Here is a 42878-nt window from a genome sequence, read left to right on the forward strand (position 1 = left end):
GATCAACCTGCAGCAGGTCGGGCTGCTGGGCACCTCGGTCAGCAATGCCGGCTTCATCACCGGGCTGTACGTCGTGCTGGTGCCGGTGCTGATGCGCCTGGGCGGCGCGAGCGTGTCGGCGCAGGTCTGGGGAGCGGTGGCCCTGTCGGCCGCCGGCCTGTATTTCCTCAGCGTCAAGCCCGACGCCTCGATCGCTGCCGGCGACTGGCTGCAGCTCGGCGGCGCGATGCTGTGGGCGGTGCATGTGCTGCTGGTCGGACACCTGGCGCGCCGGCATGATCCGCTGCGGCTGTCGGTGCTGCAGTACCTGGTGGCGGGCGCGCTGTCGTGGGTGGCGGCGCTGGTGCGCGAGCCGGTCAGCCTCGACGGCATCCTGCAGGCCGGCGGCGCCATCGCCTGGGGCGGCATCCTGTCGATCGGCGTGGCCTACACGCTGCAGGTGATCGCGCAGCGCGACGCCAAGGCCTCGCACGCCGCCATCATCTACAGCAGCGAGGGCGTGTTCTCGGCGATCGGCGGCTGGCTGGTGCTGGGCGAGAGCATCGGGCTGCGCGGCTGGAGCGGCGCCGGCCTGCTGCTGGCGGCGATGCTGCTGGCGCAGTGGCAGCACGAGCCGCAGGCACAGGACAAGCCTGTCGCGGCTTCCCCCTGAGCTTCACCCGGATCAAGGACGCCTCGGGGCGACACGGCACAATCGCCCCCCATCATGTCCGCCACCTTTCCCCACCCTGACGCGCTGCAGCGCGCCGACAGCCCCCTGGCCGCCTCCCGCCTGCGCGAGCAGGGCTTCGTGCGGCTGTCGGCCGCCGCGCTGGCCGAGATCGCCGGCACCCCTCCCGAGGCGCTGCACGCGCTCGACGCCTGCTGGCGCGACCTGCCCCCCGACGAGCACCTGAAGGACGGCGGCCGCTACCGCCGCCGTCGCCACGGCAGCCTGGTGCAGGACACCCGCGCCGGCCGGCTCGAGACGGTGCCACACCGCCCGCACTGGCAGCCGACCACCTACAACGCGCTGCACGGCGGCATGCTGCGCGACTTCGCGCCGCTGGACGACGCGATGGCCGCCTCGCCCGCCTTCCTGGCGCTGGTGGCGCGGCTCGGCGAGGTCTTCGCCGCTGCCGCGCACGACACGTCCACCGAGCCGGCCTTCGACGGCCGCTGGTTCATCGAGGCCCATCCCTTCCGCATCGACACCACCGGCGGCGTCGGCCGGCCGACGCCGGAGGGCGCGCACCGCGACGGCGTCAACTTCGTCGCCGTGCTGCTGGTCGACCGCCACGGCGTGCGCGGCGGCGAGACCCGCGTCTTCGAGGCCGAGGGGCCGCACGGCGTGCGCTTCACGCTCGACGAGCCCTGGAGCGCGCTGCTGCTCGACGATCCGCGGGTCGTTCACGAGAGCACGCCGATCCAGCCTGACGGCGATCGCGGCTGGCGCGACACGCTGGTGCTGACCTACCGCGCCGGCGGCTTCCAGGACCCGCCCTCGGCCTGAGGGCCGGCGTCGGCGCTCCCGGCGTCGGCATCGAGCACGCGCAGCAGCGCGATCTTGTCGTGCACGCCGAGCTTGCGGTAGACCTGCTGCAGCTGGCTGCGCACCGTGTCGGGCGCCACGCCCATCGCCCGGGCGATGACCTTGTAGGACTCGCCCGCGGCATAGCGGCGCGCCACCTCGGCCTCGCGCGCGCCGAGCCGCGCCAGGCAGGATGATGGCGCCGGCCGGCCGGCGGTCCCGGCCTGCGCCAGCCGTGTCGCCAGCCGGTGCGCCTGGCGCCAGAAGGGCAGCGCCTGCGCCAGCGCGAGCTGCTCGCGCATGCCCAGCGGCCGGCCCGCCTCGGCGCGGTAGAGCGTCAGCCAGACCAGATCGTCGCCGTCGCCCTCCTCCAGGCCGCCGAGCATCAGCTGGGCGATGTCGTACTGCGCCAGATAGTCGCGCAGGTCGGCATGGCCGGCGGACCGGTACAGGCCGAGCGGCCCGCCGACCGCGCCGCCGCGCACCGGCCGCGGCGCGGCGACGAAGGCCGCCGTCAGCGGATCGGCCGCCGCCACCGCCGCATAGTCGCTCAGCAGCCCGTCCGGACGCTGGTGCACCACCGCATGCCGGATCCGCATCGCGCCGCCCTCGCGCCGGCCCCAGCCCCAGACCGCGCCGTCGCAGTCCAGCGCCTCGGCCAGCAGGCGCAGCGCCTGGCGCTCGAAGCGCGGCAGCGGCTCGTCGCCGGCGCAGTCGAACAGCGCCAGCAGCGGCAGCTCCGACCGGTCGGCTCGAGCCGCCAGCGCGGGAGCTAGCACGGGAGCGAGCCCGGACGGGCCCGTGGGGAGCGATGAATGATGCATCTGCGTGATGGATCGACGGATCGCGACGCCCGATCATCGCCGACACCCGAGGAGGAGACACCCGATGCGAACCCGAACCCCGATCGCGCTGGCGGCCGCCACCGCGCTGGCCGCGCTGGGCACCAGCGGCTGTGGCAGCCTGTCCGACGAGGACGAGATCAACACCCGCCCGAGCTGGCTGGGCAGCGTCAGCGCCGCCTCCTACGACGGCAGCAGCGACGACCTGCTGACCGCCGGCCTGGGCAGGACCGGCCTGGGCTCGGCCACCGCGCCGACCTTCGCGACGCCGACCGCCCCGACCGCGGCCGAACTGCGCCGCCTGGCCATCCACACCAACTACCGCGCGCTGGCCGACATGACGGCCAACGGCGGCTACGGCCGGCTCTACGGCCCCAACATCGACCTGGCCGGCAACGACACGCTCGGCGAGGGCCGGATCGCCGGCATCGAGTACCGCGCGCTGATGGACGACGGCTCCGGGCGCGACAACGTCGGCGTGATGGTGCAGGTGCCGGCGAGCTTCAATCCGGACGCGCCGTGCATCGTCGCGGCGCCCTCGAGCGGCTCGCGCGGCATCTACGGCGCGATCGGCACCACCGGCGAATGGGGCCTGAAGCGCGGCTGCGCGGTCGCCTACACCGACAAGGGCACCGGCAGCGGCGCGCACGAGCTCTCCACCGACACCGTCACGAAGCTCGACGGCACGACTGCCGCCGCCTCGGCCGCCGGCAGTGCCGCGCATTTCAATGCCGGACTGAGCGCCGCGGAGCGCGCGGCCATCAACACCCTCCGGCCGAACCGCTACGCCTTCAAGCACGCGCACTCGCAGCGCAACCCGGAGAAGGACTGGGGCCTGTGGACGCTGCGCTCGATCCAGACCGCCTTCTGGCTGCTCAACGAGACCTACGCCGGACTCGACGCCAAGGATCGGCGCAAGGTGCGGCTGCGCCCGGACAACACGCTGGTGATCGCCGCCAGCGTCTCCAACGGCGGCGGCGCGGTGCTGGCCGCGGCCGAGCAGGACAGCGGCGGCCTGATCGACGGCATCGTCGCCACCGAGCCGCAGGTCAGCCTGCCGGCCCATGCCGGCATCGCGGTGCGCCGCGGCGGCATGGCGGTCAGCGCTTCCGGCCGGCCGCTCTACGACTACTTCACCACCGCCAACCTCTACCAGCCCTGCGCCGCGATCGCCGCGTCCAACGCCGCCAGCCCGTTCAACACCATCAACGCCACCCGTGCGGCCAACCGCTGCGCCAGCCTGAAAAGTGCCGGCCTGCTGAGCGCCGCCACCACCGCCGAGCAGGCCGAGGAGGCCCGGCAGAAGCTGCGCGACGCCGGCTGGGAGGCCGACAGCGACCTGCTGCACGCCTCGCACTGGGCGACCAACGCCACCGCCGGCGTCGCGGCGACCTATGCGCAGGCCTACAGCCGCGCGCGGGTCGACTCGGCGATCTGCAACTACTCCTTCGCGACGGTGGCCACCACCGGCATGCCGGCTGCGGCCACCACCAGCCCGATGACGAACATCTTCAGCATCGGCAACGGCGTGCCGCCGACCAGCTCGATCGCGCTGATCGCCGACAGCGCGCCCGGCGGCGCGATCAACTACCTGCTGGCCCGGTCCGCCTCGAGCAACACCGAGGATCTGGACTTCGACGGCGCCAGGTGCCTGCGCGACAAGCTGAGCGACGCCACGCTGGCCGCCGGCATCGACGAGGTGCGCCGCAGCGGCCGGCTTCAGGGCAAGCCGACGCTGATCGTGCACGGCCGCGCCGACACGCTGGTGCCGGTCAACCACAGCTCGCGGCCCTACTTCGGCCTGAGCCGCCAGGTCGACGGCAGCGCCAGCCGGCTGAGCTACATCGAGGTGACCCACGCGCAGCACTTCGACGCCTTCATCGGCCTGCTGGCCGGCTACGACACCCGCTTCGTGCCGCTGCATGTCTACAACCTGCAGGCGCTGAACTGGATGTGGGACCACCTGCGCTCGGGCAAGGCGCTGCCGCCCTCGCAGGTGGTGCGCACCACGCCGCGCGGCGGCGCCGCAGGCAGCGCGCCGGCGATCACCGCGGCCAATCTGCCCGCCATCAGCGCCAGCCCGGCCAGCGCCGACCAGATCGACTTCGCCGCCGGCACGGTCAGCGTGCCGGACTGATCAGGCGGCTCGCGGCGAGCGTCACCGGCCGGACACCCGGCCGGGGCGGCCAGCCCCTACAGTGGCGCGGATGCACACCTCCACCGCCACCGCACCCGCCCTGCCCTACGTCCCGCGCCGGCGCGCGCGTTCGCTGTTCGTGCCGCTGCGCGGGCTGCGCTGCCATGTGATGACCTGGGGCGAGCCCGCGCTGGCCACGCCCGAGCGGCCAACGCTGGTGCTGGTGCACGGCTGGATGGATGTCGGCGCCTCCTTCCAGTTCCTGGTCGATGCGCTCGAGGCCCGGGACGGCGCCGGCGCGGCGCGCTTCATCATCGCGCCCGACTGGCGCGGCTTCGGCCGCAGCGACAGCGCGCCCGGCGGCCAGCGCACCGACACCTTCTGGTTCCCGGACTACCTGGCCGACCTCGACGCGCTGCTGCGCGCGCCCGGCCTGGGGCTGGCGCACGAGCCGGTGGTCGATCTGGTCGGCCACAGCATGGGCGGCAACGTGGCGATGATGTATGCCGGCATCCGGCCCGGGCGCATCCGCCGCCTCGTCAACCTCGAGGGCTTCGGCCTGCCGCAGAGCCACCCGGCGCAGGCGCCGGGCCGCTACGCCCAGTGGCTCGACCAGCTGCGCGAACCCGCCACGCTGCGCGACTACGACAGCCTGGACGCGGTGGCCGCGCGGCTGAGGAAGAACAACCCGCGCCTGCGCGCCGACTTCGCCGACTGGCTGGCGCCGCACTGGTCGCGGCGCAACGAGGCCGGCCGCTTCGAGATCCTGGGCGACCCGGCGCACAAGCAGCTCAACCCGGTGCTCTACCGCAAGGAGGAGGCCGTGGCCTGCTGGTCCCGGATCACCGCGCCGGTGCTGTGGGTCGAGGGCCGCCAGACCGACGTGAGCAAGTGGTGGGGCGACCGCTACCCGCGCGAGGACTTCGAGGCGCGCCTGGCCGTCGTGCCGCAGCTCGCGCGCGCCACGCTCGACGACTGCGGCCACATGCTGCACCACGACCAGCCCGAGGCGCTGGCGGGGTGGATGGCGGGGCATCTGGGGGCGGCGGGCGCAGCCGCAGGGCCTGCGGTGGCCTGACGAGTGCATTTTCCATTTCTCGTCCGGATCGGGAGCGGACAGAGCGCGCGTGTTCTTCGCATGTGCCCGGGCCAAGGCCCCCGCCATGCCAAAATCGCCCTCTGTCACTGGACGAGAAGATCATGGACATCGAACAAATCAACGCCATCGGCGCCACCCTGGCCGACCTCAGCGAGCGCACCACCGCGCTAAGGGGGTATCTTTGACTACGACCAGAAAGCCCTGAAGCTGGCCGAGGTCAACGCCGCGCTGGAGAACCCCGAGGTCTGGAACGACCCGAAGCGCGCGCAGGAACTCGGCAAGGAAAAGCGCTCGCTGGAGACCGTCGTCGAGACCATCGACCACCTGACGACCCAGCTGGCCGACAACACCGAGCTCTACGAGATGACGAAGGAGGAGAACGACATCGACTCCCTCGCCACCATCGAGGCCGAGACCGCCACGCTGCGCGAGACCATCGAGAAGCTCGAGTTCCGCCGCATGTTCTCGAACCCGGCCGACCCGATGAACTGCTTCGTCGACATCCAGGCCGGCGCCGGCGGCACCGAGGCCTGCGACTGGGCGTCGATGCTGCTGCGCCAGTACCTGAAGTACTGCGAACGCAAGGGCTTCACCGCCACGGTCGAGGACGTGACCGAGGGCGACACCGCCGGCATCAAGAGCGCGACCATCAAGGTCGAGGGCGACTACGCCTTCGGCCACCTGCGCACCGAGACCGGCGTGCACCGTCTGGTGCGCAAGTCGCCGTTCGACTCCTCGGGCGGGCGCCACACCTCGTTCGCGTCGCTGTTCGTCTATCCCGAGATCGACGACTCGATCGAGATCGAGATCAATCCGTCCGACGTGCGCACCGACACCTTCCGCGCCTCCGGCGCGGGCGGCCAGCACATCAACAAGACCGACTCGGCGGTGCGCCTGACGCACATCCCGACCGGCATCGTCGTGCAGTGCCAGGACGGCCGCAGCCAGCACAGCAACCGGGACGTGGCGTGGAAGCGCCTGCGCTCGCGCCTGTACGACTTCGAGATGAAGAAGCGCCTGGCCGAGCAGCAGAAGCTGGAGGACACCAAGACCGACGTCGGCTGGGGCCACCAGATCCGCTCCTACGTGCTGGACAACAGCCGCATCAAGGACCTGCGCACCAACGTGGAAATCTCCGCGACGCAGAAGGTCCTCGACGGCGATCTCGACGCCTTCATCGAGGCGAGCCTGAAGCAGGGTCTCTGACCCCGCCGCCGGCCGTCGACCGCGCAGCAGTTCGCGCGCGCCCTCACCTCGCTCACCGGACTTGACCCGATGACCCCTGACGTGACCCCCGCCGCACTGCTGTTCGACATGGACGGCACCCTGATCGACAGCATGCCGCTGCACGACCGCTCCTGGGCGGTCTGGCATGCCGAGCTCGGCCTGCCCTTCGACGACGCCGGCTTCTTCGCCGCCACCGCCGGGCGCACCAACCTCGAGATCCTGCGCGACCTGTTCCCGACGCGCGAGACCGAGGAGCTGGAGCGCCTGGCCGAGCGCAAGGAGGCGATCTACCGCGAGATCGCGGTGCGCGAGCTCGAGCTGATCGCCGGCACCCGCGCGGTGCTGGCGCAGGCGCGCGAGCGCGGCCTGAAGCTGGCGATCTGCACCGCCGCGCCGCCGGCCAACATCGCGCTGGCCTGCGAGCGCTTCGGCCTGGGCGAGCTGGTCGACACCGTCACCAGCCCGGCCGACGGCCTGCGCGGCAAGCCGCACCCCGACATCTTCCTGGAGGCCGCCCGCCGCCTGGGCGTCGAGCCCGCGCGCTGCCTGGTCTTCGAGGACGCGCCGCTCGGCATCGAGGCGGCGCGGCGCGGCGGCATGGCCGCGGTCGCGCTGACGACCACGCTGCCGGCCGACGCCTTCGCCGGATTCCCGAACGTCGTCGCGACGATCGCGGACTTCACCGACTATTCCCTGCCCCACAGCCTGCCCAACAGCCTGGACCCCGAGACAAGCCATGCGTGAAGGTACTGACACCCTGACCCGGCGCGAGGACTACGTCGCGCCGAGCCACTGGATCCGCACGGTCGACCTGAGCTTCGACCTGGAGCCGGCCAAGACCCTGGTCATCAGCCGCATGCAGGTCGAGCCCAACGCCGACCGCCCCGGCCAGCCGCTGCGCCTGGACGGCGAGGACATCACGCTCACCCGCGTGCTCATCAACGGCGAGAGCGTGTCCTTCCACTTCGAGGACGGCCAGCTGGTGCTCGACAAGCTGCCGGCCGAGCCCTTCCAGCTCGAGATCCGCAACACCTGCGCGCCGGAGAAGAACACCCAGCTCAGCGGCCTCTACACCTCGGGCGGCGGCTTCTTCACCCAGTGCGAGGCCCAGGGCTTCCGCCGCATCACCTACTTCCCCGACCGTCCGGACGTGATGGCGGTGTTCCGCGTCACGCTCAAGGCCGACGCGAAGCGCTTCCCGATGCTGCTGTCCAACGGCAATCTCGTGGAGTCGGGCACGCTCGACAAGGGCCGCCACTTCGCGGTCTGGCACGACCCGCACCCCAAGCCCAGCTACCTGTTCGCGCTGGTGGCGGCCGATCTGGTCTGCCGCGAGCAGAAGATCCGCACCCGCTCCGGCCAGGACCACACGCTGCAGGTCTATGTGCGCGCCGGCGACCTGGACAAGACCGAGCACGCGATGAACTCGCTGATCGCGTCGATCGCCTGGGACGAGGCGCGCTTCGGCCTGAAGCTCGATCTCGAGCGCTTCATGATCGTCGCGGTGAGCGACTTCAACATGGGCGCGATGGAGAACAAGGGCCTGAACATCTTCAACACGAAGTTCGTGCTGGCCAGCCCCGCCACCGCCACCGACGTCGACTTCGGCAACGTCGAGAGCGTGGTCGGCCACGAGTACTTCCACAACTGGACCGGCAACCGCATCACCTGCCGCGACTGGTTCCAGCTCAGCCTGAAGGAAGGCCTGACCGTCTACCGCGACCAGGAGTTCAGCCAGGACATGGCCGGCAGCCTGTCGGCGCGCGCGGTCAAGCGCATCGAGGACGTGCGCGGCCTGCGCCAGACGCAGTTCCCCGAGGACGCCGGCCCGATGGCCCATCCGGTGCGCCCGGACAGCTACCAGGCGATCGACAACTTCTACACCGCCACCGTCTACGACAAGGGCGCCGAGGTGGTGCGCATGATGGCCACGCTGGTCGGCCGCGAGGGCTTCCGCCGCGGCATGGACCTGTACTTCGCGCGCCATGACGGCCAGGCCGTGACCTGCGACGACTTCGCGCAGGCCATCGCCGACGCCAACCCGGACAGCGCGCTGGCGACCCGTCTCGAGGCCTTCAAGCGCTGGTACGCGCAGGCCGGCACGCCGCGCCTGAAGGCCGCCGGCCGCTTCGACGCCGAGACGCGCAGCTGGACGCTGACGCTGTCGCAGCACACGCCCGCCACGCCGGGCCAGACCGACAAGTGGCCCTTCGTGATCCCGGTGGCGATGGGCCTGCTGCAGGCCGACGGCACGCCGGTGGCCGGCTCGGAGCGGGTGCTGGTGCTGGACTCGGCGCAGCAGTCCTGGACCTTCGACGCGCTGGACGCCGCGCCGGTGGCCTCGCTGCTGCGCGGCTTCTCGGCGCCGGTCATCCTGGACTGGGAGGCCAGCGAGGCCGAGCTGTTCACGCTGCTCGGCCATGACGCCGACGCCTTCAACCGCTGGGAGGCCGGCCAGCGCCTGGCGGTGACGCGCCTGCTCGGCGCGGTGCGCGCCGGCGCGCCGCTGGTGCTCGACGCCGCCTACCTCGACGCGATGCGCGCGGTGCTGCGCGACGAGACGCTCGACTGCGCCTTCAAGGAGCTGGTGCTGACGCTGCCCAGCGAGGGCTATCTGGCCGAGCGCCTGGCCGAGGCCGGCGAGCCGGTCGATCCGCAGGCGATCCATGCCGCGCGCGAGGCGATGCGCGCGCAGCTGGCCCGCGACCTGCACGAGGACTGGGCCGCCCTCTGGGACGCCCACTCGAACACCGGCGGCTACCGGCCCGACCCGGTGTCATGCGGCCGACGCGCGCTGGCCAACCTGGCGCTGGCCAACCTGGTGCTCGACGCGGTCGCCCGCGAGGACGCGGTCTGGCAGGGCCGCGCGCTGCAGCGCTTCAAGGACGCCGGCAACATGACCGACCGCCTCGGCGCGCTGGGTGCGCTGGTGCACGGGCGCTCGCAGCTCGCCGCCAACGCGCTCGAGCGCTTCCACGCGATGTTCCGCGGCGAGGCGCTGGTGATCGACAAGTGGTTCGCGCTGCAGGCCGCCGCGCCCGAGCACGACGGCGAGGTCTTCACGCAGATCCGCTCGCTGGCGAAGCATCCGGACTACTCGCTGCGCAACCCCAACCGCGCGCGCAGCCTGCTGATGACGATGACCGCGCTCAACCCCGGCGCCTTCCACCGCGCCGACGGCAGCGCCTACGCCTTCTGGGCCGAGAAGGTGCGCGAGATCGACGGCTTCAATCCGCAGCTGGCCTCGCGCCTGGCACGCGCGCTGGACCGCTGGCGCGCGCTGGCCGAGCCCTACCGCACGCTGGCGCGCGCCGCCATCGAGCAGGTGGCCGCCAAGCCGGAACTCTCGCCCGATACCCGCGAAATCGTCACGCGCGCGCTGGCCGACTGAGGCCGCGATCGGACAGGCGTCAGGATGGCGCCTTCCGGAAACGGTAGGATCGCGCCCATCCTGAAACCCGCATGTAACCCGAACTGACCCGATCGTCATGAGCAAGAGCATCAGTCTGACCCAGTACCTCGTCGAGCAGCAGCGCGAGCACGGCCACATTCCCGGCCAGCTGCGCCTGCTGATCGAGATCGTCGCGCGTGCCTGCAAGCGCATCGCGATCGCCGTCAACAAGGGCGCGCTGGGCGAGGTGCTGGGCAGCGCCGGCAGCGAGAACGTGCAGGGCGAGGTCCAGAAGAAGCTCGACATCATCTCCAACGAGGTGCTGATCGAGGCCAACGAGTGGGGCGGCCACCTGGCGGCCATGGCCTCGGAAGAGATGGACACCATCCACGTGGTGCCCAACCGCTATCCGCAGGGCGAGTACCTGCTGATGTTCGACCCGCTCGACGGCTCGTCCAACATCGACGTCAACGTCTCGATCGGCACGATCTTCTCGGTGCTGCGCAAGGTGAACAACACCCGCGGCGTCGCCGAGGAAGACTTCCTGCAGCCGGGCAAGCAGCAGGCCGCCGCCGGCTACTGCGTCTACGGCCCGCAGACCACGCTGGTGCTGACCGTCGGCCAGGGCGTGGCGATGTTCACCCTCGACCGCGAGACCGGCTCGTGGGTGCTGACGCAGGAAAACGTGCAGATCCCGGCCGACACCAAGGAATTCGCGATCAACATGTCGAACATGCGCCACTGGGCCCCGCCGGTGAAGCGCTACATCGACGAGTGCCTGGCCGGCAAGGAAGGCCCCCGGGGCAAGGACTTCAACATGCGCTGGGTGGCCTCGATGGTCGCCGACGTGCACCGCATCCTGACCCGCGGCGGCATCTTCATGTACCCGTGGGACAAGCGCGAGCCGACCAAGCCGGGCAAGCTGCGCCTGATGTACGAGGCCAACCCGATGGCCTTCCTCGTCGAGCAGGCCGGCGGCATGGCCACCAACGGCACGCAGCGCGTCATGGACGTGCAGCCCACCAAGCTGCACGAGCGCGTCAGCGTGATCCTGGGCTCGCGCAACGAGGTCCAGCGCGTGACCGAATACCATCTGGAAGTCGCGGAAAAGGCTTCACAGGCCTGAAATTCCTGTTCTATAATCTAAGTCTTGCACCGCTGCCGGTGTAGCTCAGTTGGTAGAGCAGCGCATTCGTAATGCGAAGGTCGTAGGTTCGACTCCTATCTCCGGCACCAGACAAAGATCGAAGGGCCGGCTTCCGAGAGGAAGCCGGCCCTTCGTGCGTCAAGGCCCGAGACATGATGAAGCCGCCGCACCGCCCGCCCGAAGATCGATCCTGCGTCGACCCGATGATCTCGGTCGTCATGCCCGCCTACAACGAGGCCGCATCGCTGCCGGGCACGCTCGAGGCCGTGGGACCGGCCCTGGCGCGGCTGAGTCCGCGCTGGGAGATCGTCGTCGTCGACGATGGCAGCCGCGATGCCACACGGCGGCTGATGGCCTGCCCGCGGTCGGGCGTGCGCTATCTGCGCCTGTCGCGCAACTTCGGCAAGGAGGCCGCGCTGACCGCCGGCCTGGCGCGGGCACGCGGCGACGTGGTCGTGCTGATGGACGCCGACGGCCAGCATCCGGTCGAGCTGCTGCCGACGCTGCTGCAGCACTGGCGCGACGGCGCCGACAACGTCTGCGCGGTGCGCGAGCATCGTGACGACGAGTCCTGGCTCAAGCGCCTGGGCACCGGCGCCTTCTACCGCCTGGTCAACGCCGGTGCCTCGGTCCACATCACCGCCGACGCCGGCGACTTCCGCCTGCTCGACCGCCGCGTCGTCGACGCCCTCAACGCGCTGCCCGAGCGCAACCGCTTCATGAAGGGGCTGTACGCCTGGGTCGGCTTCGAGACCCTCGCCGTGCCCTACACCCCGCTGCCACGCCAGGGCGGGCGCAGCAGCTTCTCGATGCTGCGGCTGGCCCGCCTGGCGCTGACCGGCATCACCGCGTTCTCGAACCTGCCGCTGCGCCTGTGGAGCGCGCTCGGCGGGCTGGTCGCGCTGGGGGCGCTCGGCTATGCGCTGTGGCTGGTGATCGAGCACCTGATCGAGGGCCACCCGGTGCCCGGCTGGACCACGCTGGCCTGCGGGCTGATGTTCTTCAGCGGCGCGCAGCTGCTGTCGATCGGCGTGCTTGGCGAATACGTCGGCCGCATCTTCGACGAGGTCAAGCAGCGCCCGGTCTACCTGATCGGCGAGGAGATCGACGGCGGCGAGCCTGCCGGCACCTGAGCGCCGGCCTCGCAGCGCCGCGCGGGCGCCGGCCCTTCGACCTGCATCAGCTCGCCGCGGCGGCCGACCGTCACCGACCGGGCGTCCTCGAAGCCCGGCGGCAGCGCGGCGCCGGGCGCGCGCACCAGCCACAGCCGGCCGCCTGCGCAGCGCTGGCGCCAGGCCTCGTCGCGTGCCCACAGCCGGCTCGCGCCCAGCGCCGGCGCGAAGCGCACCGTGTCGCGCAGTTCCTTGCGCCAGCTGTCGCCGCGCGCGATCTCAGGATCCTCCCAGTCGTCGATCACCGCAGGCGCCAGCGACGCATGCGCCAGCAGCCGCAGGTCGAAGAAGGCATCGCCCAGATACGCGACCCGGTCGCCCGGCTGCAGGCGCGCGGCCAGCGCGGCGGCCAGGTCGGCATGGTTGGCCGGTCCCTTCCAGGTCAGCCCCGCCACCGCCAGCACGCACAGCAGCACCCCGCCACCGACAGCCAGCCGCAGGCGGCGCAGCGGCTGCGCGACCCAGGCCGTGGCCAGCAGCACCGCCCAGGGCGCCAGCGTCGGCAGCACGTAGCCGACCAGCTTGGACTTCGGCAGCGAGAAGAACCCGGTCACAGCGACGACCCACCACAGCGCCAGCCACAGCTCGTGGCGCAGCGCCGTGGCGGGCCCGGACGCCTCGGCGGCCGCACGGGACGCACGCCCCAGCCGGCGCAGCGCCGCGGGCAGCAGCAGGCTCGCAGGCAGCGTCAGCAGCGGCAGCACCACCGGATAGAACCAGAACGGCAGGCGGTTGTTGAAGTTGGACTGCGTGTAGCGCCGGAAATGCTGCTCGAGGATGAAGTAGTCGAAGAAGTCCGGATGCAGATGCTGCATCGCCAGGAACCACGGCAGGCCCGCCAGCGCGAAGGCCAGCAGGCCCGCCGGGTGCAGCAGCCGAGCCAGCGCACGCCCGCGATCGGCCCGCAGCAGCACCCAGGGCAGCAGCACCAGCGCCGGCAGCACCACGCCGATCAGGCCCTTGGCCAGCACCGCCAGCGCGGCCGCGACCCAGGCGCCCGTCACCCAGCGCAGCGGCGCGTGCTCCTCGTCGAGCGCACGCCGCGCCAGCACCACCGCCAGCGACACGCAGCCCGCCACCAGCATGTCGTGGTTGGCGTACTGCGAGCCCAGCACGAAGAAGGGCATCGAGCCCAGCAGCGCCAGCGCCGTCACGCGCAGGCGCTCGCGCTGCGCCCCCCAGACCGGCGCGGCGGTCCAGATCCACAGCGCCAGCGCCATCAGCATCGCGCCGACGAGCGGCGCCGCGCGCATCGCCAGCGGCACCGGCCCGGCCAGCCGCATCGCCGCCGCGGTGATCCAGTACATCAGCGGCGGCTTGTGGAAGTACGGCAGCCCGTCGAGCGTCGGAGTCAGCCAGTCGCCCGAGCCGAGCATCTCCCAGGCCACGCCGACATAGCGCCCCTCGTCGGGCAGCAGCAGCGGCCGCCAGGGCGCAGCCAGCAGCAGCCACAGCGCCAGCAGGATCAGCGGCAGGCGCCCACCCGGATGCGGCGGCGCGACGGACACGCGGCCGGCCGTGTCGGCCCCCGACGCCCCGGAGGAAAGAGGACGGGAAACAGGATTCATCCCGGAAGTATCGCCGCTCCCCGGTCCGCACCCGGGCCGCCAGCCCGCCAGGCGCGCTAGGATGCTGCATCGCACCATCCGCGCATCTCGATCCGAGATCGCCCCGCACGATGCCCGCACCGGACTGGCCCCTGATCACCCGACTCGGCGAAGCGCAGATCCTGCTGCCGCTGATGGGCGTGCTGCTGCTGCGCCTGATGCTGCATGCCCCGTCACGCGCACTGGCCTGGCGCTGGCTGGGAGGCACGACGCTGGCCGCGCTGCTGACCACGGCGTCGAAGGTGGCCTTTCTCGGCTTCGGCCTCGGGCTGGCCTCGGTCGACTTCACGGGCTTCTCGGGCCACTCGATGTTCTCGGCCGCGGTGCTTCCCTGGCTGATCGCGCTGCTGCGGGTGCCGGCGTCGCGTCCGCTGCGGGCCGTGCACCTGCTGCCCGGGCTGCTGCTGGCCGCGCTGATCGCGGTCTCGCGCGTCGAGGTGGGTGCCCATTCGTGGAGCGAGGTCATCACCGGGCACCTGCTCGGGCTGGCTGTCAGCGCCTGGGTGCTGCCCCGACGCCTGGTGCCGCTGCCACAGCCGGGCCGGGCATGGCTGGCCCCGCTGCTGCTCGGTGCGCTGCTGTGGCTGCCGCTGCAGGCACCGCCGACGCGAACGCATGACCTGGTGATCCGGCTGTCGCTGTGGGTCTCCGGCCATGAGCGGCCGCACGAACGCACGCTGCCGCGGCCGACGGACATGCGGCCTGAACCCGCCGCCGGCCCATGCCCATGCCAGCAGGAAGGACGGCTTGCGCCGGCTCATCGCGCGGAGCGAGAATCGCCGCTTCCCCACTCGACGGCATCGTCATGAAACCAGCCCCCAGTCGCTGGCCTTCGCCGTCCATCGCCCCCGCAAGCGATCCGCTGTCCCCGAGGCCCTGAGCGCCCGGCCAGGATCGCCGTGCACGGAGCCGGACCGCGAGGGCTGATGTTCTCCACCCCGCCCGGTCCGCGCCGCATCGGCCCTGATTGCTGCGCCTGCGCGCGGCGGACGTTTCCATGCCCCGGCACCCGCCTCATGCTGCACGACGCCCGCCGTCGTGCAGGGAGCTTTCCATGCTCGCCCTCCTGCAACGCCATCCCCTGCTGGCGCGTGCGCTGCACCGCGCCCGCCACAGCCTGCCCGAGACCCGGGCCTTCGCCCGCCGGCTGGGTCCCGGCCTGATCACCGGGGCCGCCGACGACGATCCGAGCGGCATCGCCACCTACTCGCAGGCCGGCGCGCAGTTCCGCTTCGGTCTGGCCTGGACCCTGCTGCTGACCACGCCTTTGATGATCGGCATCCAGATGCTGTCGGCCCGCATCGGCTGGGTCACCGGCGAAGGCCTGGCCGCCAACATCGCCCGTGTCTGCCCGCGCTGGCTGACGCTGCTGATCGTCACCCTGCTGGTGATCGCCAACACGCTGAACATCGCCGCCGACGTCGGCGCGATGGCCGAGGCGGCCCGCCTGCTCGCGGGCGGCCCGGCGGCGGCGTGGATCGTGCTGTTCGGCTCGGTGTGCGTGCTCGGCCAGGTGATGTTCTCGTACGAGCGCTCGGTCAGCATCCTCAAATGGTTGACGCTGGCGCTGTTCTCGTATGTCGCGGTCGTGCTGGTGGTGCAGGTGCCGCTGCGCCAGGCGGTGGACGAATCGCTGCACCCCTGGCGCATGCTGACCGCGGGCGGCTCGCCCTCCGGCTACGCCAGCATGGTCGTGGCGGTGCTGGGCACGACGATCAGCCCCTACCTCTTCTTCTGGCAGGCGGCGCAGGAGGTCGAGGACGGCCGCCGCCGCTCGGAGGACGGCCGGGCGACGCGCGGCGACCGGCTGCCCGACACCGGGCAGCATCTCGGCCGCATCCGGCTCGACACCTGCGTGGGCATGCTGTTCTCGAACCTGGTGGCGCTGTGCATCGTCGTGGCCACCGCGGTGACGCTGAACCAGCACGGCGTGCACGACATCGTCTCGTCGGCCCAGGCCGCCGAGGCCCTGCGGCCGCTGGCGGGAAATCTGGCCTTCGGCATCTTCGCGCTGGGCATCATCGGCACCGGGCTGCTGGCGGTGCCGGTGCTGGCCGGCTCGGCCGCCTACGCGGTCAGCGAGGTCTTCGGCTGGCACGCCAGCCTGTCGCACGGCTTCCACGAGGCGCGCGGCTTCTACGGGATCATCATCGCCGCCACCGGCATCGGCACGATCACCAGCCTGTTCGAGCTGGATCCGATGCAGGCGCTGGTGTGGAGCGCCATCCTCAACGGCGTCATCGCGGTCCCGATCATGGCGGTGATGATGTGGATCGGCCAGTCGGCCCGCATCATGGGTGCGCTGACGATCTCGCTGCGCCATCGCCTGCTGGGCTGGTGCGCGACGGCGCTGATGGCCGCCGCCGTGGTCGTCATGCTGGTCACGGGCTGAGCGTCCTGTCCGGCCCGGGCGGACAGGGGCGGCGCCGGATGGCGTGCATGTCGAGCGTGCATGTCGATACAGGCAGCAATGAAACTTTGCACGATGCCGGTCAACACCCGACCGGGAGGGCTCGTTGAGTCATTGTCATCAACCACTGACTGCACTGACAGTCGAATGACCATCATGAAGAAGCTGCTTGCCGCCCTGATCGCCACGATGTTCGCCGCCGGCGCCTTCGCTGCCGACGCACCGGCCGCCGAGCCCGCCGCTGCCGCGGCCTCGACCGCACCGGCCAAGAAGCCGGTGCACAAGAAGCACGTCCACAAGAAGGCCGAGGCCAAGGCGGACGCCAAGGCAGAAGCCGCCGCGCCGGCCGCCAGCAAGTAAGCGTCCGCGGGCGCAGGTCGCCCGGGAGACGGCACACGTCCCTGTCCGGGAGCCGATGTGTCCGCAAAGGCCCCCTCGAGGGGCCTTTTTCATGGCCGACGGGGACCCGGCCGCGCCGCATCCGACGCCGTCTTCGTGCGTGGTCCCCACGATCGGTCACGCCTTTTTCGCGTGGTAGTCTAGCCGGCTCCGAGAAAGTGGAACCAACAAGGACCGGACGGATGGGCAAGCGCGGATGGTGGGCGGTGGTGGTGGCCGTGGGGTGCGCTGGCGCCGGCGGCTGGTGGATGACGAAGAGCCGCGGCGCCACGGCGGCCGAAGGGGCGCCGGCGGCGGCCTCCGCAGCCTCGGGCGCCGGGCGCGGACCGCAGTCGGTCAGCGTCTTCACGGTGCAGCAGCGTGACGTGCAGGTGTCCACCGAGGCCGCCGGCAGCGTCGTGGCGCTCGACAGCGTCGAGATCCGTCCGCTGTCGACCGCCACCGTGCTGGAGGTGCGGGTGCAGGAAGGCCAGCCGGTCAGGCGCGGCGACGTGCTCTTCGTGCTCGACGACCGGGCCGACCGCGCCAACGCCGACAAGGCGCGCGCCCAGCTCGCGCGCGACCGCGCCACGCTGGCCGACCTCGAGCGCCAGCTCGCGCGCCAGCGCGACCTGCTCGAGCAGAACTTCGTCAGCCGCAATGCGGTCGACTCGCTGCAGGCCCAGCTCGATGCGCAGCGCGCGGCCGTGCAGTCCAGCCAGGCGGCGCTGCAGGCCGCCGAGGTCACCGTCTCGAACGCGACGCTGAAGGCGCCGATGTCGGGCCGCGCCGGTGCGGTGGCGGTGGTGCGCGGCAGCCTGGTGCAGCCCGGCGGCGCCGCGATGGTGACGATCAGCCAGATGGACCCGGTGGGCGTGAGCTTCGCGCTGCCCGAGGGCCAGCTGCCGGCGCTGCGCCGCGCCGACCAGGACGGCGGCGTGGCGCTGACGGTGCAGGTGCCGGGCGAGCGGCGCGGCCAGCCGGCGGCCACGCTCGACGGCCGGGTCAGCTTCATCGACAGCGCCATCGATCCGGCCAGCGGCACGATCCGCGTCAAGGGCAGCGTGCCCAACGCGGGTCGCCAGCTCTGGCCCGGCCAGTACGTGACGGTCAGGCTGGTGCTGCGCACCCTGCCCGGCGCGCTGCTGGTGCCGCAGGCGGCCGTGATCCAGCGCGGTCCCGAGCGCAGCGTCTATGTGGTCGATGCCGAGGGCAAGGCGCAGATGAAGCCGGTGCAGACCCGCGCGCCGCAGGGCGAGCTGGTCGTCGTCGAGGGACTGGCCGCCGGCGAGAAGGTGGTGGTCGAGGGCAAGCAGAACCTGCGTCCGGGCACGCCGGTGCGCGAGGTCGCGCCGGCCGCCGGCAAGGGCGCGTCGTCGGCCGCCGCCGCCAGCGGAGCCTCGCGATGAGCGGCGCCGGCGCGCGCAGCAGCTTCACCGAGCTGTTCATCCGCCGTCCGGTGATGACGGTGCTGCTCAACCTGGCCATCGTGCTGGCCGGCATCGTCGCGCTGACCAAGATTCCGGTGGCGGCGCTGCCCAGCTACAACACGCCGGTGATCCAGGTCAGCGCCGACCTGCCCGGCGCCAGCCCCGAGACGATGGCCAGCTCGGTGGCGCTGCCGCTGGAGAAGCAGTTCTCGACCATCGCCGGCCTGGCGACGATCAGCTCGACCAACACGCTCGGGCGCGCATCGCTGACGCTGGAGTTCGACCCCTCGCGCGACATCGACGCCGCGGCGGTCGACGTGCAGGCGGCGCTGTTCCGCGCCCAGCGCACGCTGCCCAGCGAGATGAGCTCGCCGCCGTCCTACCGCAAGGTCAACCCGGCCGACGCGCCGGTGCTGCTGCTGGCCCTGACATCGCCCTCGATGGCGATGTCCGAGCTCAACGAGTTCGCCGAGAACCTGATCGCGCCCAGCCTGTCGACGATTCCCGGCGTTGCGCAGGTGGCAATCTACGGCCAGAAGCGCTACGCGGTGCGCATCAAGGTGCGCCCGGACGCGCTGGCCGCGCGCGGCCTGACGATGGACGAGCTGCGCGCCGCGCTGGCCGGGGCCAACGCCAACTCGCCGGTGGGCTCGCTCGACGGCCCGCGCCAGACGCTGACGCTGGTGGCCAACCGCCAGCTCGCCAGCGCGCGCGAGTTCGGCCAGCTGATCGTGGCGACCCGCGCCGGCGCGCCGGTGCGCCTGCGCGAGGTGGCCGACGTGCAGGACAGCGTCGAGACCGCGCGCGCCTTCGCCAGCTTCGACGGCGAGCCCTCGATCACGCTGGCGGTGCAGCGCCAGCCCGACGCCAACACCGTCGAGGTGGTCGACCGGGTGCGCGCGATGCTGCCGCGCTTCGACGCGCAGCTGCCGGCCTCCATCCGCGTCATCCCGACCAACGACCGCTCGCTCTCGATCCGCGAGGCGCTGCACGACGTCAACCTCACGCTGGCCGGCACGGTGGTGCTGGTGGTGCTGGTGATCTTCCTGTTCCTGCGCCGCCTGGCCGCGACGCTGATCCCGGCGCTGTCGCTGCCGGTGTCGCTGATCGGGGCACTGACGCTGCTGTGGGCCGGCGGCTACAGCCTGGACAACGTCTCGCTGCTGGGGCTGACGCTGGCGGTCGGCCTGGTGGTCGACGACGCGATCGTGATGCTCGAGAACATCGTGCGCCATGTCGAGGACGGCATGGCGCCCTTCGAGGCGGCGATCCGAGGCGCGCGCGAGATGGCCTTCACCATCGTGTCGATCTCGATCTCGCTGGTGGCGGTGCTGATCCCGATCTTCTTCATGCCGGGCGTGATCGGGCTGCTGTTCCACGAGTTCGCGGTCGTCGTCGGCCTGTCGATCCTGGTGTCGGCCGCCGTGTCGCTGACGCTGGTGCCGATGCTGTGCAGCCGCTTCCTGCGCCACCACGCGCCCGACGAGGAAAGCGCCGCCGGCCGGGCCTTCGAGCGCGGCTTCGCGGCGCTGCTGCGCGGCTACGCACGCACGCTGGACTGGGCGCTGGCGCACCGCACCGTCGTCGGCCTGCTGGCGGTGGGCAGCTTCGCGCTGTCGGCCTGGCTGTTCGTGCAGATCCCCAAGGGCTTCTTCCCCGAGGAGGACATCGGCCAGATCCAGGTCACCGTCGAGGCGGCCGAGGACATCTCCTTCGACGCGATGATGAAGGTGCAGGCGCAGGTGGCCGCCCTCTTCCGCAAGGACCCGGCGGTGCAGGCGGTCAGCTCCTTCCTGGGCGGCGGCGGCAGCGCCGCGACGCAGAACACCGGCCGCCTCTTCGTCACGCTGCGCCCGCGCGGCGAGCGCGCGCCGATGAAGGAGGTGGTCGAGGGCCTGCGCCGGAAGACGCGCGGCGTGCCCGGCGTGCAGGTCTTCCTGCGCCCGGTGCAGAACCTGCAGCTGGGCGGGCGCCAGAGCAAGAGCCGCTACCAGTACACGCTGCAGAGCGTCAGCGCCGACGCGCTCAACGAATGGGCCGGCAAGCTGCAGGGCCGGCTGCGCGAGGACACCGCGCTGTTCCGCGACGTCACCAGCGACTCGCAGCTGCGCGGCCTGCAGGCCAGCCTGAGCATCGACCGCGACAAGGCCGCGCTGCTGGGCGTGTCGATGGCCGACCTGCGCAGCGCGCTCTACTCGACCTTCGGCGAGCGCCAGGTCTCGACCATCTACAACCCGAGCAACACCTATCAGGTGATCCTGGAGGCGGCCGAGGCCGACCGCCAGTTCGAGGACGCGCTGGCCAAGGTCTGGCTGCGCTCGAAGTCCGGCGCGATGGTGCCGCTCGCCGCCTTCGCCACGGTGCAGCGCACGCTCGGGCCCACCGCGGTCAACCACCAGGGCCAGCTGCAGGCGATCACGCTGAGCTTCAACCTCGCGCCCGAGGTCTCGCTGGGCACGGCCACGGCCCGGCTGGAAAGCCACGCGCGCGAGCTCGGCCTGCCGGCGACGATCATCGGCACCTGGGGCGGCGACGCGGCGGTCTTCCAGGACTCGCAGTCGGGCCAGCTGGTGCTGCTGGGCCTGGCGGTGCTGGTGATCTACCTGCTGCTGGGCGTGCTCTACGAGAGCTACATCCACCCGCTGACCATCCTGGCCGGCCTGCCCTCGGCGGCGGTGGGCGCGCTGCTGACGCTGCAGCTCTTCGGCATGGACCTGACGCTGATCGCCACCATCGGCATCCTGATGCTGATCGGCATCGTCAAGAAGAACGCGATCATGATGATCGACTTCGCGCTGGAGGCGCAGCGCGAGCAGGGCCTGAGCCCGCCGGAGGCGATCCGCCAGGCCTGCCTGCTGCGGCTGCGCCCGATCCTGATGACGACGCTGGCGGCGCTGATGGGGGCGCTGCCGATCGCGCTGGGCGTGGGCGCCGGCGCCGAGCTGCGCCAGCCGCTGGGCCTGGCGGTGGTCGGCGGCCTGATCGTGTCGCAGGCGGTGACGCTCTACATCACGCCGGTGATCTACCTGGCGCTGGACCGCTGGAGCGGGCGCGGCCCGATCGTCGACGCGGTGCCGGCCGCCCCGGTCGCGCCGACCTGAGGCTCAGCGCGCCAGCCGCGCCTCGGCCGCGGCGGCGGTGCGCCGCAGCGCCTGGCGGGTGCCGGCATCGAGCGACTCGAAGCCGCGCGAGCCGTCGGCCGCCGCACGCATCATCTCGACCCCCTGGCGGGTGCCCACGCCCGCCAGCGCCATCAGCGCATGGTCGATGACCGGCGTGCGCACCTGCTGCAGCAGGTAGTCGGTCGCGTCCATCGTGCCCAGGTGCGCGAGGCCGTGCATCGCCGACATCGACAGCGCCGAGCGCTTCTCGTCGCTGTCGCCCTCGGCGATGCGCACCAGGCCGTCGAGCGCCTCCGGCCGGCTGGCGTTCTCCAGCACCTGCAGGATGCGGCCGCGCCGCTCGGGGGGCAGCCGGCCGTAGTCCTGACCGAGCGCGGCGATCGTCTCGGCGTCGGCCAGACGCGCCAGCACCGTGACCGCGCTGCGCTCGATCGCCGCGGACGAGCTGCCCAGCAGCGCCAGGCGCCAGGCCGGCAGGCTGGCGGCGTCCGCGCCGTCCTCGAGCCGGCGTGCCAGCGCGATCGCCTCGTCGCCGGCCGGCAGCGCGGCAAGCCGCTCGATCTCGCGGGCGGCCGCCTGCGCCGGGGCGGGCAGCGCGGCCAGCGGCAGCGCCAGGCCCGCGCCGGCCTGCGCGGCGCTCCCCGCACCGAAGGGCGAGTCCGCCACGCCGCTGCCGCCGGGCGCCACCGCCACGGCCGCGCCGGCGGGTCCGCCCTGCGGCGCCTGCGGACCGGCCGGGCGACCGGTCAGCCACCACCCGGCCAGCGCGCCGCCGGCCACCACCACCAGCGCCAGCAGCGCCGGCACGCGTCGCCCGGCACCGCCGGCGCGTCCACCCTCAGGGAATCGTGACATTCAGGCGTCCGGTGTTGTTGCTCTCGTCGAGCTCGTCGATGAGGTTCATCGGGTCCATGACGATCTCGAGCACGTAGCTGCCCGCCGGCACGCCGGTGATGTCGATCCACTGGCCCGACAGGTTGGAGCTGTAGACATCGGCCCAGCCGGCCTGGATGCCCTGGTTGCTGCAGGTGTAGCGCGCCGAAGGATTGGCGCCGCCGTCGATGCGGGTGATGTCCATCAGGCAGAAGCCCACCTTCTTGCCGGTGCGCACCACCGCGCCGCTGGTGTCGAGCAGGCGGTACTGCGCGAAGCTGCGGAAATGGTAGTGGCCGTGGCAGGCGCCCCACTCGAAGGAGCTGCTCGAGGCCGGATTGCCCAGCACCAGGTCGGCGGTGCCGATGTTGCGCGTCTGGGTGTTGAAGCGCAGCAGCCGGTGCGTGCCGGCGGTGATGGTGCCCTCCTCGATCTCGCAGGCGTTCGCCGCGAAGGTCTCGGTGGTGATGCGCGGATTGGCGGCGTCCATCGCGATGGTGATGTCGGGCTTGCCGACGCTGGCGGTGCCGGCGCTGGCGACCTTCAGCGTCACGCCGGAGTAGGCGCGGTAGCCGTGCACCATCAGGAAGTAGTCGCCCGCGCGCGGCGTGGCGATCGTGACCGTCTCGGCATTGCCCGACAGGTAGGGCCGCTGGTCCCAGGTCGAGGTGGTGGCGAGCTGGCCGTACTTGACGTAGAGGTCGGCGTCGCCGCTGCCGCCGGCGATCGAGAAGCTCACGCTGCTGACGCCGGCCGGCACCGCCACCCGGAAGTTGGCGACGCTGCCCTGCGCGCCGGCCAGGCCGGCGAGCGTCGTGTCGGTGGCCAGCGTCTGCACCGGGTTGATGATGGTGTAGGTGCCGGAGGCGATGGCGCTGGTGATCTGGCCGGAGGCGAAGGTGGCCGCGCGCACCTGGGTCGTCGAGGTGATCAGGATCGGCGCGGTGTAGACCTCCGAGCCGGAGCTCGGCGTGCTGCCGTCGAGCGTGTAGCGCACCACCGCGTCCGGCGTGGCCGGCGCGAGGCTGACGCTGACCCGGCCCGAATGCGTGCCCGGCGCCGGGCTGAAGCTCGGCGCCGCCGCGATCGGCGTCACGGTGCCGCCGCCGGTGACGGTCGCCTTCAGCGTCAGGCCGCTGTAGGCCTGATAGCCCCGCAGCATCAGGTACCAGGTGCCGGATGCCGGCGCGCTGACCGAGACCGATTCGTTCGAGCCGCTGCGGTAGGGCCGGTAGTCCCAGCTCGACAGCGTCGGCAGCGCGCCGCGGCGCACGTACAGGTCGGCATCGCCGGAGGTGCCGGCGATCGAGATCGCCAGCGCGCTGGCGCCGGCCGGCACCTCGATCGTGTAGTAGCGCTGGCTGCCGTAGGCGCCGGAAATGCCGCCGACCGCGGTGCCGCTGGCCAGCGCCTGCGGCGCGGTGGCCGTCTGGGCCGCGGCCGGCGCGGAGGTGGTCAGTCCGGACAGCGCCAGCGTGGCGGCCAGAAGGATCCGGGCCAGCAGCGGTCCCGGTCGGAGGGCGGTCAGGGTGTTCATGTCGGCAAGCCTGCTTCGTGCGCGTTCGTGTATCAATTCACAAATTATGTTACATGCATTTACATTGACGACCCCATCCTTTCCGCCGATGTTTCCGCCGATGCCTTCGCGCATGCGCCCTGCTTCTGCGATCCCCACGCCCCTGCCGCCCCCGACCGCAGCCGCGGTCCTGCGGCGGTTCGCCCGCCTCGTCATCGCCGGGCTCCTGCCCGCCGCCGCGCTCGCCGCCCCCGCGACAGCACCGGGAACGGCACCGGAGCTCGCGCTCCAGGTCATCGACCGGACCGGCCAGGTGCTGGAGCCCGACCGGCTCGGCGCGGTGCGGGACCGGCGCGGGCGCGCGCTGTCGATCAGCCGGCTCGACCTGATGCTCTCGGGCCTGCAGCTGCAGACCGACGACGGCCGCTGGGTGGGGCCGGCGGGCTGGCATGGCCATGTGCGCGCCACCCAGCCCGAGCGGCGCGAGCCGCTGCCGGGCCTGGCGCCGGGCCGCTACCGCGCGCTGCGCTTCGCGATCGGCGTCGCGCCCGAGGCCAACCATGCCGATCCGAACCGGCTCGCGCCCGGCGACCCGCTGCATCCGCTGGTCAACGACATGCACTGGGGCTGGACCGGCGGCTATGTCTTCGCCGCGATCGAGGGCCTGTGGCAGTTCGACCGTGCCGAGGCCGGCCGCACCGGCGGCTTCTCCTATCACCTGGCCGGCGACCTCAACCGCATCGCCGTGACGCTGCCGGGCCCGCTGCAGCTCGCCGCCGGCGGCACGCTGCGCCTGAAGCTCGACGCCGGCCGGCTGCTCGCGGCGGTCGACCTCTCGAAGGATGGCGACTCGACCCACTCGCGCGGCGACGACCCGCCCTCGCGGGCCTTGCGTGCGGCGCTGGCCCGCGCCTTCCGGGCCGAGGCACTGGCACCGCAGGCGGCTGCCGGCACGCCTGGCGCGACCGCCTCCGCCGTGGCCCCCATCGACACCACGCCCTACCGCTGGAGCGCCGCCGCGAACCTGCCCCGGATCACGCTGCCGGCCGACAACCCGCTGACCGTGCAGGGCGTGGCGCTCGGACGCCAGCTCTTCGCCGATCCGCGCCTGTCACGCGACGGGCGCGTCAGCTGCGCGAGCTGCCATGTGCCCGACCGGGCCTTCGTCGACCCGGGCCGGGCGACCAGCCGCGGCATCGACGGCCGAGAAGGCCGGCGCAACACCCCGACGCTCAGCAATCTGGCCTGGAGCCGCCAGTTCGGCTGGGATGGCGGACGCAGCGCGCTGCGCGATCAGGCGCTGCGTCCGATCGAGCTGATGCACGAGATGGGCGACCGGCTGCCGCAGGTGGTCGAGCGGCTCGGGCGGGATGCGGCGCTGCAGGCGCGCTTCCGCCAGGCCTTCGGCGGTCCGGTCAGCGCGCCACGCCTGGGCCTGGCGCTGGAGCAGTACCTGCTGACGCTGGTGGCGCAGGACGCGAAGTTCGACCGGGTGATGCAGGGCCGCGCGCAGTTCAGCCCGGCCGAGAAGCGCGGCTTCGAGCTCTTCCTGACCGAGCACGACCCGCGCCTGGGCCTGCGCGGCGCCGACTGCTTCCACTGCCACGGCGGCAGCCTGTTCACCAGCCAGCAGTTCGCCAGCATCGGCCTGCCGCGTCTGAAGGGCCGCCCGGACGATCCCGGCCGCGCCGGCGTCACCGGGCTGGAGAGCGACCGCGGCCGCTTCCGGGTGCCGAGCCTGCGCAATGTCGAGCTGACCGCGCCCTACATGCACGACGGACGCTTCCGCACGCTCGAGGAAGTCATCGAGCACTACGACCACGGCGTCGAGCGCGGCCCGAACCTCGACCCCAACCTGGCCAAGCATCCGCCCGCCGGCCTGGGGCTGTCGGCCGAGGACAAGGCGGCGCTGGTGGCCTTCCTGAAGACGCTGACCGAGATCGGCACGGCCGGCCGCTGACGGATTCAGTCCGACGCCAGCAGCCCCGGCAGCCCGCTGGCGCGCCGGGTGCGCCGCTGCAGCGCACGCGCCCAGACGCTGCGGTCGGGCGCCACCAGCGTGAAGGCGCCCTTGGCGCGGGTGATGCCGGTGTAGACCAGCTCGCAGCTCAGCACCGGATTCATCTGCGGCGGCAGCACCAGCGCCACATGCGCGAACTCCGAGCCCTGCGACTTGTGCACCGTCATCGCGAAGGCGGTCTCGACGCGCGAGAGCCGGCTGGCCATCACCGAGCGCGGCGGCAGGTCGTCGCCGTCGACGAACCAGACCCGCAGGCTGCGCCCGTCGGCCGAGGGCAGCGCGATGCCGACATCGCCGTTGTGCACGCCCAGCGCCGGGTCGTTGCGGGTGACCATCACCGGCCGGCCGGCATACCACTCGCCGGCGGCCAGGCGCCAGCGTGCCCGCGCCCGCGCCTCGATCAGCGCGTTCAGGCCCGCCACGCCCCAGTCGCCCTCGCGCAGCGCGCACAGCAGCCGGAAGCGGTCGAAGGCGCGCAGCACGCCGACCACCCAGCGCTGGTGGGCCGCCTCGTCCGGCCCGTCCGGCCCGGCACGCAACGCATCAAGGCACGCGGCATAGCCTTGCGGCGCGCCGGGGCGGCCGTCGAGCGCCAGCGCCACCACCTGCGCCAGCGCGGCCGATTCGGTCGCGCCCTCGGGCGGCGTCAGCCGCGCGACCGCGTCGTCGCGCTCGCGCAGCACCTGCGCGGCGCGGCCGACATCGTTGTCGTTGACCGCCAGCGCCAGCCGGCCGATCGCGCCGCCGAAGCGCCGGCTCTCGCGCAGCATCACCGTCTGCTGTGCCAGCACCAGCGGCGGCGCGCCCGCCTGCCGGTCGCGCGAGGCCGGCAGGCACATCGCCGGCGGCAGTGCCTGGCCGGTGCAGTCGGCGATCCAGCGTGCGCTGTCGGCGTCGTAGTGGCCATGCACCGCGCCGCGGCAGAAGTCGCCCAGCACCGCGCCGGCCTCGACCGAGGCGAGCTGGTCGCGGTCGCCCAGCAGCACCAGCCGCGCCGAGGCCGGCAGCGCCGCCAGCAGCGCGGCCATCATCTCCAGATGCACCATCGAGGCCTCGTCGACCACCAGCAGGTCGACCTCGAGCGGATGGCGCGCGTCATGGCGCAGCGCGCGGGTGTCGGGCCGCGCGCCCAGCAGCCGGTGCAGCGTGGTGGACTCGCGCAGGCGCTCGCCCAGGTCGGCCCAGTCGAGCACGCCCGGCAGCGCCTGGCCGAGCTGCTGCAGCGCCAGATCGATCGACTGCTTCAGCCGCGCCGCGGCCTTGCCGGTCGGCGCGGCCAGCGCGATGCGCAGCGTGCGCGGCGCCGGATGCAGCGCGTAGCCCAGCGCCAGCAGCCGCGCGACGGTGTAGGTCTTGCCGGTGCCGGGGCCGCCGGTGATCAGCGCCAGCCGGCCGCGCAGCGCCACCGCGCAGGCGATGCGCTGCCAGTCCGGGCCGTCCTTCGGATCGCGCGGGCTGAACAGCCGGTCGAGCCAGCGGCGCACCTCGGCCGGATCGGGCGTCGGCCAGCCGGCGGCCTCGACGGCATCCGCCGGACGCACCCGCTCGCGCACCGCCTGCGCCACCGCCTGCTCGTCGCGCCAGTGGCGGCGCAGGTAGAGCCGGCCGTCGTCCTCCAGCCGCAGCGGCGCGCCCGGCCGCCGGGCCTGCGCGGTCTCGACCGCGCCGCTGTCGCGCAGCGCCGCCATCCAGTCGGCCAGCTCGCCCGGCAGGCGCTGCAGCAGCGCCGCCAGTGCCTGCTGCGCCACGGCCGGACCGTCGAGCCAGCCCTCGTCGTCGGCGCGCGCGGCCGCGCCGGGGCGGCGCTGCGCCAGCAGCTCGGTCAGCTCGATGCAGGTGTGGCCGCGGCCCTCGCGCTGCGCCAGCAACGCGGCGGCCAGCAGCGCCGCCACCGGCGCCTGCGGGCATTCGTCGGCCAGCCAGCGCGCCAGCGCGACATCGAGCCGGCGCAGCCAGCCCTGGGCGCACCAGTCGTCGAGCAGCGCCAGCAGCTCGGCGGCCTCGGGAGCCGCCTCGGCCGGATCGACCGGTTCGGTCGGATCGGGCAGATCGAACAGGTCGGCCTGGGCCGGATCGGCGGGAAATGCGGTCGGTCGGGTCATGCGCAGGCTTCGTCGGCGTCTTCGGCCGTTTCGGGCTGGGCGCCCAGCGCCCGGTCAAGCGCCAGCAGCAGCGCCGTCGGCGGGCGCAGCAGCACGCAGCCGCGCTCGGGGCCGCGGATGCCGCGCAGGAACAGGCAGATCGCGCCGCCGAGGTGGGCTTCGGGATCGTAGCCCGCCCCCAGTCGGCGCCCGAGCAGCCGGTGCAGCGCCAGCAGGTAGAGCACCGCCTGCAGCTCGTAGCGGTGGTCGAGCACCGCGCGCTCCAGCGTGGCGCGGTCGTAGTCCGCGTCGCGGTCGCCGAGGTGGTTGGACTTGTAGTCGATCACCCACCAGCGCCCGTCCTGCTCGAAGACCAGGTCGACGAAGCCCATCATCATGCCGTCGAGCTGGCGCGGCACCAGCGCCGGGCGCTCGCGTCCGGGCAGCAGCGCCTGACGGCACAGCCGGTCGAAGGCGGCGCTGTCGAGCTGCCGGCTCGGCATCCAGAACTCCATCTCCGGCAGCAGCGCGCCGACCTGCTCCAGCGCGGCGCCGCCCAGCGGCGGCAGCGGCGCGGCCAACACCGCGTCCATCCAGACCAGCACCTCCTCGGCGCGCTCGCCGTGGCCGGCCCGAACGCAGCGCCGCTCGGCCATCCGGCGCACCGCCGGCTCGGCGCGGCGGCCGAAGCCCTCCTGCGCCAGCAGCTGCAGCAGCTCGTGCAGGAAGTTGCCCGGCAGCGCACCGCGCGGAAAGCGGTGCCAGGCCGCTTCAGCCTCGGCTTCGGCCACCGGCTCGACGGCGGGATCGCCCGTCGGCTGCACCGCCCATTCCTCGCGCACCTGCTCCTGGCGACGCGGATCGGCCAGCAGCGCCGGCAGGCCGGAGCGATCCCAGACCTCGGCATCGATCCCGGCACCGGGCAGCGGCGAAGCCGTCGCCTCCTTCAGGTCGCGCACCAGCGCGGTGAAGCTGCCGACCGCCCAGTCGCGGTCGAAGGCGGCGCGGTAGACCGGCGGCTCGGCCAGCGGACGCGCCGGGATGCGGCGCTGCAGGCGCGGGCGCCGCGTCACCGGCCGCAGCGGCGTCGCCTCGATCGCGCCGGCCACGAACGGATCGGGCGGCCGGAACGCGCACAGCTCCTGCAGGGCCTGTCCGACCTGATCGACCGTCATCGCGGCGCCGCCGCCGAGCAGGTGGCCGAGCGCGCTCTGGTGCAGCAGATGCTCGTCCTGCGCACGCGGCCTGCGCGCCAGGCCGACGCCCAGCCACAGCAGATGGCGCGGCCGGGTCAGCGCGACATAGAACAGCCGCAGGTCCTCGCGCAGGCGCTCGCGCTCGGCCTCGGCCAGCGCCTCGCCGTCGGGCGCGAAGTCCAGCCGGCGCCGGCCCTCGGCATCGACCCGCTCGACGAACGGCGCGTCGCCCTTCTTCACCGGCCGCGCCGACGCCGCGAAGGGCATCACCACCACCGGATATTCCAGGCCCTTGGACTTGTGCACCGTGACGACCTGCACCAGCTCGGCGTCGCTCTCCAGCCGCACCACCCGCTCGTCGCTGCCTGCATTGCCGCCGCTGCCCAGGCCCGAGATCTGCTCGGCCAGCCAGCGGATCTGCGCCTGCTCGCCCTCCAGCCGGCTGCTGGCCGACTGCAGCAGCTCGCCCAGGTGCAGCAGGTTGGTCAGGCGCCGCTCGCCGTCGGCCACCTCCTGGCCGGCCAGCCAGCGCGCCGGCAGGTCCAGCAGATGCAGCGTCTGGCGCACCAGCGTCAGCACGCCCTGGCGCTGCCAGACGCGGCGCAGCTGCGCCAGCAGCGCCAGCCGCGCGTCCCAGGCCACGTCGTCGTGCACCAGCCGCGCCAGCTCGTCGAGCGACAGGCCCACCGTCGCGGTGGCGAAGGCCGCACGCGCCAGCCGGGTGTCCTGCGGCTCGGCCACCGCCTGCAGCCAGCGCAGCAGGTCGCGCGCCTCGGCGGTGTCGAAGACGGGATCCTGGTCGGACAGGTAGACCGAGGCCACGCCGGCCCGGCGCAGCGCGCGGCGCACCGCCTCGGCCTCGCGGCGGTTGCGCACCAGCACCGCGATGTCGCCCGGCGCCAGGCGGCGCGCCTCGCCGCCGGGGCGGCGAAAGGCCAGGCTCGCGTCGTCGAGCCAGTCGACGATGCGCTCGGCGGCGCGGCGCGCCAGCGTCTCGCGCAGCTCCTCGGCCGGCAGCGGCGTCGGCAGCCACTCGATCTGCAGCGCCGGCAGCGCGGTGTCGCCACGGCCCAGCGTCTCGTCGCGCCCCTTCGCGCCGACCGGATCGAAAGGCAGCGTGGCCTCGGGGCCGGCGCCCGGCTCGGCCGGACCACCGAAGCCGAAGGCCTCGCCGGGCCGGCGCTGCTCGGCCTGCAGGAAGACCGCGTTGACCGCACCGACCAGCGCCTTCGTCGAGCGGTAGTTGGTGCCCAGCGCGTGGTGGCGCCCGGCGGTGGCGCGGCGCACCGCCAGATAGCTGTAGATGTCGGCGCCGCGGAAGCGGTAGATCGACTGCTTCGGGTCGCCGATCATCAGCAGCGCGGTGGCCGGATCGTCGTCGGCGACCCGGTAGAGGCGGTCGAACAGCCGGTACTGCAGCGGCGAGGTGTCCTGGAACTCGTCGATCAGCGCCACCGGGTACTGCGCCAGGATGCCCTCGCGCAGGCGCGGGCCGGCCTCGCCCGCCAGCGCCTGCTCGAGCCGGCGCTGCAGGTCGGCGAAGCCGAACTGCGCCGAGGCGCGCTTGAGCTGGTCGAGCCGCTGCGCGATGCGCCGCGCCGCATGGCGCAGCAGGCGCGGGCCCGGCGGCTCCAGCGTCGCCAGCTCGGCCTGCAGCGCCTCGAACTCGGCGAAGGCGGCCGGGATCTCGCCGCAGTCGTGGTTCTTCTTCAGCGCCTCGCGCAGGCCGTCGGGCGTCAGCCGCCGCGCGCCGGTGTCGGGCTGCAGCACCAGCCGCTCGGCCAGCGCATCCTCGGCCCAGGCGACGATCTGGCCATGCCATTTTTCCAGCGACTTCGGATTGACCTTGACGCCGCTGAACGGCGGCTTCGGCCCGTTCTGCTGGCGGTGGATCCAGGTGAACATCGCCTCGGCCCGTTCGACCCAGCCGGCCTTGAGCGCCAGCAGCCGCGCGCGGCGCGTCTCGACCCAGTCCGGCAGCCAGTCGGGCAGCGCCTGCGCGCCGTCGGCGGCGTCCAGCAGCTCCTCGTGCATCAGCAGCGGCCGGGCCTGGCGGCCCATCGCCTCGGCATCGGGCCACTGGCGGTGCAGCAGCTCCAGCGCGGCCATCGGCAGCGGATAGACCTCGCGGCGCCAGACATCGAGCACCGCCTGCTGCAGCAGCTCGGCCTCGTCGGCGACCAGCTCCTCGGTGAACAGGCTGCCGCTGTCGAAGGCATGCTCGCGCAGCGTGCGCTGGCACCAGGCGTCGATGGTGTGCACCGCCGCCTCGTCCATGCCCTCGGCCGCCAGCGCGAGCCGATGCGCGGCGCGCGAGCGGGCCGCCTCGTCGGCGCAGTCGGCGGCCAGCGCCTGCACGAAGGCGTCGCCGCTGGCCGCCAGCGCCGCGGGGTCGCGGAACAGCCGCGCCGCATCGATCAGCCGCTCGCGGATGCGCGAGGACAGCTCGCGCGTCGCCGCGCGGGTGAAGGTCATCACCAGGATCTGCGCCGGCAGCAGCGCCCGCGGCTCGCGCGTGCCGTGGTCGCCGTGGCCGAGCACCAGGCGCAGGTAGAGCGCCGCGATGGTCCAGGTCTTGCCGGTGCCGGCGCTGGCCTCGATCAGGCGCGAGCCGCGCAGCGGCAGGGTCAGCGGATCGAGCCGCGTGCTCATGGGGCGTCCTCCGCACCGGCCGCGCCGGCGCCTTCGTCCTCGTCGCCGGCCTCGGCGTCGCCCAGCGGCTCGACCGTCACGCCGCCGTCGCGCACCCAGGCATGCAGCGGACCGTAGAGCGCCAGCGTCCAGCCCTCGAAGTCCGGCGCCTCGCGCAGCGTCTCCCAGTCGGGAAAGACCCGCGCCAGCGCCGGCTCCTCGCCCTCGCCGGGCAGCGCGCGGGCGCCCTGGCGGCCCTCGAAGACCGGACGGGCCAGTTCGTCGGCACACTCCAGATCCAGGCCCTTCAGCCACGCCAGCGAGGTGCGCAGCGCCGCCGGCAGCGGCGCCTCGCGCTGCCGGCTCCAGCCCGACAGCAGCGCCTCGACCGCCTCGCGGGCGGCCGGCGCCGACGGCGGCTGCAGCCGCAGCACCGCGTCGCGGCCGATCAGCCGGCCCTCGACCGCATGGCCGCAGGCGGCGGCCAGCAGCAGGCGCAGCCACGGCCGCAGCAGCTTGTCGGCCTGCGGCGCCAGCGCGCCCTTGTCCGGGCCGGTGGTGATCGGGCGGCACAGCCGGCGCGCCTCGATCGCCAGCCACAGCGGCGGCGCCTCGGCCGGCGCACCGGGTTCGCGCCGCAGCGCGTCGAGCCAGTCGTCGATGCGCAGGTCCTGGTGCTGCACCGCCAGCTGCAGCGGCCGCACCGGCTCGGACCACTGGTGGCGCGCACGCTGCCACTCGCGCCAGACCGGCGCGCTCTGGCGCGCGAAGCGCAGCCGCCACAGCTCGCCCAGCCCGGCCAGCGGCAGCTCGCCCCGGCGTGCCAGCCGCGCGGTGCGCCGCAGCAGCTCGACCCGGCAGGCCGCCAGCGTCATCGGCGCGCCCGCCTCCAGGCCGCGGTCCTGGTCGAGCAGCTCGCGCAGCAGCAGCGTCTCGTCGAGCGCGCCCAGCGCCAGCGGCTCGTCGTCGGCGGCCTGCACCGCCAGCGGCGGAAACTCGACATCGAGGCGCTCGCGGAAATGGTGCTGCACCGGATTGCGCAGGAAGCGCTCCAGCCGCGCCAGCGTCAGCGGCTCGTCGTCGCGGGCCGGTGGCGACGCCGTGGCGGCGCCCGGCACCGGCCCGGGCAGCGCCACGCCGGCCTGTGCGTCAGCATGGGCCTGGCGCCACTCGCGCGCCCAGGTGCGCGGCGCCTCGCCATCTCCGGCCCGCCGGGTTTCGGCGATCTCGAAGTAGCGCCGGCTGAAGGGCTGCAGCGGGTGCTCGGTCGTCAGCCGCGTCGACAGGCCCGCGCCCCAGCCGGCGTCCAGGTGATCGCGCAGCTGCGCCACCAGCACCGAGGGCGGCTGCTCGCTGTTGTCGCGCACGCTGCGCCCGGACCAGCTGATCGACAGGCCGCGGCGCGCCGCCAGCAGCGCCTCGAGCATCAGCATGCGGTCGTCGTCGCGGCGGGCGCGGTCGCCGGGGCGCTGCGTGCCGGGCAGCGCCAGCAGGTCGAAGTCGCTGCGCGGCGCGCGGCGCGGGTAGTCGCCGTCGTTCATGCCCAGCAGGCAGACGATCTCGAACGGAATCGCCCGCATCGGCATCAGCGTGCAGAACACGACGCCGCCGCCCAGGAAGCGGCTGTTCAGGCTCGGCTCGTCGACGCCGGCCAGCCAGCCCTCGCGCAGCACCTCCAGCGGCACCGGCGGCGCAAAGCCGGCGTCCTCGCAGTCGTCGAGCCAGCGCCCGAGCGCCTCGGTCAGCGAGGCCAGCAGCAGCCGGTCGGTCTCGTCGACCGGCTCGAAGAAGGTCTCGAGCAGCCGCACCGCACGCTGCTGCCAGACCGGGGGCGTGGCCGGCACGGCGGCCTCGCTCCACCACCGGCGCAGCGCCGCGATCAGCGCCGCCAGCGAGCCGGCGATGCCGGCATCCAGACCGCCGACCTCGTCGTAGGGATCGATGTGCCGCCAGGGCGAAGGGCTCCCCTCGTCGTCGATGTCCTCGTCGAGGCGGCCATGGGCATAGCCCAGCAGCATGCGGCGCAGCCCGAACAGGCCGCTGTTGACCTCGCCGCAGGCGCCCAGGCCGAGGCCGTCGCGCTGCGCCGCATCCAGCCCCCAGCGCACGCCGGCGCCCTCGAGCCAGCGCGCGGCGGTGGCGCGGTCCGCGTCCTGCAGCCCGAAGCGCGCCGCCAGCGCCGGCACGTCGACCAGATCGCGCAGCTCGCCGACGGTGCAGCGCTGGCGCGTGACCTTGAGCAGCCATTCCAGCGCCACCAGCATCGGCTGGCGCCCGCGCAGCTTCAGGTCGGCGATCTCGTAGGGAATACGGCGCGCGTCGCCGGGCGCGTGCTGGCCGAAGACCGCATGGATCAGCGGCGCCCAGGGCTCGATGTCGGGCACCATCACGACGATGTCGCGCGGCGCCAGCGGCGCGCCGGGGCGGCCGTCCGGGCCCGTCGGCGGTGCGGCCAGCACATCCAGCAGCCGGTCGTGCAGGATCTCGATCTCGCGCATCGCGCTGTGCGCGACCGTGAAGCGGATCGAGCGGTCGCCCGAGGCCAGCGGCGGCGCGGCGGCCTCGCGCTCGACGATCTCGGGCAGCGGCAGGCCGTCGCGGATCGCGCGCTGCACCCGCACCAGCAGCGGCACGCCGCGCACCGGATCGTCGGCCGCATCCAGGTCCTCGTCGAACAGGTCGATGCGCGGCACCTGGAAGCGCGACTGCGCGGCGGCCGCATCGTCGAAGCGGTCGAGCATGCGGATGAAGTCGCGCCCCTGCCGGCCCCAGGCAGCCAGCAGCGGATGCGCATGCGCATGCATGCGGTCGAGCGGGATCTCGGCCAGGTCCAGCCCGCCGCGCAGCGGCTGGCGCCGCCGCAGCGTGCGCAGCAGCTCGCGGCCGTCGAGGATGTCGGCCCAGTGGAAGCGGCAGGGATTGGGCACCGCCAGCAGCACCTGCGCCCGCTGCGACAGTGCCACCAGCGCCTCCAGCGTCTGCCACGGCAGGTGGCTGTGCCCGAACAGCACCACCCGGCGCGGCAGCGGCTGGCGCGGCGCGTCACCCGCCTCGACCGCCGCGACGAAGCGCCGGTGCACGTCGCTGCGCACCGCACGCCGGCCGCCCTCGTCGAGCGACGCCAGCAGGCCGTGCCACAGCCGAGCCTGCCAGCGCTGCGCCTCGGGCAGCGCCATCTCGCGGCCGTCGCCCAGGCGCAGCACCTCGCGCCCGCGGCCCCAGTCGTCGAGCCAGTCGGCGCGGTAGATCTGGTACTGGTCGTAGAGGTCGGCCAGGCGCTCGGCGAGCTGCAGCCGGCGCACCGGATCGTCCAGCGCATCGCCGCGCGCGGCGCCCGCCTCCAGGAACTGCCGCAGCGGCTCGAAGCCGGGCCGCTCGATCCAGCCGGGCAGCGCCTGCATCAGCCGCCAGGTCATCGGCGCCTTGTCGAAGGGCGAGCGCGCCGGCGCCCCGTCGCGGCCGAGCATCGCCCGGTACAGCCGCCACAGGAAACGCGCCGGCAGCTCCACCCGCGAGGCCGCGCAGACGCCGCTGCGCCGCGCCAGCGACATCTTCATCCACTCGGCGATGCCGTTGCTCTGCACCAGCAGCACGTCGGACTCGAGCGGATCGAGCGGCTGGCGGTCCAGCCAGGCGAACACCGCCTGCTGCAGCAGCTCGAGCCGGTTGCCGTGCAGCACCAGCAGGCCGGGCGTCAGCTCGTGACGGTGGACGGGCATTCCTTCGGGCATCGACATGGGCCGCAGTATCGCCGCTGCGCGGCGCGGGCTCAGGCCGCGCGCAGCGCCGGCATCGCGTCGAGCTCGGCCTCGATCACCCGCATCGGCACCTCGCGCGCGCGCAGCTCCAGCGTCTGCACCGCCCGCACCTGAGGCACCGGGATGCGGCACAGCGCCTCGCTCTCGTGGCACCAGGCGTCGAGCAGCCAGATGCCGCCGTCATGGATCATGCGCAGCGGCGAGATGATGCGGTCGCGCTCGCCGCTGCCGTCGTCCGCCTCGATCGTCAGCCGCAGGCGGCGGCGCTCGAGCACCGCGCCGGCCAGACGCTCGAAGCTGCGGCCGCGCACCGGCTTGCGCGCCGGCGGCACCACCCGCAGCCGGCGCACCAGCTCGCGCGCCTCGCTGTCGCTGGTGCCGAGCATGCCCTGCAGCCGCTCGAGCACCGGCTGCAGGTGCCGGCCCATGCTGCTGCCCACGCCCAGGCCGTCGAGCAGCTGGTGCATCGTCAGCAGCGCGTGGATCTCGCGCTCGCTGAACCACACGCCCGAGGCCTCGGGCGGGCCGGGCCGGCGCGCCTGCCGGCCGGTCACCGCGAAGCGGTAGCCGTTGCGGTCGCGGTCATAGACGATCGCCGCATCCATGCGGGTGCGCAGATGGTCCAGATCGCGCTTGAGCGTGGCGCGCGAGACACCCAGCTCGGTCATCAGGTCGGCGAAGCTGACACAGCCTCGGCTGCGGATCAGCATCTCGATCCTGCAGAAACGTTCGGTGCGTTCCATGGATGGACTTCCCCAATTGGTCCAGGTCGGTTCGGGCGCCGGATTCCTGCACGAAGCGGGATCCGGGCTCATGATCTGAGCCTGATGGTAAGTCGCGGATCTGCGATTTCGGGGGCGACATGATCCCTTGTTCAAGGGATGGCCGACGCCTCATCGCCCGTGGCCGCGCAGTCCTCACGCCACGCGACAAGGGGGGCGGCCGCGCAGCCCGTGATCGTCGGCACAACTGGCTACACATTGGCCGCGGGCTTCAGAGGCACGCAACACGGTCGACAAGTTCACGGACCTACACTCGCCGATCCCCGTGTCCGGGGAGACCCTCACGCCCTGCCTGCCGTGGATCCGACCATGCCGCTCCGCTCCCGCCTGTCGACGCTGCTGCGTCCTGCCCTCGCCGCGCTGACGGCGCTGGCCCTGCCCCATGTCGCCGTGCCGGCGGCCCAGGCCGCCACCGAGCGCGCGCCGCTGCGCAGCGCGGCGGTGCCCCAGGAGAGTGCGGAGACGGCACGCGTCATCGTGCGCTTTCGCGCCACCCGGCTCGCCAGCACGCTGTCGGCGAACCGTTCGTCCGGCACCGCCACGACGGCGGCGCTGCACCAGGCGCAGGCCCTCGGCCAGCGCCTGGGCCTGTCGCTGCAGGACGGCACCAGCATCGCGCCCGACACCCAGGTCATCCTGGCCAGCGGCATGAACAGCGCCGCGCTGGCCAGCCGGCTCGCCGCCGACAGCCAGGTCGCCGAGGTGCATGTCGACCAGCGCCGCCGCGCCCATGCCGTCGTCAGCGATCCGCTGTACGCGGGCGGCAGCGGCATCAGCCCGGCCAGCGGCCAGTGGTACCTGCACACGCCGACGAGCACGCTGGTGTCCTCGATCAACGCCGAGTCGGCCTGGTCGCTGACGACGGGCAGCGCCGGCGTCATCGTCGCGGTGCTCGACACCGGCATCCGCTGGAACCACCCGGACCTCGACGGCAAGCTGGTCGCCGGCTACGACTTCGTCTCCGAGTCGGTGATCTCCAACGACGGCGACGGCTGGGACAGCAACCCCGCCGACCCAGGCGACTGGATCAGCGCCAGCGAGAACAGCAGCAACGCCACGCTCAAGGGCTGCGGCGTCGCCGACAGCAGCTGGCACGGCACGCAGACCGCCGGCCTGATCGCCGCCGCGACCAACAACGCCACCGGCATGGCCGGCCTGGGCCGCCATGTGCGGGTGATGCCGGTGCGGGTGCTGGGCAAGTGCGGCGGCTACGACTCGGACATCATCGCCGGCATGCGCTGGGCCGCCGGCCTGACGGTGCCGGGCGTGCCGGCCAACCCGAACCCGGCCCGGGTCATCAACATGAGCCTGGGCTATGCCGGCAGCTGCTCGTCGAGCGATCCCTACACCGTCGCGGTGGCCGAGATCAACGCCGCCGGCACGGTCGTCGTCGCCTCGGTCGGCAACGACAGCCTGGCGGTCAACACGCCGGCGAACTGCGCGGGCGTCATCGCGGTGGCCGGCCTGCGCCACACCGGCACGAAGAACGGCTACTCCAGCCTCGGCAGCCAGGCGACGATCGCCGCGCCGGCGGGCAACTGCGTCAACGCGACCGGCGAGTGCCTCTATCCGATCCTGAGCACCAGCAACACCGGCACCACCGCCCCGGCCTGCCCGACCTACACCACCGGCGGCAGCGACGCGGCGGTCGGCACCAGCTTCTCGGCACCGCTGGTCTCCGGCACCGCCGCGCTGATGCTGGCGGCCAATCCGGCGCTGACGCCGGCGCAGGTGACGGCGCTGCTGAAGTCCAGCGCCCGCAGCTTCCCCAGCAGTGGCGCCACGGGCGTGTCGACCTGCGTGGCCGGCAGCAGCTCGGCGCAGGACGAGTGCTACTGCACCACCGGCACCTGCGGCGCGGGCATGCTCGACGCGGGCGCGGCGGTGCGCGCCGCCGCCGGCACGCTGCCGATCGCGCGCATCGGCGAGACGACGACGCGCATCGCGCTGGGCAGCGCGACGCTGCTCGACGGCAGCGGCTCGAGCGCGACCGGCTCGCGCACGCTCGCCGGCTACGGCTGGAGCCTGAGCGACAGCGCGCTGGCCGCGTTCAATGGCACGACCAGCGGCTCGACCGCCTCGGTGTCGGCCACCGGCAGCGGCCTGGTGGCGGTCACGCTGACGGTCGGCGACAGCGCGGGGGGCAGCGCCAGCAGCTCCGCGGTGCTGCGCACCGGCCCGGCGCCGACGGCCGCCTGCGGCACCGACGGCAGCGACAGCGCCGGCACGCCGGCAAGCGGCGGCGGCAGCACCTCCTCAGGCGACGGCGGCGGCGCGCTCGGCGCGGGCTGGCTGGGCGGCCTGGGTCTGGCGGTGGCTGCGCTGGCGCGGCTGCGCCGCCGCGAGGCCCGGGCGGCCTGAGCGCAGGCCCTCAGCGGGCCGCCGGCAGGCGCGCGGCCAGCGTCTGCACATGCCCCATCGACACGCGGTGGGCATGGATCAGCGCCATCAGGCCGCTGCGGTGCAGCTCCAGCACCGCCTCGTCGGGCAGCGTCGCCAGACGCTGCTCGTCGATCATGAAGAAGCCGGTCGCGTTGAGCCGGCGCCCGCCCGCGATCTCGCCGCGGATCTCGCCGCCGCGCAGCAGGTCCAGCGCGACCAGCCGGCGCACAGCACGCGGGTGCGCAGCGTGTCGCGCTCGTAGCGCTCCAGGAAAGCCAGCGTCTGCTTCAGGAACTCGGTCGGCTGGCCGTCGTCGGCGATCAGGCGCTCGCCCTCCACCGTGTTGAAGCCCGGCCAGGCGGCGTCGACCGCCAGCGTCGGCGCGCCGTCGTCGGCGGTGGCGTAGGCGAACGGATAGCGGCGCAGGAAGGCCGGAATCGTCGTGCCGATCCAGCGCCCGTCGGCGTCGATGCAGAGGTTCTCGCCCTCGCTCAGGCCCAGCAGCGCCACCGGCGCGACACGGGTGCGGCCCTCGGCGTCGCGGCCGGCCGGCACGAAGGCCAGCGGCAGCTCGCGCGCCAGCGACTCGAACTCGACGACCGTGACCGGCACCGCGTTCAGGCCGGCGGCGATGCGCCAGTCGGTGACCGGCACGACCCGGCGATCGGCGTGCTCCTCGCGGGTCAGCAGCACCGGGTGGTGGTAGAGAACGCCGGCGCCGGCGGGGGACGATGTCATGTGGTGGGCTCCTCGGCCGGTTCCTCGATGCGGCTGGCGAGCACCTTGTCGACGCGCTTTCCATCGAGGTCGACCACCTCGAAGCGCCAGCCTTCCCATTCGACCGCGTCGGCGGTCTGCGGCAGCCGGCCCAGCAGCAGCATCACCATGCCGGCCAGCGTGTTGTAGCGGCCCCGGTCCTCGTCGGGCAGCAGCTTCAGGCCCAGGCGGTCCTTCAGCTCGGGCACCGGGATCAGGCCGTCGACCAGCCAGGAGCCGTCGGCACGCTGCACCGCCCAGGCGTCCTCGGCCTGGTGGGGCGTGAATTCGCCGGTGATCGCCTCGAGCACGTCGCGCAGCGTGATCACGCCCTGCACGACGCCGTACTCGTCGACGACGAAGACCATCTGCACCGGCGAGCCGCGGAAATGATCGAGCAGCTCCATCCCCGAGAGCGTCTCGGGCACGAACACCGCCGGCTGCATCGACTCGACCAGCACGAACTCGCGGCTGCCGGCGAGCTGCATCAGCAGCTGGTGCGCGGTCACCACGCCCATCACCTCGTCGAGGCTGCCGCGGCAGACCGGATAGCGCGAGTGGCCGTGCTCGGTCAGCACCGACAGGATCTCGTCGCGCGAGGCGGCCACGTCCAGCCAGGCGATGTCGCCGCGCGGGATCATCATCGAGCCGATCTGGCGGTCGTCGAGCCGGAAGACGTTGCGCACCATCTGGTGCTCCTGCGCCTCGATGACGCCGGCGTCCAGGCCTTCCTCCAGGCTGGCGGCGATCTCCTCCTCGGTCACGCCGCGGTTGCCGGTGTCGCGCACGCCCAGCAGCTTCAGGATCGCCTGCGTCGTGCCGGCCAGCAGCTTGACGAAGGGGCTGGCGCCGACCGACAGCCAGCCCATCGGCTGCGCGACCAGGCGCGCCACCGTCTCCGGGTACATCTGGCCGACGCGCTTCGGGACCAGCTCGCCGAAGATGATCGTCACGAAGGTGAGCAGCACGACGACGAGGCCGGTGCCCAGGATGTCGGCGATGTTGGCGGGCACGCCGACATGCGACTCCAGCCAGGCCGAGACCGGCCCGGAGAAGGCGGCCTCGCCGACGATGCCGTTGAGCACGCCGATCGAGGTGATGCCGATCTGCACCGTCGAGAGGAACTGGGTCGGGCTGTCGTGAAGCGCCATCGCGGCGCGGGCGCCGGCATCGCCGGCTTCGGCCATCACCTGCAGCCGGGCCTTGCGGCTGGCGGCGAGAGACATCTCGGACATCGCGAAGACGCCGTTGAGCAGGATCAGGGCGAAAAGTAGAGCTAGGTCCATGACAGGCACGGCAGGGCACGCCGCGCCGGAAGTTGAGGCCCGCCGAGCGTAGCAGAATCCGGGCCATGATTTACCTGATCGGCGACCTGCAAGGCTGCTGCGACGCTTTCGAGCGACTGCTGGCCACCCTGGACTTCTCCCCCTCGCGCGACCATGTCTACCTGCTGGGCGATCTGGTCAACCGCGGTCCGTGCTCGCTGAAGGTGCTCGAGCGGCTGGCCGGCTTCGGCGACGCCGCCACCTGCCTGCTGGGCAACCACGACCTGCACCTGCTGGCGGTGGCGCACGGCGTGCGCGCACCGCACCGCTCCGACACGCTCGGCGAGATCCTCGCCAGCCCGCGCCGCGAGGCCTGGCTGGACTGGCTGCGCCAGCAGCGCCTGGCGGTGCAGGCGCACGGCTGGCTGATGGTGCACGCCGGCGTGGTGCCGCAGTGGGACGCGGCGCAGACGCTGGCCCTGGCCGCCGAGGCCGAGACGCTGCTGCGCGGCCCCGACCTGCCCGGCTTCCTGCAGGTGATGTACGGCAACGCGCCGACGCGCTGGGACGAGACGCTCGTCGGCCACGACCGCCTGCGGCTGATCGTCAACGTGCTGACGCGCATCCGCTTCTGCGAGATGGACGGCACGATGGACTTCCAGCTCAAGGAAGGCGCCGATGCCGCGCCCGCGCACCTGCGCCCCTGGTTCGACATTCCCGGCCGGCGCACCGAGGGCACGCCGGTCGCGTTCGGCCACTGGTCGACGCTGGGCACGCTCGAGCGGCCCGACCTGCTGGCGCTCGACACCGGCTGCGTCTGGGGCGGCCGGCTCACCGCCGCGCGCATCGACGGCGGCCGGCGTGAACTTGTGAGCATCGACTGCGCGCAGGCCCTCGCGCCGTTCTGACTACAATGGCGACCCTGCTGGAGGTGTGGCCGAGCGGTTTAAGGCACCGGTCTTGAAAACCGGCGAAGGGGGAACCCTTCCGTGAGTTCGAATCTCACCGCCTCCGCCAGCAGGCCCCATAACCCGTTGATCCGATTGATTATTTTTCTCGGGTCAACCGTCGATCCACCATCCCGAACACCATCGCGGATGGTGCTTGCCGGCGATGCGCCACAGCAACACCCGGCACGGCACCGCCAAGCCTGACCCTTCCATGATGAAGGGCATTCGGCCGGCGATCACTGCGGCAACAGCCCATCCCATCCGGCGCCCTCGTGAGCCGTCAGCGCGCCGGCCTGCCTCTGCGCCGTCGTGTCTCCCGACTTCCTCCACCGCATTGATTTACGTGGGGGGGCATTTTTTTCTGTGAACGAGGGGAGTTCGGTCCTGTCCCCCCGAGTCACTGCGGGGTTTTGTACCCCCCCCTGTACCTCATCGCCTCAGCCAGCGGTGCAGCAGCTCCAGGACAGCGGCGGCGATGAGCCCCACGGCCGCAGCACCGGGCGAGGACACCAGCCAGCGCAGCGCCGCGAGGATGCGGCGAGCCGTCAAGGCGTGACCCCTGCGACCGTCTCCAGTGCCTGCTTCGCTCGGCTGTTGGGTCGGACGCACCGGGCGTCTGAGCCGTCATCGCCGAACACCAGGACGAACAGAGCATCGAGGCGCCACGCATCAAGCAGGCGACCGGCACCGCTCCAGGTCGGCAGCGCCGGCACCGGCTCGCCGGCCATCCGCTCGAAAGCCAGGTGGCCGGCGTCGATCACTCGACGATCCCCGGTTCACCCTCGAAGGCGTCCGACAGCTTGCGCAGGCGCGGGCGCGGTGCCGGTGCGGCCGGCGTGACACTGGGCGAGGTCATCGCACTGGCGCGGCTGCTGAGGTCGGCCAGCGTGACAGCCGCATGGCCGGCCAGCATCGCAGCGTTCACCCCCGCGAACTCGGCGACGCCCGCACCGTTACCGCCTGCGATGCGCTGTTCCAGGTCGAGCGCATCTTCGGCGGCCAGCGCGGCGGCCAGTGCCTGCGCGGCCTCGGCAGTCTTGCGGCGCAGGGCGGCACGCCGATCGGCGAACGCGGCATCAACGGCCATCCGCTCGCGGACGCGCTGGCGCTCAAGCTGGTGCGTCAGCCCCCGCAGCGCGCGGCGCTGGTCAGCAAGGCGATCCGACAGCGTGCGCAGCTCATCGGCGACAGCCTGC

Annotated in this window: 28 protein-coding genes, 2 tRNA genes and 1 pseudogene (1 of these 31 only partly in view); 19 read left to right on the plus strand and 12 right to left on the minus strand. The window is 73.0% G+C overall.

Features of this window, described 5'->3' with window-relative positions; genetic code table 11:
- Positions 1-652 carry the 3' portion of a DMT family transporter gene (locus HNQ01_RS18205; RefSeq protein ID WP_173806925.1) on the plus strand. 278 nt of this gene lie to the left of the window's left edge, so the window shows 652 of its 930 coding nt (coding positions 279-930); its start codon lies off the left edge, out of view; its stop codon occupies positions 650-652.
- Between the two features lie 54 nt (positions 653-706).
- Positions 707-1492 carry a 2OG-Fe dioxygenase family protein gene (locus HNQ01_RS18210; RefSeq protein WP_173806926.1) on the plus strand — a complete coding sequence of 262 codons (786 nt, stop codon included), beginning with the start codon at positions 707-709 and terminating at the stop codon, positions 1490-1492.
- Here HNQ01_RS18210 and HNQ01_RS22635 read toward each other — a convergent pair.
- Positions 1453-2289 (minus strand): helix-turn-helix transcriptional regulator, encoded by an 837-nt coding sequence (locus HNQ01_RS22635; RefSeq protein WP_173806927.1) that lies wholly within the window; start codon positions 2287-2289, stop codon positions 1453-1455. The genes HNQ01_RS18210 and HNQ01_RS22635 overlap by 40 nt on opposite strands.
- 109 nt (positions 2290-2398) lie before the next feature.
- On the opposite strand from HNQ01_RS22635, the gene HNQ01_RS18220 reads away from it, so the two are divergent.
- The 8 genes from HNQ01_RS18220 to HNQ01_RS18255 all read left to right on the plus strand — a co-directional run bounded on the left by HNQ01_RS18220 (position 2399) and on the right by HNQ01_RS18255 (position 12486).
- Entirely contained in the window at positions 2399-4489 is a 2091-nt protein-coding gene (locus tag HNQ01_RS18220; protein ID WP_173806928.1) for a D-(-)-3-hydroxybutyrate oligomer hydrolase, read from the plus strand.
- Positions 4490-4559: 70 nt separating this feature from the next.
- Positions 4560-5567 carry an alpha/beta fold hydrolase gene (locus HNQ01_RS18225; protein ID WP_173806929.1) on the plus strand — a complete coding sequence of 336 codons (1008 nt, stop codon included), beginning with the start codon at positions 4560-4562 and terminating at the stop codon, positions 5565-5567.
- Between the two features lie 122 nt (positions 5568-5689).
- Positions 5690-6794 (plus strand): peptide chain release factor 2 gene (gene prfB / locus HNQ01_RS18230; RefSeq protein WP_173806930.1). Its coding sequence is split into 2 segments (ribosomal slippage): positions 5690-5770 and positions 5772-6794, totalling 1104 coding nucleotides; the frame shifts between segments, so codons are not numbered across the junction.
- 69 nt (positions 6795-6863) lie between these two features.
- Positions 6864-7559, plus strand: coding sequence for an HAD family hydrolase (locus HNQ01_RS18235; protein ID WP_173806931.1), 696 nt, complete (start codon positions 6864-6866; stop codon positions 7557-7559).
- Complete coding sequence (pepN, locus tag HNQ01_RS18240) at positions 7552-10206, plus strand: aminopeptidase N (protein WP_173806932.1); 2655 nt, start codon at positions 7552-7554, stop codon at positions 10204-10206. The genes HNQ01_RS18235 and pepN overlap by 8 nt, the downstream gene beginning before the upstream one ends.
- A 97-nt stretch (positions 10207-10303) precedes the next feature.
- Entirely contained in the window at positions 10304-11332 is a 1029-nt protein-coding gene (locus HNQ01_RS18245) for a class 1 fructose-bisphosphatase (RefSeq protein WP_173806933.1), read from the plus strand.
- Between the two features lie 34 nt (positions 11333-11366).
- Positions 11367-11442 (plus strand) — tRNA-Thr (locus tag HNQ01_RS18250).
- A 66-nt stretch (positions 11443-11508) separates the two neighbouring features.
- The gene (locus HNQ01_RS18255; RefSeq protein WP_353621735.1) at positions 11509-12486 is read left to right on the plus strand and encodes a glycosyltransferase family 2 protein; all 978 of its coding nucleotides are present in this window, start codon (positions 11509-11511) and stop codon (positions 12484-12486) included.
- On the opposite strand, the gene HNQ01_RS18260 is transcribed toward HNQ01_RS18255, so the two are convergent.
- Entirely contained in the window at positions 12438-14093 is a 1656-nt protein-coding gene (locus HNQ01_RS18260; protein WP_217427609.1) for an ArnT family glycosyltransferase, read from the minus strand. The two genes, HNQ01_RS18255 and HNQ01_RS18260, sit on opposite strands and share 49 nt — an antisense overlap.
- 110 nt (positions 14094-14203) lie before the next feature.
- Between HNQ01_RS18260 and HNQ01_RS18265 the strand changes: the two genes are divergently transcribed.
- The 5 genes from HNQ01_RS18265 to HNQ01_RS18285 all read left to right on the plus strand — a co-directional run bounded on the left by HNQ01_RS18265 (position 14204) and on the right by HNQ01_RS18285 (position 21451).
- Complete coding sequence (locus HNQ01_RS18265; protein ID WP_173806936.1) at positions 14204-14941, plus strand: phosphatase PAP2 family protein; 738 nt, start codon at positions 14204-14206, stop codon at positions 14939-14941.
- 245 nt (positions 14942-15186) lie between these two features.
- Positions 15187-16524, plus strand: a complete 1338-nt coding sequence (locus HNQ01_RS18270) for an NRAMP family divalent metal transporter (protein WP_173806937.1) — start codon at positions 15187-15189, stop codon at positions 16522-16524.
- 174 nt (positions 16525-16698) lie between these two features.
- Positions 16699-16902 carry a hypothetical protein gene (locus HNQ01_RS18275; RefSeq protein ID WP_173806938.1) on the plus strand — a complete coding sequence of 68 codons (204 nt, stop codon included), beginning with the start codon at positions 16699-16701 and terminating at the stop codon, positions 16900-16902.
- Positions 16903-17123: 221 nt separating this feature from the next.
- Positions 17124-18329 carry an efflux RND transporter periplasmic adaptor subunit gene (locus HNQ01_RS18280; protein WP_173806939.1) on the plus strand — a complete coding sequence of 402 codons (1206 nt, stop codon included), beginning with the start codon at positions 17124-17126 and terminating at the stop codon, positions 18327-18329.
- On the plus strand, positions 18326-21451 hold the full coding sequence (locus tag HNQ01_RS18285) for an efflux RND transporter permease subunit (protein ID WP_173806940.1): 3126 nt from the start codon (positions 18326-18328) through the stop codon (positions 21449-21451). The genes HNQ01_RS18280 and HNQ01_RS18285 overlap by 4 nt, the downstream gene beginning before the upstream one ends.
- 3 nt (positions 21452-21454) lie before the next feature.
- On the opposite strand, the gene HNQ01_RS18290 is transcribed toward HNQ01_RS18285, so the two are convergent.
- Together HNQ01_RS18290 and HNQ01_RS18295 are read right to left on the minus strand one after the other, a co-directional pair.
- Entirely contained in the window at positions 21455-22327 is an 873-nt protein-coding gene (locus HNQ01_RS18290) for a hypothetical protein (protein ID WP_173806941.1), read from the minus strand.
- Positions 22311-23882: a pre-peptidase C-terminal domain-containing protein gene (locus HNQ01_RS18295; RefSeq protein WP_173806942.1), complete on the minus strand. Its 1572-nt coding sequence runs from the start codon at positions 23880-23882 to the stop codon at positions 22311-22313. The genes HNQ01_RS18290 and HNQ01_RS18295 overlap by 17 nt, the downstream gene beginning before the upstream one ends.
- A 112-nt stretch (positions 23883-23994) precedes the next feature.
- Between HNQ01_RS18295 and HNQ01_RS18300 the strand changes: the two genes are divergently transcribed.
- Complete coding sequence (locus HNQ01_RS18300; protein ID WP_173806943.1) at positions 23995-25821, plus strand: MbnP family protein; 1827 nt, start codon at positions 23995-23997, stop codon at positions 25819-25821.
- A 5-nt stretch (positions 25822-25826) separates the two neighbouring features.
- Here HNQ01_RS18300 and recD read toward each other — a convergent pair whose 3' ends face one another.
- Genes recD through HNQ01_RS18320 form a run of 4 tightly spaced genes read right to left on the minus strand, consistent with a single transcriptional unit; the run spans position 25827 to position 36290 of the window.
- Positions 25827-27983 carry an exodeoxyribonuclease V subunit alpha gene (gene recD / locus HNQ01_RS18305; protein ID WP_173806944.1) on the minus strand — a complete coding sequence of 719 codons (2157 nt, stop codon included), beginning with the start codon at positions 27981-27983 and terminating at the stop codon, positions 25827-25829.
- Positions 27980-31810, minus strand: a complete 3831-nt coding sequence (gene recB, locus HNQ01_RS18310) for an exodeoxyribonuclease V subunit beta (protein ID WP_173806945.1) — start codon at positions 31808-31810, stop codon at positions 27980-27982. The genes recD and recB overlap by 4 nt, the downstream gene beginning before the upstream one ends.
- The gene (gene recC, locus HNQ01_RS18315; RefSeq protein WP_173806946.1) at positions 31807-35508 is read right to left on the minus strand and encodes an exodeoxyribonuclease V subunit gamma; all 3702 of its coding nucleotides are present in this window, start codon (positions 35506-35508) and stop codon (positions 31807-31809) included. The genes recB and recC overlap by 4 nt, the downstream gene beginning before the upstream one ends.
- A 50-nt stretch (positions 35509-35558) precedes the next feature.
- Positions 35559-36290, minus strand: a complete 732-nt coding sequence (locus HNQ01_RS18320; protein ID WP_173806947.1) for a helix-turn-helix transcriptional regulator — start codon at positions 36288-36290, stop codon at positions 35559-35561.
- Between the two features lie 348 nt (positions 36291-36638).
- Between HNQ01_RS18320 and HNQ01_RS18325 the strand changes: the two genes are divergently transcribed.
- On the plus strand, positions 36639-38690 hold the full coding sequence (locus HNQ01_RS18325; RefSeq protein WP_173806948.1) for a S8 family peptidase: 2052 nt from the start codon (positions 36639-36641) through the stop codon (positions 38688-38690).
- A gap of 10 nt (positions 38691-38700) precedes the next feature.
- Here the strand turns inward: HNQ01_RS18325 and HNQ01_RS18335 are convergent.
- A pseudogene (locus HNQ01_RS18335) lies at positions 38701-39548 on the minus strand (SapC family protein).
- Positions 39446-40753 carry a hemolysin family protein gene (locus HNQ01_RS18340; protein WP_173806951.1) on the minus strand — a complete coding sequence of 436 codons (1308 nt, stop codon included), beginning with the start codon at positions 40751-40753 and terminating at the stop codon, positions 39446-39448. The pseudogene HNQ01_RS18335 and the gene HNQ01_RS18340 overlap by 103 nt, the downstream one beginning before the upstream one ends.
- Positions 40754-40818: 65 nt before the next feature.
- On the opposite strand from HNQ01_RS18340, the gene HNQ01_RS18345 reads away from it, so the two are divergent.
- Complete coding sequence (locus HNQ01_RS18345) at positions 40819-41640, plus strand: symmetrical bis(5'-nucleosyl)-tetraphosphatase (protein ID WP_173806952.1); 822 nt, start codon at positions 40819-40821, stop codon at positions 41638-41640.
- Positions 41641-41659: 19 nt separating this feature from the next.
- Positions 41660-41749: transfer RNA gene (locus HNQ01_RS18350), tRNA-Ser, on the plus strand.
- 478 nt (positions 41750-42227) lie between these two features.
- On the opposite strand, the gene HNQ01_RS18355 is transcribed toward HNQ01_RS18350, so the two are convergent.
- Entirely contained in the window at positions 42228-42443 is a 216-nt protein-coding gene (locus HNQ01_RS18355; protein ID WP_173806953.1) for a hypothetical protein, read from the minus strand.
- Positions 42440-42878, minus strand: a 439-nt coding sequence (locus HNQ01_RS18360) for a hypothetical protein (protein ID WP_217427610.1), incomplete at its 5' end; no start/stop codon positions are given. The genes HNQ01_RS18360 and HNQ01_RS18355, both read right to left, overlap by 4 nt.

The organism is Sphaerotilus uruguayifluvii (assembly GCF_013294065.1).
Lineage (GTDB): Bacteria > Pseudomonadota > Gammaproteobacteria > Burkholderiales > Burkholderiaceae_C > Sphaerotilus > Sphaerotilus uruguayifluvii.

Excerpts from the sequence above, each read along its gene's own strand:
- recD (WP_173806944.1), bottom strand. The coding sequence starts at position 27,983 with ATGACCCGACCGACCGCATTTCCCGCCGATCCGGCCCAGGCCGACCTG.
- HNQ01_RS18290 (WP_173806941.1), bottom strand. The coding sequence starts at position 22,327 with ATGTCACGATTCCCTGAGGGTGGACGCGCCGGCGGTGCCGGGCGACGC.
- HNQ01_RS18220 (WP_173806928.1), top strand. The coding sequence starts at position 2,399 with ATGCGAACCCGAACCCCGATCGCGCTGGCGGCCGCCACCGCGCTGGCC.
- HNQ01_RS18260 (WP_217427609.1), bottom strand. The coding sequence starts at position 14,093 with ATGAATCCTGTTTCCCGTCCTCTTTCCTCCGGGGCGTCGGGGGCCGAC.
- HNQ01_RS18325 (WP_173806948.1), top strand. The coding sequence starts at position 36,639 with ATGCCGCTCCGCTCCCGCCTGTCGACGCTGCTGCGTCCTGCCCTCGCC.
- HNQ01_RS18300 (WP_173806943.1), top strand. The coding sequence starts at position 23,995 with ATGCGCCCTGCTTCTGCGATCCCCACGCCCCTGCCGCCCCCGACCGCA.
- HNQ01_RS18210 (WP_173806926.1), top strand. The coding sequence starts at position 707 with ATGTCCGCCACCTTTCCCCACCCTGACGCGCTGCAGCGCGCCGACAGC.
- HNQ01_RS18235 (WP_173806931.1), top strand. The coding sequence starts at position 6,864 with ATGACCCCTGACGTGACCCCCGCCGCACTGCTGTTCGACATGGACGGC.
- HNQ01_RS18245 (WP_173806933.1), top strand. The coding sequence starts at position 10,304 with ATGAGCAAGAGCATCAGTCTGACCCAGTACCTCGTCGAGCAGCAGCGC.
- HNQ01_RS18255 (WP_353621735.1), top strand. The coding sequence starts at position 11,509 with ATGAAGCCGCCGCACCGCCCGCCCGAAGATCGATCCTGCGTCGACCCG.
- HNQ01_RS18285 (WP_173806940.1), top strand. The coding sequence starts at position 18,326 with ATGAGCGGCGCCGGCGCGCGCAGCAGCTTCACCGAGCTGTTCATCCGC.
- pepN (WP_173806932.1), top strand. The coding sequence starts at position 7,552 with ATGCGTGAAGGTACTGACACCCTGACCCGGCGCGAGGACTACGTCGCG.
- HNQ01_RS18270 (WP_173806937.1), top strand. The coding sequence starts at position 15,187 with ATGCTCGCCCTCCTGCAACGCCATCCCCTGCTGGCGCGTGCGCTGCAC.
- HNQ01_RS18280 (WP_173806939.1), top strand. The coding sequence starts at position 17,124 with ATGGGCAAGCGCGGATGGTGGGCGGTGGTGGTGGCCGTGGGGTGCGCT.
- HNQ01_RS18345 (WP_173806952.1), top strand. The coding sequence starts at position 40,819 with ATGATTTACCTGATCGGCGACCTGCAAGGCTGCTGCGACGCTTTCGAG.
- recC (WP_173806946.1), bottom strand. The coding sequence starts at position 35,508 with ATGCCCGTCCACCGTCACGAGCTGACGCCCGGCCTGCTGGTGCTGCAC.
- HNQ01_RS18265 (WP_173806936.1), top strand. The coding sequence starts at position 14,204 with ATGCCCGCACCGGACTGGCCCCTGATCACCCGACTCGGCGAAGCGCAG.
- HNQ01_RS18275 (WP_173806938.1), top strand. The coding sequence starts at position 16,699 with ATGAAGAAGCTGCTTGCCGCCCTGATCGCCACGATGTTCGCCGCCGGC.
- HNQ01_RS18340 (WP_173806951.1), bottom strand. The coding sequence starts at position 40,753 with ATGGACCTAGCTCTACTTTTCGCCCTGATCCTGCTCAACGGCGTCTTC.
- recB (WP_173806945.1), bottom strand. The coding sequence starts at position 31,810 with ATGAGCACGCGGCTCGATCCGCTGACCCTGCCGCTGCGCGGCTCGCGC.
- HNQ01_RS18295 (WP_173806942.1), bottom strand. The coding sequence starts at position 23,882 with ATGAACACCCTGACCGCCCTCCGACCGGGACCGCTGCTGGCCCGGATC.
- HNQ01_RS18225 (WP_173806929.1), top strand. The coding sequence starts at position 4,560 with ATGCACACCTCCACCGCCACCGCACCCGCCCTGCCCTACGTCCCGCGC.
- HNQ01_RS18320 (WP_173806947.1), bottom strand. The coding sequence starts at position 36,290 with ATGGAACGCACCGAACGTTTCTGCAGGATCGAGATGCTGATCCGCAGC.